Origin of the sequence: uncultured Phascolarctobacterium sp. (genome assembly GCF_958349595.1) — a bacterium.
In the GTDB taxonomy this organism is placed as follows: Bacteria; Bacillota; Negativicutes; order Acidaminococcales; family Acidaminococcaceae; genus Phascolarctobacterium.
Genome location: NZ_CATWDQ010000006.1, coordinates 57672 through 115196, shown reverse-complemented (window position 1 = coordinate 115196; position 57525 = coordinate 57672). Strand labels below are relative to the sequence as shown.

Genomic DNA, 57525 nt, shown 5'->3' with positions numbered 1-57525 from the left:
CTACGATTGGAGGCTTTTTTATTCAATGTCCATTTTCTTTGGTTCTAAGCACAGGCAGGAGCTTTTTTATTGATTGACACGTTTTTGAAAATTACCAACAACAAAAACATTTTCTTCTATAATTATAAAAACTTCCGGATCTGCTGCTAAAAGCAATCGCCGCAGCTGCAAGAACTCACTTTTAGAAACTACGGTCATTAAAATTTCTCTTTCTTCATTCTTATAGGCGCCATAAGCATTCCATTTTGTAACACCGCGGTTGACCTTTTCAAAGATTATCTTTTCCAGCCCCTGTTTTTTTGTAATAATCAGCATCGTCAGCATGATGTTCTGGAAATGCACCTTATCCAAGACATAATACACGATACCGGTAAAGAGGACAGAATAGATTGCCTGGGAAATACTGAAGATTATGGCACAGGTCCCAAAGATAAAGATATTCAGCATAGCAGAAACTTTGCCAACACTCAAATTTGAATGCTTCTGCATCAGCAAAAGGCCTAAAATTTCCTCACCGCCGCCGCTGCCGCCAGACAGCAAAGTCATGCCGGCACCAATGCCGCAGATCACACCGCCGGCCACACAGGCCGTCAGATGTTCGTCAACGAGTAAATGATCCGCAATCGGAACAACTGTCAGAAACAAGCTGTACCAGCAAACGCAGTAAATAGTTTTAGCCAGGAATTCCTTACCAAAACGTTTCAGCGAAACTGCCAGCAGCGGTATATTCAAAACAAAATATAAAATACCGGCGATATTAGTACTGCCAAAGCTGATCCCAAACCAGCTTTCCATAAAATGCCTTATCAGCTGGGCTATACCTAAAAATCCGCCATTATACAAACCTACAGGTACGATAAACTGATTTAGACCTACAGAATAAATCAAAGATCCAATAACAATCAATAACGTCATTCTCGGCGTCAACAACAATCTGCAGTAGCTCATAAAGCTTTCCTCCGCCAATAGTATCTAATTTGATTTGATTATATATAAAACGCAGAATTAAGTAAATCCCTTGGAGAAAATTTAATACTTATTTTACCACCTGTACTGTGGCACAATATGCTTTTTATTTAAGTAAGCAAGGATAAAACTTGCAAGAAGCTTGCCGTTATGCTATAATTCGCTATGGTGCACAATGCACCAACTATTATGCGCCCGTAGCTCAGTGGATAGAGCATCGGCCTCCGGAGCCGTGTGCGGTGGTTCGATTCCACTCGGGCGTACCACAGCAATTAAAGCCATTCTCCAAATTTTGGAGAATGGCTTTTTTAATCTTTATGGCCTACTCAAAAAACATCAAATTTTTTATGTCAATTGTAAGCTTTAAAATATATGCAATATTAAATTGCAACCATCATGTCTTCAATCATATTTAAAATAACGTGAAAATTCTTTTCTACTTCCTTGAGATCATCACCAGTCGCTCTGTCAATATGTATCCCTACCGTTACGACAACATTTTTATTGTATTTTCTCGATAACCGCAATGCAGCTTCTCTAGCTAAAATGTCATCTTTATGCCCTAATAAACATAGTAAGGAAGCATTCGACGATATGTTTTTGCTGTTTTCCAAACTAGGTCTGGGAGAACCAAGCGCAACCGCTCCAACATGTTCTTTTTCTCCTCCACTGATTACAATAATCATATCATCTCCACATAAAATTATATAAGCAGAAATCATATATGGCAGTTCACCTGATGCAAGCACAAAACTTTTCATAATTCTCTGCCTTCCCATGCCATAAAATTTCTGTACTCAATATGAAACTGCATCAATATTTTACCTAAAATATGATCAATTTGCTCTTCTAATGAGTTAGAAGCGTTATAAAAAGTAAGCATAGGCGGTACGATAACACAGCCATTATCGGCACAGCATTTCATATTACGCAGATGAATCTTGCTCAAAGGCATTTCCCGCGGTACTAATACCACTTTACGATTTTCCTTTAAACAAACATCCGCTGCCCGTAAAAGCAGGTTATCCGCATATCCATTGGCTATACCAGCAACTGTTTTCATACTGGCCGGAATAACTATCATTCCCCCTGTAACAAACGACCCACTGGAAATTTTGGCAGCCAGGTTTTTGTTGTTATAGGTATAGTCAGCAACTTTAGTCAATTCATTAATATCTATCGAAGTTTCATATTCAAAATTTTTCCTAGCTCCTTCAGTTATTACTAAATGTGTTTCAATATTTTGAATACTTTTTAATGCCTTTAACATCTGCTGACCCATAATAACGCCACTGGCTCCAGATATTCCAACAATTAAGCGCATAATAAGTTTACCTCTTTTTACTCAGTTTCTATTTCTGCTTTAAGCACTAAAAAGTTACTAACAGATGGCTCCAAACAATCTGATCCTTATCACCACTGTTTTTGCTTTCCAAATCATAATATTGCAAACTGGCTACCATATTTTTAGCAACTGTATAAAAACCAGCCAATGCATATCCTTTAAATCCGTATCTGTCAAAAGGAATAACTACTCCATTTTGGGTAGGTGCAAGTACAGTTCCATAGCCCTGATCATAGTATTGTGCCGCCAGACCAAAAGATCCTGGTTTACTTGCTTTAGCACCTTTAATTGTACCTGTAATAATGTAGCCATCATTATCATTTGTACCTCTTATTCCATCAATTTTATCAACATCAGATTTCAAGTAAACTACACCCAAAGATGCCTGATTTGCAAAATTATATTTAACTCCTAAATTGAATAATCCATTTTTATCATTATTCTTACCATATTTCGACATAATAATCTCATCATTGTTCCCGCTGAATTTGCTGTAACCAGTTGCCACTTCAAGTCCGCCAGCTTTTCCTTTTATTGTTGCTCCATAAAGCTTATTGTAGTTCCAGTCTCCATTCTTCAAAACATCATTGTATAATTCAGTAGGTTTACCATAAAAAGCACCAATTTTTATATCCTTCCCATATGAAATACCAACACCGTCAAATCTTGTATTGTAGGTATAACCATCGACGAGCGTCAATTGATAACGCCCAGCAGTAATATCACAACCGCCAAGACGCCCGTTCATATAAGCACGTTGAAAATTAGTAGTTTCATCTCCAGAATCATTTCTTAAATTCTGATTATTTTCTAACATTGCTGTATATTTCCAATCATTATTTACAGCTCCAGTCAACCATAAACGAGTACGAAGTATTGATTTGTCCGGTTTACTAGTACCTCCGTGCCCATGAAAACTTGTATAGTTATAACGCATTTCCCCACTGATTTTTACATTATCGCCTTTTTCCTCTAACCTGGCAACACGGACTCCCAATGTATCAAGTTCATCTGCAAATTCTGATGCAAGACGATCTACATTAGCACCTTTTGCCATTGCTTTTGCTACAATTTGAGCCATCTCATAACGTGTCATCAACCTATCTCCGCCATAATTTTTGTCACCATATCCTTCCACAATACCAGCTTCTGATAATTGTTTTACAGAATTATACGCCCAATGACCAGCAGGTACATCCGAAAATGGATTAGCAGCAGAAGCAGAAGCCGCCACCCCTAAAGTTACAAACATCGCAATGCCTAAATATTTTTTCATGATTATTCCTCCCCCGTATTTATATAATAAATTAACTATTTATCCAGTAAGCCTATAACCGACCAATAAGGATATGTAACGATTACCATAAAAACTATCCCGACAAGGATCCGCAAAGCCATTACTTTGATTAAATGGCTTAGTTTTAAGTATCCAAATCCGTAAGCCAACATCAATGGTGCGATTTCATATGGAAATAAGGCCTGGTTAAACCCCATTATCATGGAATATCCACCTACTAGTGGAGAATAACCCAATTGCTTGCATAGGTCAGCCATAGGCATCATTAATGTCGCAATCAACGCTAACGGATTCAATAAGAAATTAGATAAAATTGAAAAAAAATATATACTTAATATAAGCTCTAAACTACTCATTTGGCTTAAATAAGGCTGTGTAAAGGCAACTATCAATTTTGTAATTCCAATTTCTGAAGCTACATCACCAATAGTCACAGCTCCGGTCAAGAAAAATAAAACCCTGAATTGTATTTTTTTAAAATCATCTTCAGATAAGATTCCTATTTTAGGGAAAAATGCTATTCCACCAAAAATAATCATTATCATATTTTCAGGAATATGATGGAAAGAAGCTGTTAAAAAAGCAAGCAAAACACATACTATAATTAAAATAGTCTTTTTTTCTTCCAAACTGACACTGCCTAATTTACTATACTCATTTTGCAAATATTCTTTACTTAAACTCAGATTCTCGGGTTTTAATATATACACTAACGGAATAGAACAAATCATCCATAATATTCCAGGAATAAACATATCTTTTGCCCAGGACATCCAGGAAAGTTTTATCCCCATATATTGTTCTAAAATTCCAGCCGTCAAAATACTGTCAGTAGAAGCTGTTAAAAACGCCATTTTCGGCGACCATAACGAAAAAAACACAACTAGAATCAGGGCTGATGCAGTTCTGCTTTTAGGTTTGACCTCTAATACATTACATATCCCTATAACTACCGGTACTAACAATGCAATTTTCGCCATTACAGATGGAATAAGCGGAGTAAAAATTGTACATGTAACTACTATCCCAAAAATAACTCCCTTTAGGCTCCCTTGTGCAAGTAAAAGGGCTTTATAGGCAATTCTGATAACTAAACCAGACTTCACAATCATAACACCTATAATCAATCCGCCTAAAGTAATCCACGGAGTCCCGCTAACCCATGAATTGAAAGCTACATCCTGCTTCACTATTCCCAAAACCAAATATATAACAGGCAGCATTATTGCTACTATTTCTTCTGGAATCAATTCAAACATCCACATCATCACAGCCCACAAAGTAATAGCCAAATATTTCTGATAAAGATAATCTATTGAAGTAGTAAATGGCAAGCTGATAATAATACAAGAGATGATCCATTTTAATTTATAAAAAAACATCTTATTAACTTCCACCTCACCACCTTCTTTCCAAGATGAGCCGGCACTCTTGTTGCCGGCTCATTCTACATATTAACCCTATCTAAATCATCTGGAAGCATCAAGCTCTGGAAACTCATATTCTTCCCAGCCTGTTACTTCTGCTACAGTTGCATACTCTTCGCCAAATGGCATCGTGGCATCAATACCTATCGTAGAATTAGTTTTAGATTGTAAAGTATCACCATGTGATGAAGGATCAAGAGGCGCAGAAGGTACATTATTAACCAAAATAACATCTCTGACAGGATTTACACGAAACGATAGCGCCCATTCAACTTCTGCAGAATTATGAACATCAATATCTGGATCGACGACAATTACCCATTTGGGTCTGACATTACTTGACATTGCCGCTAAAATTGCGTGCCTTGCATCATTTGCATAACGTTGTGTCATTGAAATTACTACATAATTTTGTACCCCGCCAGAAGGATTTACAGCAACATCTTTAATACTGGGAAACTGTTTTTTCATAAAATTAAAGAATGAGGCTTCTAAAGGAATATTTTTTAAAATATGGTTTTCAGTTACTGGCTTTCCTGTCAGCAACACCTGAAAATATGGATTTTTTCTATGTGTGACTGCCTTTACTCTGGCGATTGGTTTTTCGCTTGCAGGTGTCATATACCCTGTGAATTCTCCTAAAGGCCCTTCGCTCACTTTGGTCTCAAAATCTATTTCCAATTCAAAAACAAATTCAGCCATCGCCGGAACCTCCACATCAATCGTTTTGCATTTGACTAATTCTACAGGCTGACCACGCAATGCACCTGCTAATCCCCAATCATCCGTGCTGTCCGGCACATTCTGTATCTGACAGGTATATGCTAATGCCGGATCAGTACCGACTACCAAAGCCATTTCGAATTTCTTCATACCTAATGCGTTTGCTTTAGTGCAATTTTTACCTAGACGGTGAAAAGGTTGTGCCATAAACCCAAAATAATTTTTACCAATTGCTTGAAACCTGTAATGTCCCAAATCCGTTATTTCTGTTTCAGGATCTTTGGAAATGCTAATTCCTGCAGTTAGGTATGGACCACCATCTAGTGAAGAAAATTGTGGAATAGGATATTTGCTTAAATCAACATCTTCTCCCTCAATAATTATTTCCTGGCAGGGAGCATCTTGAACTATTACTGGAGGAACAGGTTTATCAATGACACCTGCAAACCACGAAAGAACATCTTTATTCTTTACGTTCAAGGCTCTTAACGCCTTGACTCTATTTCCAAACACACCTCCAACTGCCGGGAACTCAGTTCCATTATTTTTAAAAATAATCACCGGGCCATCGTTTACATAACTCTTTTTTAATGCCTTACCGATTTCCAAATTTAAATCAATATAACGATCTACTTCAATCAGGTCATGTTCTTTTCTGCAAAGGTCTAAAAATTCTCTGAAATCATTAAATGCCATTTTACACACTCCCTTATTATTTAATAAATATCATCGCAAAAATACAGACAATCAATAATTGTATCATTTGCCATTTGAAAGCAATATTAAACATATCGCCATCTCTGTCCTTTATATTTGCCAGGGATGAAGTAAATTGTAGTAAAGATGGCTTTAACGGGTTTGCCGGGCCCATCGTAACCATTGTTGAAAATCCAACTAAAATTATTGCAGGAGATTGTAGCATCTGAGCAGATGCCATTTGCATTTTCGCAAACATTGCACAAGCTGGTATCCCCTGTCCAAAGGACATTCCTGCTAAAAACCCAAGTCCTGACAATAGTAAACCATAAACAGTAGCGCCCCATGACGTCATATGCTGTGCTAATAATGTAATTTGTCCTGTATCAACCATTAAATTCACCATAGCACCACCTAAAAACAACGTAATAAGTGAACTTTTACTTCTATTGGAAGCATCACAAAAATCTTTAAAAAATGTACTGGTTTTATTAATGGCAAACACATAGCATAAAATTGCCGTTATCAGAATATAAGTACCAGGTGTATTAATTAAGTTGATACTTATTGGACTATAACCCCATAAAGAACATTTAAAAGCTACTTTACTTATAATATTTTTCAATGGATAAGAAAAAAGAACGACAACAATTGAACCCGCAAAAAGTGGTAAAAAAGCTTTTACTGCCAGTTTCGTATCCAAAGGTTCTCTAATCTCCGAATCGTCCGTTTTCATATTCTTTCCATACATCCACAAAATCAGGAAATTAAAGGTTGAAGCAGCAATCAAGGTTACAATATAAAGATCCGGGAAAATTTGAGTAAATAAAATTACAGCAACAGCATTAGCGATAAAATTCAAAATTGCAATATTTCTGTTATGCTTATCAGTTAAATCAAAATTCAATATTTTAAAGAAGCCGACTACAGATACAGCTATCATTGGTAATGTTAAAATACCCATTATTCCAACAATTTCTGTTACAGGTAATTTTGTCACAGTACTTGCAATCGTTGCAGCAATAAAAAGGCTTACAAAACTAACGCTCCAGGAAAAATAGACTAAATACCCTACAGCAGCTTTAAACCCATCAACACCCTGCCTTACTAAACCAGTAATAGTGACCGGATATGTTGCAAAGCCGTTAAATGCCCCTAAATACCCACCAACAACTGAACATAAAGCAACCGCCTTACCTGATTTGTTGGGTAATATTCTTTCAAGTGTATTAAGCAATACTTTCAACGCACCTGTAGTTCTAAAACACTGACCAAAAATTTGACCTGTCCACAATACCAAGAAACCATTCCATATGGTTATATTCCCCCATATAGAAGCTTCCAGTGTTTTAATTATCGGCATATCAAAAACAAAAACCACTAAAATAATTTCAAAAATCCACACATATAAACTTAACTTAAGCGCGTTCATTTTGAAAACCAGAAAACCAATTAATAAAACAACAAATGGCAATAATGCAGATACTGTCTGCACACTCTGTTGATCCACCGTCAACTCCTCCTTTCACGTTAAACCTGTAGAATTTATCTCTTTCTCCTCCTTTCAGCTTCATTATATGAATATCTATATATTTGTTCTGTTAATCTATTTACAGCATTTTTGTAGTCTAGACAACAAAGTTTCATTTATCGGGATCTTTAGTCTATGTTTTATTGACACGCTTATCTTTGAATGTTAGATTCTTAAGTAAGAGAGGAGTGATTTGAGATGAAATCATACTTTGATGCAAAGCCTTTTCACCAAAAGTTATGTTTAAACTTATCAAATGACATCCAAGAAGCGATTTTAAAAAATGCAATTAAATTCTATATAAATGCTAAAAAAGAAAACTTATTCTTTTTTAGCAATAAGCAAATTTTAATAATTCAGGAAGGCGCATTAATGACAATCAGACGCAACAATGAAGGCAAACAAATTGGTGTAGATATTCTAAAAAAAGGTGATCTTTTAGGTATATTGAACTTCGGTAAACAATCACCCCAAGATTTTATCTCAGTCCTCCCACTGACAGATGTTTTTGGATGGCTTATATCCAAAGATACTTTTGAACATTTATTAAGCCAATACATTGAACTAGATAAATTTATCATCCATTATTTATCCGAACGATTTTATAGAATCATAAGGCACTTAACAAACCTGGTTTGCGATACAAGTAAAGAACGTATAGAATATTCTTTAAAGCTAAGCCATCAATATTTAGGCGACTTTTATTTAACACAAGAACAAATTGCTTTATTATCCGGTTTAAACAGGGTAACTGTTGCTAAAATATTTAAAGATATTGATTTTAAGTTTGATTAGAATAAAGTTAAAAAGCCTTTTTCAAAAACTAAACCACCATCTGATATCTCGTATCAAATAGTGGTTCTCTTCTAAACTATAGCAATAAATTCAACTGTACATGACAGCTTGATTTTACTCAAAAATAATAAAAAAGCTTTGCCATAATATGGCAAAGCTTTTTTTCAAACATTATATTCATATCTCTTGATAGAGCCTACAGAAAAATGGACTAAATAATCAGGAAAACCATCTATAGGCACCCAGAAAGAAACCACGTCTCCTAATTTGCCGACTTTTTTACGGTAGCTGGCTTCTCCTTTTTCCCAGGCTTCCTCAGCACGGCACCCCTTGTGCTGCTCCAAAGGTTCAACTAAAGCGCATTTATTGCCTTCAATACGTCCTGTACTGGGAGCTATTTTATTGGCAGCAATAATATTGCGTTTCTTATCGATAAGCATTGCCGACTCCGGGTAGTTGTCCCACATTAAATGAAACGCTTTAATTACTTCTGCTTTTTCCATATCCACAGCTCCTTTACATTATGCCTAACTGTTTTCATATTATCACAAAAAAACAGCTTCTGCTACTATCACTGCAATAAAAATATACCGCAGTTATAATATAACCGCGGTATATTTTTTATTCGCTATATTCAGGTTCGCCAACTACTTCGATCCGTTTTTTTCTGGAACGTACCTTTTCCCAATATACAAAATAGGCTTTTGTTTCAGCCACTACAACTCCACTCAATCCAAGCAAAGCAATCAAGTTTGGAATAGCCATCAAACCGTTGACGATATCGGCAATGACCCAAATCGTCTCCAGTTTCAGAAAAGCACCGGAAGCTACCAGGCAAATAAAAACTAACCGATACGGCATAATACTTTTAGTACCAAAAAGGTACTCAATGCAGCGTTCACCATAATAATTCCAGCCCAAAATGGTCGTAAACGCAAATAATACCAGGCCCACCATTAACAAATATTTTGCCATAGCCGGAAATGCCATTGCAAAAGCAGATTCAGTCATCGCCGCACCATTCAACTCTCCTGACCAGGCTCCGGAAACTACCAAAACCAAACCTGTCATCGTACAAATAATGATCGTATCGATAAAAGTACCCGTCATCGATACCAACCCCTGCTCTGCAGGCCATTTTGTCTTTGCCGCTGCCGCTACTATCGGAGCGCTGCCCAAACCGGCCTCGTTAGAAAAGATACCGCGCGCAATACCACTGCGCATCGCCAACATGACTGTGGCACCCAAAAACCCGCCTGCTGCCGCAGTAGGATTGAAAGCGCTTTCAATAATAAGAGCAAATGCAGCAGGCACCTGATCGGCAAACACAATCAGCACCGCCGCCGTAGTGACCATATAGACCACCGCCATAAAAGGCACTATTTTACCTGCTACCATCGCAATAGATTTCAGCCCGCCAATAGTTACTATTGCCACTAAAACAGTCAGAACTGCCGCAGTATACATTACCGGGATACCTATAGAAATATTAGTGATCTCAACGATAGCATTGACCTGCGTAAAGGTACCGCTGCCTAAACAGGCAACCATAACACCAAATACAGAAAACATCACGGCCAGCGGTTTATATTTTTTACCAAGCCCCTGCTCAATGTAGTGCATTGGACCGCCGGAAATATTGCCATTAGCATCTACCGTTCTGTATTTTACTGCTAAAACACCTTCGGCATATTTAGTTGCCATGCCAAAGAACGCAGCCATCCACATCCAGAATAACGCACCAGGCCCACCTGCTTTGATAGCTGTAGCCACGCCTACGATATTACCCGTGCCCACAGTAGCAGCCAGCGCCGTACATAAAGCTTTAAAACTGTTGATATCGCCATTGCCTGCGTTTCTTGCCGTAAAAATCAATTTCAGTGCCGTAGGTAATTTAATAACCTGCAGCAGACCTAATCTTATCGTCAGCAAAATACCTGTACCGATAAGCAAAATCATTAATGGCGGCCCCCATACAAAACCGTTGACAGTGTTTAAAATATCCATCATTTTTTTAGCTCAACCCCTCAAGTAAATTCTTTCTCACTGGTATGCTCTAATAAAATATAATTCTAACAATATCCAGCAACGATTTTTATTGTAACACAATCAAAGATTTTTTCAAGCATTTAGGCAATTGTATACAAGTATTCTTCTTATTAGATTCGCATTTGTGTATACAATATGCAGTTCGTATGAAAAACAAAGAACAGAAAAGCGCACTTAAAAGTGCGCTTTTCTGTTCTTTAGGAGTTATTTGAAAATCATTCAAATGTTTAAAGCATTAAATTTATAAATCGAATACTTTACTCAAACTGCAGCTTTTAAATAGTCTGTTTTTTTCACCACTTTAAGAATATCCAGTAATTCCTCTGCAGTGTACTTGTCTTCTGCCTCCTGCGGTTTGACCTCAGTATTCAAAGTCAAGCCTAAAAGTGCATCCACACCACAGCTGAAATAATGTGAAAGCCTTAATAAAACCTTCAAATTAACGCTTACACGTCCATGTTCCAGATTACTCATATGTGTTTGAGAAATACCAAGTTTTTTAGCAAGCTCTGATTGGGTAACACCTTTACGGATACGCATGATCTTGATGTTTTGTCCGATTTTTACAAAATTAGGTTCTACGCTCATAACTGCCATCTCCTCCCTGAACTGTATAAAACATAATTCCAGAAAATTTTAGAACTATATTTTTATAAAAGCTAAACATCCGGATAAAACCATTTGTTTGCTAGCTTTTCAAAATCAAAGCAGTATGCATAAACACACTGCGTGAATGTTATATTATTATCACTTTAAATGTCTTTATCCGTCAGCAAAACCCCTGCATCAACGTTCAATACCTGTGCGATCTGTAACAAAACAGGTACGCTGCACTGCGCTTTACCTGTTTCTATTTTTGACAGATAAGAACGTGAAATGCCTGCCTCATCAGCTAATTCTACCTGGCTGATGTTTCTCATTTGTCTGTAATATTGGATTTTTAACCCTAATTGTTTAAATTTTGTTGAAAACATTTAAATCCCCATTTCCATACTAATCCAAGATGTTAATTATTTATCCCTTCTTTGCTATTCTTTATACTTTATTAATAATATTATCACATTTTATTAATATTTAGGTGTTCATAAATAGTTAACATATGTGTTCTTTAGTGCACAGAAATAAATAAATTATATCTTTTTTATTTTATTAGTTAATTTTTCAGCTTCCATTAATTTATATCAATAGATTTTTTCGTTATTTAAACGAGCATCAAAAAATTACTACATATAATATCTGTAATATTACACTAACAATTATCAGAATAGTCTGCAATAAATTTCTTTATGTTTTCAATACACTATACAATTTATTATATTTAAATTTATTTTCAATAAACGTATTCTTGTTGCATTGGTTATATATTATCATAATGGATATGTTTTTGTTTTAAGTTTAAGTTTCAAAATTACTTTTTATATTATTTTTATTCCTTTTCACTATTCGTATAATTTTTACATTCAATATTATCTTTTGAAATTTTATATCTTTATCTACTCAAAAAGAAAAACCTCTATTTTATAATAGAGGTTTGGTAAAAAAACATTATACAATTTTCTAACAGATAGTATAGAAGTTTTTATTCCACAACTATTGCCGGCCTTTAATTTTTACCAACATTTTTAAATATCTCAAACAGTCAATAAATCATCTAAACTGCACTTAAAAAAACCGGTAAGCTTATAGAGCATTTTCAGGCTTATTTTAACTTTGCCATTCTCAATATTGCATAAATGAGCTGCCGATACACCTAAAAGCTTTGCCAGCTTAGCCTGGCTGATGCCCTGGCGAATCCTTTTAATTTTTATATTAATACCTATTGTTTTATAATTCGGTTCTTCCACTTTCTCACACCTCTTTTCTTTCGCTTAACTTAGCAGTCACTGCTGTCTGTCAACAGTTCGCCTGGATCCATCTCCAGTGCTTTGGCAATCTGTATCAACACGGCAAGACTATAACGAACTTTTCCTGTTTCTATTTTTGAAAGATATGAACAGGATATCCCCGCCTTCTCCGCTACTTCCATCTGCTTCAACGCTTTCCTTTTTCTGTAATAGGCTATTTTTAAGCCTATTTGTCTGAATTTCTCGCCAAACATAATTTCACCAACCATACTTTTATTCTTCTGTGATATTACTTACCTTAATTTTATTATATCCAGCTATCCATTTTCATGTTTTCAATAATAGTTCAACTATGTGCACTATTATGCCTAATACCATTTACATTATTTGAAAAACCTCTGTCATTTATATCATAAAAGTGTTTACTTAAGCGAGAAATAAAAAAAGCCCTGCGAAAGCAGGGCAAAAAGAGCAAGCCTTTATTCTAATTTAAAATTAAAGATATCAGCAACCTGACTAACTGGTATAACAAATTCAATCGTACCAGCAGCATAAGGAGCAATTGCATAAGGCGGATATACTATAACCAAATCAGCATTATCTGTAATATAAAAATTTTCTGTTCCGTTCACTTCAACCGTCTTATCGAAGAATCCTTTCTGCTGCCTTTCTTCTTCCATCTGCTTGGCGATAATAGCATTCAGCCGCGGTAAATAATCGCTGCCTGCCTTAAACATATCGCCCAAGTTCAGTAATTTGCCAGTTTTTAAATTTACATTGATCGTGTCCAAATAAGTATTGGGATGAGCGCCACCCAGATAATCCATATAAGTCTGTTCTAAAGAAAGCAGTTCCTCACTGTTAAACCGCACCTGATATCTGCCTTCGAACGTATACTGTTTGACATGTGATCCGGCTTTATGAGCTGCTTGGGCCTGATTCTGCAGCTGATGATTGATAAAACCTGCTATATCAGCTACAAATTCGCGGCTGGCTTTAGCACCGCCATAGCCGTCAAATTCAGGATAATAATTTTCCTGCAGGCTCAACCCACTGCCGCCAGGCAAATAAGCATACAATTTTTTCACAATATTAAAATCAATTGCCATATTGATCCTGTCATCAACTGCCACACCGCCTGCGGCGCCCTTCACAACAGGAATATTAACAGTCACGCCGCCGTCCCTTATTTTCTGATCCGTAACTTTAGGTTCAGCCGCCCAGGCTGAAACAGCTATTCCCAGAGCCATAAATCCTGCTACGCCGGCTGTTATAAATTTTCGTGACATTTTCATCTGTCGCACCTCCACAAATAATTATATTATTAGTATAACATCATTAAATGTCAAAAGGATGTCTTTTCAAAAAAATCCCCTCGTTTTAACGAGGGGATTTTAAATTCTTATTCTAAAATGCGCATCCTTTCCGAACCGGAAATGACTTCTTTAGCATCAGGCTCAGCCGTTTTTGCCCCAAACGGCATCTGCGCAATCAAACGATACTGGTCTGGAATATTAAATACTTCTTTTACTTCAGCATCTATAATAGGGTTATAGTGCTGGAGATTTGCCCCCAGCCCTTCTTCCTCTAAAGCTGTCCAGATAGCAAACTGCAGCATACCATTCGCCTGATCTGCCCATGTCTTAAAATTAGCAGCATATGTAGGAAAATTATTAGCAAAGGTTTCTGTAACGCTTTCGTCATCAAAGTATAAGATCGTTCCATAGCCGGCTGCAAAACTGTTTATTTTAGCTTCAGTTGGAGCAAATTTTTCAGCAGGTACACGCGCACGCAAAATGTTCATAACAATATCCCAAAAATTCTTATGTGCCTGCTCAAACAGTACTACTACACGTGCACTCTGACAGTTAAAAGCAGAAGGAACATCCTCCAGCAGCATTTCTACCAATGCTACAATTTTATTTTTAGGGATCGGGGAAGTATCTGTGATACCATAAATACTACGACGTTCATAAATACTGGAAAGAAAAGTTTTTTTCATAATTATGCCTCCTAACATCAATGTTCTTTTTATTGCTAATTTGACTTTACTACAAAGGCGGCAGAAATGCAAGTTACCCAAAAAGCTTCTTTAACCGCATTCCAGCTAGTTTGTTACTTTTGTAAAACATTATGAAAGCAATTATTCTTAAAAATCAAATAAAAAAAGCATATCCAAAAAATTTGGATATGCTAGATTTCTGGTGGGCGCTGACGGGATCGAACCGCCGACATTCTGCTTGTAAGGCAGACGCTCTCCCAGCTGAGCTAAGCGCCCGAATGGTGACCGGTGGGGGAATCGAACCCCCGATACCGCCGTGAAAGGGCGGTGTCTTAACCGCTTGACCAACCGGCCAGTTGGCTCCCCGAGTAGGACTCGAACCTACAACAACTCGGTTAACAGCCGAGTGCTCTACCGATTGAGCTATCGGGGAAGGTCACTGACGTTTCTCAACGTCACAAGTGGTATTATATGGCAATTTTGTAATCTTGTCAACACTTTTTTTGAAAAAATTACTGATTTTTAAGTTTGACTTTAACAACTATTTTCTGCACTGCTTGTGCTTCCTTCTTTGTACTGCAGCCGGGCCGATGTAATTCCCAGGGAAAAAACACTGCGAAATCCCCCGCCTGCAAAACAACGCGATCCTTTTCATCCATTTCTTCATAAAACAGCAGGTCGCTTTCTTCCGCATGATCTTCAACAATAATATGTTCCGCTCTTCTGGGTGCAAAATAAATTATTTCTTCTCCAGCACCCAGATACTGCACATCAATATACTGATTATGCGCTTCAGGCTTCTTATCAGTTTTGGGTTCAGTCAAATATGTGTTAACTATCACAAACACATTTCTGCCATCTATTTCATATTCACCATTTGCCAGTTCGGCAAAGTTTGTTTCCCGGATATATTGTAACGCCTTCTGCAGCCCTTCCGAAACATACGGCAATATTTTTTCTATGTCCTGCTTATTTCCACACAGCATTATAAAAGCCTCCTTTTAAATTCAGTACTGTTTTATTCGACGTTTCGAAGTAAAATCCTGTTTTCTGCTTTGACAAAACGCTATGACTTACGTTAAAATTGTAACATATATTTTCATGAAAGAGGTTTAGTATGAGCTACTTGAATGTTACTAATGTTTCCCATACTTTTGGCGGCCGCCAGATTTTGGAAAATGTTTCTTTTAAATTATTGCGCGGTGAACATGTCGGTCTTGTCGGCGCTAACGGTGAAGGCAAGTCAACCTTTCTCAACATCGTCACAGGTCATCTGCTACCTGACGAAGGCAAGGTGGAATGGCCCGGACGCGTTACTGTTGGTTATTTAGACCAACAAAGTACTCTGGAAGCCGGCAAAACTATCCGTGAGGTCCTGCGCACTGCTTTCAACGATATGTACGAAGCAGAAAAGCAGATGCTGGAGCTTTATGATAAAATGGCTGACGCATCTCCTGAAGAAATCGATAAAATGATGAATACCGTAGGTGAACTTCAAACTGAACTGGAACACAGCGGTTTCTACTCTTTAGATACTAAGATCGAAGAAGTAGCTAACGGTCTTGGCTTAGGCAGCATCGGTCTGGACCGTGATGTCAGTGAGCTTTCCGGCGGTCAGCGCAGTAAAGTTCTGCTGACTAAACTGCTTTTACAAAACTCCTCTATTCTATTACTGGATGAACCTACCAACTATTTAGATGTTGAACACATTGAATGGCTGACCAGATTTTTACAAAACTATGAGCATGCGTTTATCTTGATTTCTCATGATATTGCCTTTCTCAATCAAGTAGTCAACGTTATCTACCATTTGGAAAACTGCGAGCTGACCCGTTATACTGGCAATTATGATAAATTTCAGGAAATGTACGCTATTTATAAAGCTCAGCGTGAAAGCGCCTATGAACGCCAGCAGCAGGAAATTGCCAAGCTCGAAGATTTTGTCGCCCGGAATAAGGCTCGTGTTGCTACTACTAATATGGCCAAAAGCCGTCAGCGGAAACTTGATAAAATGGAAATCATTGAAAAACCCCGCGAAAAACTCAAACCAACCTTTAAATTTACGGAAGCCAGAACTCCCAGCCGCTTTATCGTAGAAGCTAAAGATTTAGTTTTAGGATACGATACGCCGCTGACACGTCCTGTTACATTTAACCTTGAACGCGGACAGAAAATTGCGCTCCGCGGCGTTAACGGTCTTGGTAAAACAACCCTTTTAAAAACTATTTTAGGTTTGATACCGCCTGTATCAGGTTCTGTAGAACTGGGTGAATTTTTGGAACCAGGTTATTTTGAACAGGAAGAACGCGAAAAAAATGAAAACACTGCTTTAGAAGATGTCTGGAATGAATATCCCGGCCTGACCAATTATGAAGTTCGGGCAGCTTTAGCAGGCTGTGGCTTAACTAATGAACATATCACCAGCAAAGTTTTTGTTTTAAGCGGCGGCGAAGCCGCTAAAGTCCGTTTATGCAAGCTGATGCTGCGCGATATTAACTGGCTGGTTTTAGATGAACCAACCAACCATCTTGACGTTGATGCTAAGGAAGAATTGAAGCGTGCTTTGATTGCCTTTAAAGGCAGTATTCTCCTGGTCTCACATGAACCTGAATTCTATGAAGACTGGGTAACTTCAGTCTGGAATATTGAAGACTGGACTACAAAAATAATTTAAGCGCAATAAAAAATCCTCAACCAAAGTTTGGTTGAGGATTTTATTTTTGATCAGCTAACCAATGCCGCTACATCTTTTTCCAGCTGCATCGGTACAGTTATCAACGGCATATTTTCATTATGCCATTTCAGGCTGGCTGCCGCAGTAATATTTTGGCCACGTTTACAGAAAACCCTTTTGCCTCTCTTTTTACCTTCGTGATATAAAAAACGTACTTCAGGCGAATCCTTAAAGAGTTTTTTCTTGCACCAGTTAGAACATTCCTGTAACCGTCCCCCAACCGGAGCAATCACAAATAATACCCACGGCCTGACGCCGCTGTTCCAGTTATGCGGCGTCAGTGCCAGATTATAGTGTGTTAAATATTCTGCTTCCGCAGCAGCATCAAAATTAGCCCAGGCCATATAAAATACCGGAGTACCGTTTTCTGCCATTGCCAAAACATACTGCTTATTTGCTATCGCCGGGAAGATCTGCGAAGCCATCATATGCAGCGGCATCGTCTCATGCTGTTTAGACTGCATCATCAGCCAGACGATATTGCCCAAAATATATGCCGTACTATAATGCTCGTCCTCTAAAGCAGGTACTATAAACTTGATTTTTCCTTGAATTTTATCCATGTTACGAGTTCTCCTTTGGTCGACCTTCCTCCACCAATCCCCATACAATATCCTACTTTATTTAAATACTTCTAGAATTCCCATCTGATGCCTGTATTTACCTGCCATTCTTTCTTTGTATCACCGCCAAAACTACGTTCAATGTCACCGTAGAAATGTGTATTGCGGCTCAGCTGAACCTGTGCGCCCATGCCAAATTCATACCAGGTATCGCCATTGTCATAACGTTTACGCAGACTTTCACCATTAGCGGCCAGCATCGATACATCACGGTCACCGTCAAATTCATGGAAAGCTCCCAGCTTAAAATAATAACTGCTTTCCGGATTGATCTTGCGTCCTACTTCAAAACCGATACGGCCGATGGCACTGGTCAAACCATCCACATTGATCTTAGTTCCGCGTTCAGTGGTAAAAACAACGCTGTTCATCCTGCCCAAAGTAATTTGTGCCTGCGGTGTAAAGAACCAGCCTTTTTCGTAATTTTTCTGCCGGCCATATTCAAAACTGATGCTGTAAGCAGCATTATCATAATCACTGCGTTCAGCATATTCACCGTAAGTATTCATCTTATGATCCAAATGTCCTGCGCGCAATACCAGATCAGTATAATGGCCCTTATTACCAAACCAGGTCGTATACAACCCCAAAGCAGTCAGACCTGTTTCACCCTTACCTGCTGTATAGCTGAGTTTACCCTCACTGCGTTCCAAGACGATACCATTAGTACGCTGTCCATTTTTCTCATCATATCTGGTCTTATCATACCCTAATTGATAGGTATGGTATCTATCAGTATAGCTCTGACCTTTCAGTTTGCCATGATACATACGGGCCCAGACGCCGTCAGCACCATGCTCGCCACTGCGTATATCGCCTAAACGTTTACGCAGCGTGTCATTAGTAGCCCGCCATAAGCTGTAATCACTGGCAAAACCGTCGTTGATAGTCTCAGTATTACCATTTTCCTTCTTCTCTATTTTTGTCAGGTACCATTCGTTAGCGCTCTGTCCCAATGTATCACCGCGTTCCACAGTCGGCAGTACATCCCACAATCCGCCGGTGTCCATATATTCGCCAACGAAAGAAGCATTACTGCTGTTGTCAGTGATCAAATGCAGTTTCTTCTCACCAGTTACTATCCCGTTGACAAGACTCAAGTCATTGACGTGCACATAATGAGTACTGCCAACTTCGGAAGAATTGATTACAAGTTTATCGCCATTAGTTTCACTGTCTAACTCTGTATTAAATTTAAATACACCACCGGTACCACTTAAATCATCAACAGTAACCACAGTATTCATCCCCGCTTCATGGCTGAGATTAACCATACTGTTCCCGCTGACGTGTAAACTACTGACTTCAGAACTGCTGGTAACATGCCAGTAACTACTGTTTTTCAGATTCAGATTGATTTTTCCGCTATTAGCCAGTGCAGTACTGCCAGTGAAAACAGAATTATTGTCCATATCCAGATCAATAGCCCCACTGTTATCAGCATACATATTACCAGTAATATTAAACGTAGAATTGCCCGCTGTACCTTTTATATTTCCTTTATCAGCATAGAGGGCATACCCGTCGTTTCCATTAGTATCTATGGTCGCACCACCTAAAAACTCAATGCTGCCAGTAGTGGCATTGACATATGCGCCATGTGAGCCGCTGCCTTCAACTGAAATATTTAAACCATCGCCCGTTTCAATAACGCCTTTTTTCGCCAGCAACCCATGTGAAGCATCACCTTCAGTTTTAATACTAGCATTATCGCCCAAAAGCAAAACTGAACCGGTCATGTCCACAATTGCACCATAAGAAGCTTCACCATAAGTCATAATTTGAGATTCTTCTCCAATAGACACTTCACTATTAGCTTTTGAAGAACTGGTATTATAAATTTGCACGCCGTGCGACTTATCACCATAAGTAGTTAACAAAGAGCTATTACCCAATTTAACCTTACTATTTCCTCCCGTCACATTTACTACATTAGCGCTGTTTCCATTAGTTACTATCTTACTATTATTTCCAATTTTTACATCATTACCATCATTACCAGTAATATAAATAGCATGTGAACTATTGTGCGTTGTTGAAATATCTAAATAGTTACCAACAACTATAGTATTGCCCATATTAGTCCTTAATCCAAACGCATCATTATAAAGATTGCCCGATCCTTGTGCGCCAGTTATTCTTATTGTCAAATTGTCGCCTGCTGTAAAAGTACTATATCCATTCAAATTCACACCATCAGCACTATCACCAGAAGCTTCCAATGTCCAACCATTACCAATAATTATATGCGCCGTACTTCCGGAATTTGCTGGATTTGTTCTTATCGCATCTCCAGCATCTGCAGCTGTTTTTACTGTTACGTTATCGGCATGACTCACATTTGTAGTATCAGCTCCATTGGCATATACTCCATGATATTGCGGAAATGTTGTATTTCCAGTAACATCGATAATATCACCAGTTTTAACATTATTTGCTTCTCCACCCCAAATCATCGAATAATGTGTTGCAGCATTAACTGTATACATAGGACAAAACAAAATTAACGCTACAGCCAAATGCAAAGATTTCTTGTTTTTCATTGCAACCCTCTCCTTTATTGAGTTTTTAAATCTATAATTTTTACATATTTAAATCGTTCCCCAACGATTTAAATATATTAAAAATCACTTTACCAAAATCTATTTTTTTTAACATCTACCTTCTTTAAATAAATAAAATTACACTTCAGCAATGTAATAGTATTTTCCAAAAACTGCTTTGTCAATATCATAAAGAATATTTTTACATTTCAATCATATTTTATGCACATTATAACAATCTTCGTTTGTTATAATTTTTAATCTTTTAGTTATTTTATCTGATTTTTATTTTATAATAATCAATCTTTTAGAATTAGTCGATTTTCTTTAATCAATCGTTTAATTCACCGATAATTCCTTAATCGAACGATTTAACTATTAATTTAAACTTTGCCGAAAGTAAAACCAGCCCTATTTTATACTACAAAACATTTATTCTTCAAACAAAACTAAAAAACATCTTAAATTGGCCTGTTATTAATATTTATTCACTTCAGCTTATTTTGATATTCCTGTACAAATCACCCAATAAAAAAATCGCAGTTCATCAAATGAACTGCGATTTCTATTTATTCTTTATTTTATTCCCACTCGATCGTAGCCGGCGGTTTTGAGGTAATATCGTAAACAATACGGTTAACGCCCTGCACTTCGTTGACAATGCGCCGGGAAATAATATCCAGAACACTGAACGGGATATGTGCCCAATCAGACGTCATGCCATCGCTGCTGGTTACGGCACGCAGTGCTATGGTATGAGAATAAGTACGGCCATCACCCATAACGCCTACAGAACGGATATTGGGCAGGCAGGCAAAATACTGCCAGATTTTACGTTCCAAACCTGCTTTAGCAATTTCTTCTCTGAAGATAGCATCTGCTTCGCGGGTTATTGCCAGTTTTTCCTCTGTAACTTCTCCCAGAACACGAATAGCCAGACCTGGTCCGGGAAACGGCTGCCGCCATACTAAAGCAGAAGGTATACCCAATTCTTCACCAACGGCACGTACTTCATCTTTAAAAAGTTCGCGCAACGGCTCAATCAACTCTAACTGCATATCTTCGGGCAAACCGCCAACATTATGATGGCTTTTGATTGTAGCCGAAGTACTTGTTCCGCTTTCAACGACATCAGGATAAATAGTTCCCTGCACCAAGAAATCTACCTTGCCAAGTTTATTCGATTCTTCTTCAAAAACGCGAATGAATTCTTCACCAATAATTTTACGCTTTGTTTCCGGATCAGCTACGCCTGCCAGACGCCCTAAAAAGCGCTCAGCAGCATTAACGCGGATCAGATTCATATCAAACTGCTCTTTAAAGACAGTTTCTACCTGATCACCTTCATCTTTACGCAGCAGGCCGTGGTCTACAAAAACGCAGGTCAGCTGCTTGCCAACTGCTTTATGTACTAATACTGCCGCAACAGAAGAATCAACGCCGCCTGACAAGGCGCAAAGGACTTTTTTATCGCCGACAGCTTCTTTGATCTCGGCAATCTTCCGCTGAGCAAAACTGCTCATCGTCCAGTCACCTTTAACACCGCACACTTCAAACAGGAAATTAGCAATCATTTTACGGCCAAAGGGCGTATGCTCTACCTCAGGATGGAACTGCACTCCATATAATTTACGTAAATCATTGGCCATACCGGCAACAGGACACTCGCTTGTATCAGCAGTAACCACAAAACCTTCTGGAACCTCCGATACATAATCAGTATGGCTCATCCAGGAAATATTGTGTTCTTCGATGTCCTTAAAAAGAATATTATTTTTATTGAGTTTTACAGCAGTTTTCCCATACTCGCGCACATCGGCACTTTCGACTTTGCCGCCCAGCGTTTGAGTCATCAGCTGATGTCCATAGCAGATACCAAGTACCGGCACTCCTAATTCAAACACACCAGGATCGATCTTAGGAGTATCATCGCCATAAACGCTGTTAGGACCACCTGTAAAGATGATCCCTTTAGGATTTTTAGCTTTGATTTGTTCTAAAGTATAGGTATAGGGCACGATTTCACAGTAAACTCCGCATTCCCTTACACGCCGCGCGATCAATTGATTATACTGTCCGCCAAAATCGATAACTAAGATCATTTCATGGTTACCTGTTTGCATGTTGCTGTAAGCCTCCTCAAAATAATTTAACTAATAATGTATAATATAATATCATACAATAATCACGATGAAATTGCAATGCAAAAGGCCCCGTACAAAAGTACGGGGCCCTGAACTTTTAGTGAAAATATATACGTTTCATTACATCATGCCCGGCATGCCGCCACCCATTGGCATTCCGCCCATCGGAGCAGCGCCTTCTTTGGCAGGTTTATCAGCTACAACAGATTCAGTAGTTAAAACCATAGCTGCGATGCTGGCTGCATTTTGCAGAGCACTGCGGGTAACCTTAGTCGGGTCAACGATACCGGCTTCGATCATATCAACATATTCTTCCGTCAAAGCATTGAAACCAAAGCCTTTGCGGGAGCGTTTGATCGTATCAACGATAACGGCGCCTTCCAGACCGGCATTATAAGCTATTTGACGTACTGGTTCTTCAATAGCGCGTTTAACGATCTCCATACCGGTTTTTTCGTCGCCGGTAACTTTGAGTCTGCTCAAAGCGGTTTGAACCTGCAGCAAGGCAGTACCGCCGCCAGCAACAATACCTTCGGCAACAGCTGCGCGAGTAGCATTCAAAGCATCTTCGATCCGCAGTTTTTTATCTTTAAGCTCAACTTCAGTAGCGGCACCAACTTTAATAACAGCTACGCCGCCTGCAAGTTTAGCCAAACGTTCCTGCAGTTTTTCTTTGTCGAATTCAGAAGTAGTTTCAGGAATCTGAGCGCGAATTTGAGCAACACGTGCTGCAATTTCCTCTTTATTACCGCCACCGTCGACGATAGTAGTCAGTTCTTTGGTTACACGAACCTGGCTGGCGCTGCCCAGATCTTCCATGCTGGCGCTGTCAAGTTTACGGCCAACTTCCTCACTGATAACGGTTGCACCGGTAAGAATTGCAATATCCTGCAGCATGGCTTTACGGCGATCACCGAAGCCAGGTGCTTTGACTGCAACAGCTTTGAAGGTGCCGCGCAATTTATTGACAACCAGAGTTGCCAAAGCTTCACCTTCAATATCTTCGGCAATAATAAGCAGTTCACGGCCGCCCTGAACAACTTTTTCCAGTACAGGCATAATATCCTGAATCATAGTGATTTTGCGGTCTGTGATAAGTACGAGCGGGTTATTGAGAACAGCTTCCATTTTGTCAGGATCTGTTGCCATATAGGGAGAAATATATCCGCGGTCAAATTGCATACCTTCGACTGTTTCCAGGCAGGTTTCCATCGTTTTGGATTCTTCAACAGTAATAACGCCGTCATCGCCAACTTTTTCCATAGCGTCGGCAATCAGGCCGCCGATCTCTTCATCAGCTGCGGAAATGGATGCAACCTGAGCTTTAGCTTCCTTAGTTTCAACTTTTTTGGAAACAGCTTTCAGCTCTTCTACTAAAACGTCAACCGCTTTTTGGATACCTTTTTTCAGAACCATCGGATTGGCGCCGGCAGCTACATTGCGCATACCTTCGCGAACCATGGCCTGTGCCAAAACAGTAGCAGTGGTAGTACCGTCACCGGCAACGTCGTTAGTTTTAGTGGCAACCTCTTTTACAAGCTGTGCACCCATATTTTCAAACGGATCTTCAAGTTCAATATCACGGGCGATAGTTACGCCGTCATTAGTAATAGTAGGTGCGCCGAATTTCTTTTCCAGCACTACGTTGCGGCCTTTAGGACCAAGGGTTACTTTTACTGCATCTGCTAACGCATTGACACCGCGCTCTAAACTGCGGCGAGCATCTTCGTTGAATTTTATTTCTTTTGCCATTTCAAATACACTCCTTTATATTTCACTTTCTGGTAAAAAGTATTGCTTACAGAACAGCAAGTACATCGCGTTCGCTGAGGATCAGATAATCTTTGCCGTCATATTTAAATTCAGTACCGGAATATTTTGCAAACACAACTTCTTCGCCGGCTTTAACTTCAGGAGCAACACGAGTGCCGTTATCCAGCATTTTTCCAGCCCCTACAGCTACAACTTTGCCAGTCTGCGGCTTTTCTTTAGAAGCCGTATCCGGCAAATAAATACCGCTGGAAGTCTTTTCCTCTTTTACTGTGAGTTCGACGATGATGTGATCTGCTAATGGTTTCAACATTTTCAAGTCCCCTTTCAGATACCTATATAAATTTTTTATTTTTCTTTTGTTAGCACTCATTATTGTCGAGTGCTAATTACATTTATTATTATATCCGTTTCCTGAAAAAATGCAAGACAATTCCTGTAAAATTTTTTGACAAAAAAGTGAAAAATTCACGCAAACCCTTTTCTCAGTCTGCGTGAATCCTGTATTTTTATTTGTTTTTCAGCGCCGCTGCGATCACAGCTTCCGCCAGTTCCTTAATGGAAATACGCCTGTTCATGCTGTATTGCTGCATTTTTCGATATGCTTCCTGCTCTGTAAAACCATGTGCTGACATCAAGATTCCTTTAGCCCGATCCAACAGCTTTCTTGTTTCCAGGCTTTCTTTTAAGACTCCCAATTCATCACCCAGTGCTTTGATTTCTTCAAAACGTGAAATAGCTATCTCCATTGCCGGAAACAGCTGTTCTTCACGAACAGGTTTCACCAAATACCCCAATACGCCTGAACTTTTGGCCTGTGCGACAATCTCCTGCTGACTATAGGCCGTCAGCAAAAGTACCGGGGCCAAATGCTCGTCAGTAATTATTTTTGATGCTGTGAGCCCATCCATTTGCGGCATTTTCACGTCCATAATTACAAGATCAGGCTGCAGGGTCCTCGTCATTGCAACTGCATCTTCACCGTTATCGGCTTCGCCTACAACTTCATGTCCCGCTTCTGCCAGCATTTCTTTGATATCAAGACGGATCAATGCTTCATCATCAGCTAAAACAATCTTCAAAGTCTCTCTCATTCTTCCCCCTCCAACTCCAACGGTATGGTAACTATGGCACAAGTCCCCTGCTTCAGAGACTCTATTGTAAAAGTACCACGAAGATCGGCCTCTACCATAGTTTTTATAATTTTTAAGCCCAAACTCGTCTGCTCTCCTAAAACAAACCCCTTGGGCAGGCCCTTGCCGTCATCACAGATTTTCAAACAATAACTGCCGGGTATTTTATAAAATTCAACATCCAGTCTGCCGCTGCTGCGCCCTGAAAAAGCGTGATCCAGAGAATTTTGTAAAAGCTCGTTGAGTACCAGAGCAATACTGGTAGCCTTATCAGAAGGCAGCAAAACATTATCTGCCTGAAAACTGGTCTGCAATGCAAGATTAGGATCAGCCATACTGGTAATGATCGCTTCATAGATTCCCTGTGCTACCACAGCTACATCAATTTTACCACTGTCCTGCTGTGAAAGAAATTCATGGACAACAGCAATACTGGTTACCCTGTTGATGCAATCGCGCAGCACCAGTTTCGTTTCGTCAGTCTGGGCCCGGCGCGCCTGCAGCCTTAACAGGCTTGCGATAGTCTGCAGGTTATTTTTGACACGATGATGGATCTCGCGAATAACTACCGATTTGATCAAAAGCTCTGTATCTTTCTTTTTCAGCTCAGTTATATCCTGCAAAATAACAATGGCTGCTGCTGTGTCAGGTTGGTTGGTAACAGGAATCACCCGCATAGAAAGCAGCAGTCCCTGCATATCTATTTCCTTTCCTTCAGCGACCCCTGTCTGCAGCACCATTCCTACCAAAGGCCAATTGATTTGCAGGCTGTTTGTCCGCCGCCCTACTAAATTCGACAGGCCCTGTACTTTAAAAAGATGTCTAGCTGTTCTGTTGGCAGCTATAATTACCTTATCCTTATCAACGATCATCAAACCATCACTTGGAAGTAATCTGCCATAATAATTGCTCTTTAAAATCTGCCTGCCGGTATTCTTTAAAAACTCTAATGCCGTCTTAATAAAAAGCTCTTCCGGCTCATTAGCGTCAAAAGCGATGACGGCAAAGCATTTGCCTTTACTGTCGTAAATAGGATAAACACGCAAATCTACAAAAAGGCCTAAAGATAATTCGCGCTTACCAGACAAAGCAACGCCTCGCTGCAGGGCACGCTGCACCAAAGGCTCCTCATTAACGCGCAGTTCGCGCCCTGTTTTATCAGGCAAGTTACCTAAAAATTGTGTTTTGGGCAGTGCCTGATGGTAAATATACAGGAATTTCGGGTTGTCGTCCCAAACATACATCGTTATGCACGCATGAGCAACATCTGCAGCAAAAGCAGCACCGACCTTCATTGAGGACAGGATATTCTTTTGTTCTACAGTCAAATTTTTTACCATACCCATTGCTCCTGTTTACGTTTATTCTGTTTATCCCCATAAATCCACAGCTTTTTTCCACATTATCCACAAACTTATGCACAACAGAAACGTTTTTTTAACTATATTTTACCGTTTTATCCACAAAATCCACAGGATTTCTTGCTTTTGTAGACACTGTTTACCCCAGTTTCAACGATGGAACAGCGTTTAAATCCAGAGGACTCCGCTCACCATTCTGATACATAAAATAACCTCGGCAAGCTATCATTACCGCATTATCAGTGCATAAAATCGGAGTAGGATGCACTAAACATGCTCCAATCCTGCCTGCTGCCTCAGCCAGCGCTGTCTGCAAATGCTTATTAGCCGAAACGCCTCCGGCCAGCACTATTTTTTTCAAACCGGTTTTCTGCAACGCATGTACGCTTTTCTGTACCAGAACGTCTATGATCGCCTCCTGAAAAGAAGCCGCTACATCGGCTTTATCGACCTCACGTCCGGCCTGCTGCTCATTGTGCAGATAATTGATCACAGCTGATTTCAATCCGCTGAAACTGAACTGATACTCTTCTTTCAATAACGCTCTCGGAAAATCGATTGCCCGTGGATTACCTTCCGCTGCCAGTTTTTCGATTTCCGGACCTCCGGGATATTGCAGCCCCATCACACGGGCAATTTTATCAAAAGCCTCACCAGCAGCGTCATCACGAGTTTGTCCCAGCAATTCAAAGTTATTGTAATCCACTACCTTTAATAATGCTGTATGACCGCCGCTCACTACTAAAGCCATAAATGGTGGTTCCAGGTCTTTATCATTCAAAAAATTGGCAAAAACATGGCCCTCCAAATGATTAACTCCTATCAAAGGTTTATCATTAGCCCAGGCCAGCGCCTTTGCTGCCGATAACCCGACCAGAAGCGCCCCTACAAGACCAGGGCCGTAAGTTACTGCTACAGCATCTATTTCTGCCATACTCACGCCGGCCTGGCGCAGCGCTTCATCAATGACAGGCAAAATATTTTCAATATGTTTGCGCGACGCAATCTCCGGTACGACGCCGCCAAACTTTCGATGAATAACTACCTGCGAAGCAATGATATTGGAAAGCACTTCACGTCCATTTTTAACTACAGCAGCCGCAGTTTCATCACAACTGCTTTCAATGCCCAAAATATATACATTTTTAGACATCCGGCTTCCCCTCCTTGTATAACCACATGATTATCGCATTTTCATGATTATCTTCATAATAATTAGGCCTGATCCCTTCGCTGGCAAAGCCGCAGGTCAAATAAACCTTCTGCGCAGCAACATTGCTCTCACGCACCTCCAGAGTCACTGCCACAGCGCCAAGTTCCCAGGCTTTATTGATCAGCGCGGCAGTCAAACGCGTACCTAAGCCGCGTTCACGCTCTTCCGCAGCAACCGCAACCCTGGTGATCTGCGCTTCCCCTGCCACCAGCCAGAAACCGGCATAACCAAGTATACGCCCGTTATCTTCCAGGACAAGGTATGTAGTTAAGCTGTTATTCAGTTCATCCAGCCACATACTTGGGCTCCAGACATCAAAAAAAGACCGTTCGTCGATGCTGCTCACCGCTGTCAGATCGGCTGCTGTCAAAGCTCTTATTCTTATCCCTGCTGGCGTTTTTCCCATAATTCTTCAGCCTCTGATCTTCTAATATAGTAAGGCTCCAAGCCAAAAATATCATTGTTATTATCAGGATCATATTCTGCTTCTGCTAAAAGAGCCACTGACGCAGCCTGTGGCAGACATAAATGTGCCGGCGCTTTACGGCACCATGCCGGTAAATCAGCTGCTGCAATTTTCTGACATTCCCCCAATAATAAAGCCGGCGTGCCTAAAACAGCTATGTTCTCTAAAAGCTGCTCCTGGTTCACTACTTTTATTGCCTGATGTTCTATAAGCTTTCCCTGCTGCCACTCATACACAGCCTGATAAAAATTACCTTTTTGGGCATCTAAAACCGGAGATAACACGTAACCGTCTATTGGCAGATTATAGGCCAGCGCTTTCAGAGTATTTACGCCGCAGACAGGTTTATGCCAGCTATAAGCCATCGCTTCTGCCGATGCCAGACCAATTCGCAGGCCGGTAAAAGAACCAGGTCCCATACTTACAGCTAAAAGGTCGATTTCATTTTTGCTGATCTTAGTACGTGTCAAAAGCTGCTCAAGCTGAGGCATCAGCCCTTCGGAATGGGTCATGCCCATATCGATCCTGTATTCAGCCAAAATCCGGCCATCACGGCATAAGCCCACGGCACAAACTCTGGTTGCCGTATCAATAGCTAAAGTCAGCACTTTTTCTCACTTCCTCACATAATTCCATATAACGGTCACCATTGGGCATAAATTCTACCAGGCGTCCTCCCGGAACAATTTGGATATAAATGTCAAGGCTTTCCTCAGGCATCTCTTCCAAAAACAAATCCGCCCATTCAATAAGAGTCAGGCCATCGCCGCCGACGTATTCATCGTAACCGATATTTTCCAGCTCCGCTACCGTATTTATCCTGTAAAGGTCAAGATGCCTGATTTCCATATTGCGGCCATGATACACATTCATGATCGAAAACGTAGGGCTGCTCACTTCACTGGCATCAACACCCTGCGCTACGGCAATTTCACGGCATAACAAAGTTTTGCCGGCCCCCAGATCGCCGTTCAAACAAAATACATCTCCACTTTTAGCCAGCTTGCCCAAAAGTTTTCCCAAAGCTTCCATAGTTTCAACATTGCCACAAAAATACTCCATCAAATACACTCCCATTTCAAAAAAGCAGTACCGACTTTTGCCGATACTGCTCCCTTTTATTTTTTTAATAAAGTAATATTACGCTCCAAAGGATCTAAAATATCAGTATGTCCTTTTAAGGAAGCAATTTTTTTACCTTCAATCAAAATCTGTACTTTCTTTATTTCCGGAAACTCCGTCAGCGTATTCACAATAGCAGTAGTCAGCATAAGTTCAGTATACGACCCCTGCGGTACATTGGTGATTTCCTTGGAAAAATCAACATAAGCAATGCCATTTTCCAGTTTCATGGTCCTGATTTTAGTGCCTTTCGGAAACAGACTGACCATTTTCTCAGTATCCTGCGGACTGCTGTTCACTAAAACATCTAAGGCAACCTCAGGAGCAGTCATTGTTCCCATTTTACGAGTCACTTTCTCCGGCAGCAGATATTCTTCGCCGTTTGCGGGCGCACGATAAACAGTTACGGTGATTTCTTTATCCTTATCGCTTTGCGTTTGTTTAGTTTCAGGCTGCGGGTTAACCGTAGCGGTTTGATCCTCACTACAGCCTACAACCAACAGGCAAAGCAGTAAAGTGCAGAGTACTGCAAGTTTCTTTAACATATTGGCCTCCCACATCATTTAAAATAATCCTCAATACCATCAGCAATCGCCTTAGCTAATTTACTTTGGAACCAATTGCTGTTCAGCAATTTTTCTTCTTTGGCATTAGTTATAAACGCCATCTCGATCAATGCCGAAGGCATGCTGCTGCGTTTATTGACGTAGAAGTTCGCCTGACGGATACCCAGATCATCCAGACCAAAACCACTGGTCATCCGTTTTTGGATAGCTGTTGCTATCCGGGCATCATGACTTGTTTTAGGATAATAATAGGACGAGAACCCGCCTACGTTTTTATTGACTGAGGCATTGATATGCAGACTGATAAAAAGATCAGCCGCACTGCGTTCAGCAACATCAACACGAGCCTGCAGTTCCTGCGCGTCCGTAGCGTTTACGCCATAGACATCAACGTCTTTAACACGTGTCATCGTCACTTTAGCGCCTTTTTTCTTCAGCAGTTCTTCGACCTTCTGAGTTATTTTTAAAGTAATGTCTTTTTCTTTCGTTCCTTTAGCCCCAACAGCACCGGGATCGCTGCCGCCGTGACCTGCGTCCAGCGTAATGCGTTTGTCTTTCAGACCGCCGCTGGTACGATAGGCACTTTTACTCACAACCGGTGTGGTTGTCTTATTCGCGGTAGTTTTATTACCGCCTGCGGGAGTCGTTTTTGCAGGCTCAGATGCCTGACGTTTATTAGCTAAAACATCAATAACTATTCTGTCAGGCCTTTTGGTAACAGGGTCTTTTTTTAAAGTAAACCCTTTATAATCTTTACCGCCGATCGCCTTTTGCAGCGGCACCTTCAGCACAGTTTTTCCGTCCGTTGTCTCCAGGCGCATCTCATTGGCAATATCGCTTTTTATCTTATGCAGCCGACCGACTTTACCACTCAAAGAAGCCTCCATCGTGACCAGCATCGTATTGCCGTCAAAGGTTATTTTATAACCAGTCGGCTTATCACAATCTACAACGAATCTCAGCACATTGGTTTTATCAACACCCCAACGGACATCTGTTATTTCCGAGGCAAAAGCCGTTAAACTAAACAGCAAACAGCTTAAAAGTGCAAAAACAAAAACTAATTTCTTCTGCAAACGGCATCTCCCTTTCTGTCATCTCCAATACTTAATTTTATCATTTCCGCACAAGTATTGTAAACAAACCCCACCTTTTATCTGCAAACTTTCGGTGAAATCTTTTATTCACCCTGCTCAACAATCCTGCGGGCCTGCGGCAAATATCCGCTGATTTCACCAGCTGCCAGACCAATAGTCCCGCCGCTGGCCAGATCGCCAGCCAGACCATGCAGATAAACACCGGCTAAAGCTGCTTCCTGCAGAGAAATTCCCTGCGCCGTCAAACCGGCAATGATACCCGTCAGCACATCGCCACTGCCACCAGTAGCCATGGCACTGTTACCAGTCGTATTGATATAAACGCTGCCGTCGGGACAGCCTATAACAGTCGGGGCACCTTTCAATACAAGAACGGCATCCCACTCGACAGCATATTTACCAGCCAGTTCCAGTCGTCTTGCATCAACTTCTGCCGGTTCCATATCTAACAATCTGCCCAATTCTCCAGGATGCGGCGTTAAAACTTTCGGCGCTCTCATAGTATTCAAAATGCCTGTATGTCCCTGCAGCGCAGTCAAGGCATCGGCATCAATAACCACAGGCACTTCCACCGCCTGCAGGATCTCCCGAATGACCTCTATCGTACTTCCTGATGTACCAAGACCCGGCCCTATAGCCAAGGCATCCGCCCGACCGGCTTTATCCAGCACAGCTCCCGCAGCGCCGCCACCTAACGCTCCTGGCATCCGTTCTATCAAACCTTCCACCATAACTTCTGTCAATTTTACAGCCAGAACTTCACGGCTACAAAGCGGAGTCAGCAGATTCACCAAACCTGCACCAGCTTTAACAGCAGCTTCCGCACATAAAGCAGCCGCACCAGTAAATCCCGGTGATCCGGCCGTAATTACCACCCGTCCTGCTTCACCCTTATGACAGTTTCCATTCCTCTGCGGCAGCAAGTCAGCAGCAATATTTTCCGTCAGCAAAAACTTCTTACTGTCCATCTGTTCCAAAAGTATTTCCGGTATACCGATATCGGCAACAACTACCTCGCCAGTCAATTCAGCCGCCGGATATAAAAACAGGCCCGGCTTCGCCAGCGCCATAGTAACTGTAATATCTGCCTGGACTGCATTTTTATCGGCCATGCCTGTATCAGCACAGACGCCGCTTGGCACGTCAACAGACACCACCGGTACAGTAACACTGTTAATCAGCATGCAGACCCGTTGCTGGAACCCCTGCAAAACGCCATTAAATCCTGTACCTAAAACAGCATCGATCACCAAATCAGCCTTATGGCAGCTTACTTCCGCCACATCCCAGCTGCCTCTGTCATCTTTTAGCGCAAATAATTCAATACCGCACTTCCGGCAGATACGCAGCTGCGCCGCAGCATCTCCGGTCAGATCCTGCCATGGCGATACCAGAAACACTTTGACACGTGCGCCCTGACTGACCAGCCAGCGTGCAGCAACCAGTCCATCGCCTCCATTATTGCCCTTACCTGTAAAAATAACGATATTTTTACCAAAACAATCTTCTAAAAAATCTGCAGCCGTTTCTGCCACAGCTTTACCTGCATTCTCCATCAGCACCATTGTCGGCAAACCGATCTGCTCTGCAGACTGCTGATCCAAAGTTTGCATTTCTTTTGCAAAAACCAGTTTCATCGTTATCCCTCCAATACAACCTGAGCCATAGCAATATCTTTAGTATGGCTCAACGAAAGATATATTTCTCTGACGCCGCGTTCCTCTGCCAGAGCAGCAAAATAACCGCTCAAACGTATGCCTGGCTTTCCCATACAATCATTATAAACTTCAATATCAATAAGCCGGCCGCCTCTCAGCCCTGTTCCCAAAGCTTTCAGCAAAGCTTCTTTAGCCGCAAATCTCGCAGCATAGCTTGCAAATTTCTGCATTCCGCGAGCTTCGCAATATTCTTGTTCTGAAACAGAAAAAACTCTTGCCGCAAATCTTTCTATTGTCAAAGCTTTTTTTATTCTCTGTATTTCAGTCAAATCACAACCGATTCCGACAATCATCAGCTTTTCCTCCTTACGAACTCAGCCTGCACCTACTGCTTATTTAAAAACATAATATGTTTATATTATACACCCAGACTGCGTTTTCCTGCTATTTTATTCAATAAAATAGCTCAGCACCTCCAATCGGCACTGAGCTAAAGCTTTTACTGACCTGCAAGCAAACCTTTTTCTTCTAAAAATTCCGCTAAAAACTTACCGATACGGTTCGTAAGCTTCAAACAGTTTTTCAGATGGTCACGAGTATTGAATTCATAAGGCATCAAATCCTTACACATCGTTGAGCCAAATTCCTTTTCAAACCGATCGTGGAACTCTTTTGTAACAGGATAAATTTCCTTCAACGGTTTTTCCTCAGGAGTATTGCGTCCGATCAAGGTACTGATAACCATTGTGCAGCCAACTAACGCGCCGCAAATATTACGGGCGTGACCAATACCGCCGCCAAATCCCGACGCCAGGCGAAAAGCATTATCGTCAATGTCGACGCCTGCATATTTGCGAAAGGCTTCAACGATAGCTTCACTGCAATTATAACCGCTCTTAAATGCATTACCAACTTCCATACCCAATTTTTCACTGAATTCACTCATTACTCGTCCCTCCCTTAATATTACTTATATACTTTAATTCTACCAGTTTCCTCAAAAGTCCTGCTCTGAAAAAATCCCGTCTGCTTATTTTATAAAAAAACAGGACGGTAAGCACCGTCCTGTTCAGCCTGTAAATTTTTATTCAACCTTAGTCAGCCATAAGCCATGCAGATTACAGTATTCGTAAACACCTATAACCTTATCACCGCCTGCCAGCGCAAATTCAGCTTCAGGTTTAGAACCAACAGCCAGTTTCTTCCGCTGTCCGCCTTGTTCTGTTTCCAGATAAATCCAGGCAATATGGTGTTCCTCTGTCATAGGATGCTCAACGCTGCCGACTTTTACTTTTACGATATTGCCTTCAATAGTAACTACTGGCAGATGTTTTTCCTGTGACGCCTCCACTGTATTAGGTTTCAGTTCTGTCATGGGATCGCCGCAGCAAACAACATTTACTCCGCTGCTTTGAATCATCCCAATCATATTACCGCAATGTTTACAGATGTAGAATTTCTTTTCGCCCATTCGTACTCACTCCTTAATAAAATTTTATCACTTAATTAATTATAAATGCGGCTCCAGCCGCTTTTACCCTAAAGCTACATCCAAAATCATCATGACCGCAAAACCAATAATAAAACCAATTGTTGAAAGATCGGCGCTTTCATGCTCACCGCCGCTTTGAGACTCTGGTATCAATTCCTCAACCACAACATACAACATCGCGCCGGCGGCAAAAGCCAATGCATACGGCAAAATAGCTTCCATTGAAGTGACCATAGCCGCACCAATAACACCTGCTATCGGTTCTACCAGCCCAGAAGCCTGTCCATACATAAAGCTTTTCATCCGCGAAACACCTTCTCGCCTGAGAGGAATGGAAACAGCGGCACCTTCAGGAAAGTTCTGGATACCGATACCCAAAGCAACCGCTATCGCAGCCAGCAGGCCCGTATCACTCATACTATTGGCAGCCGCGCCGAAAGCAACGCCGACCGCCAGCCCTTCAGGAATATTATGCAAAGTAATTGAAAATACCAGTAAAATACTACGACGCCAATTAGTGGGAATACCTTCCACTTCTCCATCTTTGGCAAAAAAATGCGCATGCGGCAGCAATCTATCCGCCAGCCACAAAAAAGCCGCACCGCCCAAAAAACCGATCGCAGCAACAAGCCAGGCTGGTAAACTGCTTTGCTCAGCCATTTCTATGGCCGGAGCTAAAAGCGACCAAAAGGACGCTGCCACCATGATACCTGCGGCAAAGCCCAGCATCATATTTAAAACTCGTTTGTTGATTTCTTTAAAGAAAAATACCATCGCCGCGCCAAGAGCGGTCATAAACCAGGTGAACCCCGTCGCAATCAGTGCTAAGAGGATCGGATCGTTGATCTTCATCAAAGATTCCATCAAAACAACTCCTTACCTTCGTCTTTATTATAAGCTACTTACGACCCGCTTTCAAGTAAGCTCTTCATTATCTAAATTTTGTATCCGTTTATGATGATTATTAAACGTACATTTAAAATAAAATGCAGATAACCGGAATCCCTTATGGGACCCGGTTATCTGCATTTGGAGAAATGGAATATTAAAGGACATAACCACAGTCTGCTCTTACCGTAGTTATGACGGAGAAGTAAAGTTATGCTTTAGTTAAAGCCGCGCCCAGCTCGCGACAGCTTGCAACTGCCGCTTCATCAGGAGCTCCCAAAACTAAAAGTCCCGGTGCAGCCAACTCGGCGCCCGCCGCTTTTACGCGCTGCTCCCAATCATTCATGTAACTGCCGCCCCAGCCGTAAGAACCGAAAATCACAACCTTTTTACCCTGCAAAAGCGGTTCTAACGCTGTAAAGAAAGGCTCAAATTCGTATTCTTCCAGAACTTCAGCGCCCATAGCACTGCAACCCAGCGCCAGTGCTGAATATCCAGCAGCCTGTTCCGCCGTCATATCGCCAACGCTTTTTAGTACCGCGGCAGCACCAATACCTTCGGCTACGGCCTCGGCCATAAGTTTAGTATTACCGGTACCAGACCAATAAATAACAGGAATCTTTTCCATAATAAAACCTCCTTAAAAAGAAGCCGCTGCCAGATGTAAAGGTACGCCTTCGGCTACTGCCTTCAACAACCTGTCCCGGCATTTATTATATGCGTCAAACAAACACCTGGCATGTTCGACATCATCATATACTTTCCAATAACCGCTGCATTTACAGTTCTGTCCTTTATTCTCAATAAACCCTTTGATATCCGCCAATGGATAGCCTAAAAATACACCTATCTCATGTGGAAAATCGTCACTGCAGGATACCCGGCCCCCTAGCTGCCGCAGCAGAGAACGTACAGAGTCTGTTTTATAACCAAGCTCTTTTAAATAACAACTGACTTCCTGTTCCTGCAGCAAAGCTTCAAGCTGCCGAGGCTGATAAACTAAAATCAAAGTTCGTGCAGTACAAAGGCACAAAACTTCAAAAGCAATGCCCCTATCGGCAAATTGTTCAGTATAAACCGTCAAAAGCGGCGCAACCACAGGCATCGATACCGTAGGACAGCTCACAAGATTGGCCGGTTTGATACCAGCTAACGCCGGTGCGCAATGGAAAGCCAGTAATTCATCAAAACTTTTAAAGCCATGTAATTCAAACTGCATGATAACTCCTTTAACAAAAGTTAGTTCAGCTAACCAAACGCAGCTACCGGCAAGGCTCCGGTTATTGTTTATGAGTGATCAAAGAAAGAAGGGTCGAAATCACATCGTTTGGTTAGCCCGGTCTAACTTGATTTTGAGTATAGCACAAAAAATCCAGGTTAGCAATACCTAACCCGGATTTTTTTCATATTTTTTTCTGCAGCTCTTTCATTATTGGCGTCGTTGAAACAATTTAAAAAGATCAGTTTTTTCTTCTGACATCAACACATAATCAGGTTCTGCCGCCAAAACTTTTTCTCTGGCCGCCTCCAGATCATGAAAGACATCCCATTTAGCAGCATTAAGCGCTTTGATATTGCTGATGCGCAGTAAATACGCAGGATGAAAAGTCGCTATACAGTCAAAACCATGTTTCGTTTTGAACCATTTTCCGCGGTCCCTGGTAATACGCATATCCTGATTTCCCAGGTAATGCAGTGCGACACTGCCTAAAGCAACCACTACCTTAGGCTGCAATATCTCCAGTTCCTTATCCAGCCAGCGCTGTGCGCAAAAATCAGCCTCAGCAATATTCGGAGTGCGGTTACCCTTAGGACGGCATTTAATGATATTAGTCGTTAAAACACGGTCACGTGTCATCTTTGCAGCCCACAGAGCTTTATCCAACAGTTGTCCGGACGGGCCGATAAGCGGACAGCCGTAGTCATCCTCCACGCCGCCGGGGCCTTCACCTACAAAAACAATCGGACTGTCATAATTGCCAAACCACCCCACAGGAGCTTTTGCCGCTTCCCGCAGTGGACATTCTCTGCAAACCATCAATTCCTGTGCCAGACTTTCCATTTTTTCCTGTTTCATACTTTTCTCACACCTATTTATAAAATTTTAATCATAGCCGCCGCGGCGAAGCATGCTGATCCAATTTGACAAAAGGCAGATGCTTTTTCAGCTCCTCACGGCTTTGCTCCAAGACAAAGGTCGTTGCCTGAATATTACCGGAAACCGGCGAAACAAAACGCGCAAAGCTGTTCATCGTTACCAGCCCACCATCAACAGTAAAGACACTTTGATTCATATTAATATACCACTTTTCGCGGTCATTAAGTACCCTTCCATCGATTTCGACTATTAAAATATAATCCGCACCCAGCTCCCGTGCTTTCTGATAAAATTTTTCCATTGCATAAACACTGTCATCATACAGCTTCGTTTCGGTATCCACGATCACATACCGCGGTAGCATCATCTGATATTCATTCATAACAAATCTTTTGATATCCGGAACATAATCCCTTTTGTCAGCCTCGCGGCTACTGCCGATCCAGACTGCCACCAGCGGGTCAGATCCTTCCAGTTTCTGCAGCGGCAGCTTCTCACGTACGCCGGCAGCTTCAGCTTTATCTAAGGCCGCATAATATTCTCGCATACTGTAATCAAAATACATTCCCATATCATGCTGAAAGTCACTCAGCTTCCGGGAAAGATTGTATTTATGATGTTTGCCAAACTGTTTATAGCCGCCAAAAAATGTTTGCAGGCTCCCTGGAACAGGATCAGCATTATTAGTGATTCTGCGCAGGTCAACGCTATCACCGTAGGCTTCGGCAAAAGCGGCGTTTCCTATCGCAGGCGCGCCAAAAGTTATCACCGGTACACGGTTTTTATCAACACCCATACTTACCAGGCGCTCCGCCAGTAAAGTAGCCACGGCTCCGCCCAAACTGTGCCCAGTAAGTAATACGCGAGTATCTGTATTTGCCAGAATCTCATTAAACAAAACTTCATCAATGCCATCGTCATTGGTGTCGACCATTGTTTCCAGAACAGTATTCACATAATCATTAAACCCTTTATGCACCATCGGCACGGTTTTATCCTTTTCAGGGCCTTCAGCATATTCGATAAATCCCGCAAGATCACTTCCGCCATAAGGGACTTTATCTGTATTCAAATTAACGGTCCAATCACTTTTACTGGCACTGCCGCGAAAAGCAACTATATAAACATCTCTGCCACGTCTGGTTTTATTTTTAGCCACAATAAAATTGGCCTCTAATTTTCCTTTTTTCACCTTATGCGGTACTATTTTCCAGCCATAATCACGCAGATAGCCAAACTCCGGCGCATCTTCCGGTGAATATGCGCCTATACAGGCCCCTGCTGCAACAGTGGTCCAATGTGCATCTCTATACGCCGCGTCGATCATTTTCTTTTCAGCAGGCGTATACTCATGCGCCCAGCCGCTGCTGCCAGGCACAAAGATTAAAAACGCCAGCAGAACATAAATTATAATTTTGGTCATTGAGCGCATACTGCACCTCCACTTCTTAAAATTAGGCATTGCCATTATAATAATTATAAATGAATGCAGTGGAAAACACAAAAAGAAAAACGCATTTCTTAACAGAAATACGTTTAGTATAACATCTTTCGTTAACTTTACCAGAGCTTTGCCGAATACTTCAGCACTTTTCCAATTTTGCTCTAAACGAAATACTGCGCGGCGTGTCAATATTATCAAACTTAACAAGATAAGCAGCTTTAATCAAATCAACTTCAATAACAACACCGCCTCCGAAAATACTATGTCTGACGCGTTGACCTACAGCTAATAATGACTGATTTTCTTCATCTGCAAGATAACGTTCACTGATGACAAGATAATCTTTGGCTTCTCTTATCAAGCCTTCCTGTGGTGGCTGCGTATAACTAAGCAACGACGGGTCAATATCCAGCAAAAAACGTGAAGGATAACGCGGCGAACCATCAAAATTCCTACCATCAGCTTCTGAAAGGAACAGACCTTTCTGCGCACGGGTCATGGCTACAAACGCAAGCCTGCGCTCTTCCTCCATCCGCTGTCTAGTATCTGTTTTTTTAGACGGAAAAACGCCTTCATTCATAGCACATAAAAATACATAGGGAAACTCCAGCCCTTTAGCAGAATGTACCGTCATTAACTTTACTTTATCACTGTTGTCAGCTGTATCGTTATTAGTAAACAAAGCCACATGTGACAAGTAGTGTTCCAACGTACTTTCCTCGCCGCAAGAAGTTTCATATTCATAAACCGACTGTTTAAGTTCCGCCAGATTATCTAACCGTTCCTGGCTGCCTTCTGTCCGCAGCATTTTTTCATAGCCACTTTCATTCAAAACTGCCGACAGCAATTCTGAAATTTGCCTTTCGGCGTAATCAGCGGCAAATCTTTCAATCAAAGCAACAAACTGTGCTGCTTTGGTCCCTTTAAAAATATCATTCTCCAGATTTATTACTAAAGCCTCATACAAAGAACATTGGTATTCAGCGGCATATTCCCGTAAAAATTTTATGCGTCTTTCCCCAATATTACGTTTCGGTACATTTGCCACCCGCATAAACGCCAGATCATCTTTATATGCAAGCAAACGCAAATAGGCCAGCGCGTCTTTTATTTCCATTCTGTTAAAGAACTGTACGCCGCTGTAGATAGTATATGGTATTTTTTCACGTAAAAAAACCTCTTCCACACACCTGGTAACATAGTGAGCTCGATATAAAACAGCGATATCCCTGTAAGAGATTCCCTGGCTGTGCAGCGCCTGAATCTGCTCTACCAGCCATAATGCTTCTGCTTCAGAAGTAGCTGCATGATGACAGACCACCTGTTTGCCGTCCGCAAGCGTTGCAATAAGTTCTTTTTTGATTCGGAATTTATTTTTATCGATCAGGTCATTAACAACAGTAACGATCTGCGGCGTAGAGCGATAATTCTGCATCATCATTATAGTTTTTACGCCGGGAAATACTTTATCAAAGTCCAGTAAATAGCGGACATTAGCACCACGCCAGGTATAAATAGTCTGGTCAGGATCACCGACAATGAACAGATTTTTATGATAGGCACACAGTACGGACATCAATTTGTACTGCAGTTCATCAATATCCTGAAACTCGTCAATCATAATATATTCCAGCCGCTGCTGCCATTTATTTTTAATAGCTTCGTTCTGTTCAAAAATATATAAAGTAAATTTAATCAGATCATTATAATCAAGTCCAAAGCATTTTTTCTCCTGATATAAATATCCATAAAAAATCATATCCGACGGCTCTGTTGCCGCCAGGTATTTCTGCCGTAGTGTATCCAACGACATGTTGAGCATATCCAGATAATATTCCGGTTCTTTAAATATTTTTCTGATCTCAATCATATCCCGGGCTTTGCTGAAGGTCATATTTCTAAGCGTCAGCCCACGCTCTTCGTAAATAAGCTTCAGCATAGAGTCAATATCAGCATTGTCCAAAACGAGAAAGCTTTTAGGATATTGTAACGCATGGCTGTCTTCCTGCAAAACAGATACGCAGAAACTGTGGAAAGTGCTTATATAACCTGTATCATTATCGCCAGTCAGATTATGAATGCGCTGGCGCATTTCATTAGCCGATTTATTAGTAAAAGTAACACAGAGAATATTTCCCGGAAGAATTCCGACCTCGTTGACAAGATAAGCAAAACGCCTTGCTAACGCCCTTGTTTTACCTGAACCGGCCCCGGCTATAACACGTATAAACCCCTCTGTAGAAGTAACAGCCTCAAGCTGAGACTCGTTAAGACCCTGCCGTATATTTTCCAATGCTTTACACTTCCTTTCCTCTTAAAATTTACTATCAACTTTATCATTTTATTATATCAATAAGCTTCTTCCTTCACAACAATGCTTCCAGATATTAAAATTTAAAATCTGTTATTAAACTCAAATTAAACTCAGACTTTTACTAAAAAGAAAAAAGGCGCTACCAATAGGTAGCGCCTTGCTTTTCTGTTCATATGCTGCTATATATTAAAAAAATTTTTAATCTATATCAATTACAGACGAACAACGTTGGCAGCTTGTTCACCGCGGTTGCCTTCAACTACGTCAAATTCAACTGCTTGACCTTCTTCGAGGGTTTTGAAGCCTTCGGATTGAATAGCGGAGAAATGAACGAATACGTCGCCACCATCTTCGCGTTCGATGAAACCATAACCTTTTTCTGCGTTAAACCATTTTACTTTGCCAGTCATTTTCTGGGCCTCCTAAAAATTACTTTAATGAGGAGCTTGAACATCTCACTCACCAGCCCATTATAGCCTATTATTTACAATAAAGCAACTCTCTTTTGCTATTTTTTGTAATTTTTTTAATATTTTTGCTTATATTCATTTATATTTTGCTCAATTAAGGCTAATTTAGCAGTTTTGGTCATCTTTTTGATCTCACATTCGCGATGCAGTGCTTCTTCTCTGGTTGCCAGCGTTTCACTATAGACTAAAGTTACGGGACCGCGTCCACGGGTATATTTCGCCCCTTTGCCGCTGTTATGTGCTTCAAGACGTTTTTCCAGGTTATTTGTCCAGCCCGTATAAAGTGAGGCATCCCTGCAGCGCAGGATATACACATACGCAGGCAAATTATTTTATAACCTCTACCTTTTCCATAATTACATTCTCTTTAGGACGGTCACGGAAATCAGTAGGAACTACGCCTATCAACCGCACAACATCCATCCCATCAACGACCTTGCCAAAAATAGCATGGTGTCCGTTAAGCCACGGGGTAGGTGCTAAGGTAATAAAAAACTGGCTGCCCCCAGTATTCGGGCCGGCGTTGGCCATTGAAAGAATACCCTCGTCATCATGCTTCAGCCCTTCACCGAATTCGTCGTCAATTTTATATCCAGGCCCACCCATACCAGTACCGGTAGGATCACCGCCCTGAATCATAAAGCTGTCAATAACACGGTGAAAAACGATCCCGTTATAAAAACCTTTTTCTGTCAGTTTGATAAAATTCTCAGTTGTTTTAGGAGCCTTATCTTCAAACATTTCTACAGTAAATACTCCCTTATTAGTTGTAAATCTGATTTTTCTGTTTTCACTCATGCTAAAAACCTCCTGAAATTTATTGTTTATTTTTTTCAAATATAGCTTTTTGAATAGCATCAACCAGTAAATAAACCCCTACACCAATCCCTGCCATCCAGGCCGGAGTCAGGGCTGCCGCCTGAGTCTCGCCGTGCACCCACGGCAGCGAAAAACCAATCATTAAAAAAGCGCCCTGAGCAACCTGCAACCGCTGCGTACTGATACGTTTGCCATCTATATCGCCTTTGGCTTCCGTCAAAGCCGCCATTCTTATTTCCGGCAAGAACAAAATAAAACAAAGCGCCATCAGATAAACATAAATCATGGAAAGGCTGTGGGCTTTCATGGAAGTATCCGCCATTGCCGTAACCGCAAAAGCCAAGCCGCCTAAATAGAGACTTCTGTAATATCCGCCTTTGATCTGACTTTCGATAATATAAGCCGTACCGGTAAGCACCGGATAAAGCCAATAGCCATCTCTACCAAGCCAATAGGCGATAAAAATCAAAAGTACATTATCACCGATCTTATGCCTTGAACCGGAAGTACGGTTTAACATCCTCAGGATAAACAGCAGCCATAAAAGCACAAGAACATTGCCTTCGCCCAAGGTAAAAGCTGCTATGATACTAAGACCTCCGCCGATAATACCACCCAGCTTACGGTCTGGATCAAGCTCCTGCGCTATCAGCCAGGAAAAGAAAAATGCAGCCGCTGTATTTAGTCCGAAATACATGGCAGTTTCTGTATCAGCGCCGCCCATAGTTTTCCAAAAAGTTGCCGCTACAGCTGTTAAGATAGTACAAATAAGTGCGATCCTTGTAATTCCGTCAGTAAAATCTATCGGACGTCCTAAGCCAAAAATCCCACCTTCACTCAATGATGCTGTGGCTTTAGAATATTTATTGTCTTTTTTTCCCATGCTTTCATCCCTTATCTCGCAGATTTCTTATATCTTTATTAGTTTAACATAATTGCAGGCAGTCTGCGACTGCCTGCAAAAAAAAATTAAAATATTTTTGTTAATTCTGCCAGTGTCAAAGCAAAAGCCGTAGTTCTGGGAACAGCAGTTTTTAAATCAACAGATTCATGGTCCGTATGCTCATCATAGTTTTCGACTCCCAAAGCATCTAAGGTCGGAATATATTTTGCAGTTCTGTTACCGTCAGTCAAGCCTCCGGCCACCCATTCAGTAACCTTACCGCCAAATTCTTCACTGACTATCTTGCTGTAAACATCGACCATTTTCTGTACCTGCGGCGTTTTTTCCATCGGACCTGTCACAATACCGCCTGTAATTTCAACTTTTGTCCCGGCAACAACTATTTTATCTGCTAAAGCTTTGATTTCTCTGTCTAACCGTTCCTGCTCAGCTACAGAAAAACAACGAACATTAACTTCGCAATAAGCATCTCCTGGTATGACACTGATCTTATCATTAGTTGAACCAATGACGCCGACATTAACAGTGTTCTGCGGTATAAACTGGCCTGAATCGACAATACCACGCTCAGCTAAAGCTTTAGCCGTAAAATCAGCCGGATCTCCAGGCATAGGGCTGGCCAGTTTGTGCAGTTCAGTAATGGTATACGCCAGCTGATGAATAGCATTGGCACAATGCTGCGAAGCATTGCCATGATGTCCGCCGATACCGGTAACCTGGACCTTATATTTGGCATTGCCCTTGCGTTGGGTGACAATTCCCCAGTCTGGACGCGCCACATCCATGATCACAGCAAAATCAGCCTGCTGCGACAGCTCGGCCACAATTCCTTCTGCCGTAAGTGAACCGCCTTCCTCTTCGCCGTTCGTATAGTAAATGATTTCCTTAAAATCAGTAAACCCTGCTTGCAGCAAAGCTTTCAAACCATAAATAACTTCCACTACCGTAGCTTTGTCATCACCAACACCAGGGCCCCAGGCAAAGCCATTTTCATCAACTCTAAAGGGACGTTTATCAGCTTCGCCGCGATTGAATACCGTGTCAACATGAGCTACGAGCAAAATACTCAATTTACCGGTTCCCTGCAGTCGGGAAATCAAATGACACGCTCTGTCATTATAGCGAAATTCAGTCGTCGCGCCAAGCTCCTGCATTTTTGCTGCCACAAATTTATTAGCGGCTTCTGTTCCCTGCAAATCTCCGTTACCTGAATCAATATTAGTCAATGTCTCCAAATCTTTCACATAAGCTTCATACTGCTCTGCTAAATATTTTTTTATCATTTCTTTCATAGGGCAACTCCTCTCACGTATACTGACTAGCATATATATTCGCCGCTATAAATGTTTATTCCTGCTGACGGGGAATTAAAAAGGAGCTGCTTACAAGCAGCTCCCTCATGTTCACATTTTATACGATTTTTTCACCATGGTAAGTCTCACCGTCTATATCAGGCATAATATTATGACGCTTGCTCCACAAATCTTTATATTTTACAGCCTGGGCATGGATATTTTCCAGATTGCTTTCGTCCAGAGTTTTGATTATCTTGGCAGGAATACCAGCCACCAGTGAAAAAGGCGGAACTTTCGTTCCTTTTGTTACTACAGCTCCCGCAGCTACGATAGAACCATGTCCGATAACGCTGCCGTCAAGTACAGTAGCATGCATCCCTATCAGGCAATGATCTTCAACCGTGCAGGCATGCAGGATAGCTCCGTGACCAACTGTAACAAAGTCACCGACGATGCAGGCATAATCATCAGCCACATGCAGACAGCTGTTGTCCTGGATATTACTGTAACGCCCTACCTCGATCCGGTTGACGTCGCCGCGGATCGTAACATTGAACCAGGCACTGCTGTATTCTTTCATTTCTACTTTGCCAATCAGATCGGCACTTTCAAAAGCATGGGCTTTTTTGTCGATTTTGGGCATCTGCCCTTCAAATTCTTTTAACATCTAATCTCACTCACTTTCATGGAGTAATTAAGCTCCGTTACTACCTTAATTATTCACTCAAACTAATTTTTAGTCAAGAGTTTTAAACCGGGAATTCACCAAAGTTTCATAATGTAAGTTTTTAAACCCTCCGTCACGCTTCGGCTGTTTTTTTCACCTTCGTCAAATACGTGTAACTGCCTGCCAGCAGCAAAATAACTCCTGTAATCACCAGAATATAGCGCGTCAGCAAAAAGCCGCCTAAAAAGCCGCCCAGCAGCGGTCCTATCACGCCGCCGAACTGCTGCGCCGACGTTACAAGCCCAAAAGCTTTGCCGCGCATGGAAGGATCGGTGACTTCTACCAACCTGGCATTGACATTAGGTACAGCGCCGGACAGGAAGAGGCCGTACACAAATTGGATTCCGGCAAACTGCCAGATGTCCTGCACAAAGATCTGGCAGAGATTGATCAATCCTGCAGCCATCAACACAAAGCATAATACTTTCGTATAGCCAAGCTGCTGACCGCGTTTGCCCCAAAACGGAGCAGCAATTATCCCGGCAATACCAGCCAGTGAAAAAATGATGCCTGCCGCTTTGACGACAGATTCATCCATCCTGCCCATCAAATGTGACACATACATGGTTACCAAAGGCTGGATGATCATCGTGCACACCTGGATCAAAAAGAACATCGTCATCACGTACAGCAGGCCTTTATTATGCAGTGATTCCTGCAGATCCTGCCACAGATTAATCTTTTCCTTGCCTTCTTCCGGCGCATGCTGAACATCACGCACAAAAAATACAACCATTATCGTTGCTAAAGCCAAACAACAACTGGCCACAAAAAAGGACAGCCTCATTCCAAACCAGGAACTGAAATAACCGCCCATCATCGGCCCTAAAATACTGCCGCTGGCAACGGCAGTCTGCATCAATCCCATACCCCAGCCCATACGGCTTTCAGGCAGTGTTGAAGACACCAGCGACATTGACGCAGGCACAAACCCGCTGATCAATCCGGTCAAAATACGCACGCCTAAAAGCTGTTCCGGCGATTGTGAAATCCCTGCCAGCCAGTAGGTAAAGGCCAGACCAAAACCGGCACGTATCGCCATCCGGCGCTGCCCGACCCTGTCGGCCCTTGCTCCCCAATATGGAGCCATGATCGACGCGCCTAAAAAGGTCACTGAATAAACCAGACCGCTCCAAAAATTTACTTCGCTGCTTTCAACATGCAGTTCCTGCAATAAATAAACAGGCAAAAACGGAACTACCATCGTGTAACTGGCACAGGCAAAAAACACGCCACACCACAATATGGCCAAATTACGCTGCCAGCTTATAGCCCCTGTACCTCTCTCATCCAACAAGGACATAAACTCATCTCCAAATCAACTATTATTAACTTGATTATATCATAGCATTTATATAAAAAAAACTCACCTTACAGTTTTTCAAGTGTTCTGCCGCTAAAATTTCCTGTGCTTATATTTTTTCTTCTCATTTTAAATATAGACAGGTAAATGACTTTTTGTAGTTTTTCTTGTATAATATCTATAATATTATTTACATTATCATTTAATTTAAGTAAGAAAAGGAGCATACCAGTGAACGGATTTGAAAAGCAGGAATTAGAGACCCAAGGTATGATGAGTAAACTCTTTGGCAGTAAGCCCAGTCAGAACGCCTTAGTTGAAATAAATAATTTTCTGGCAGAAAGTACTAAAGCCACCGAATTGACAGCAGCTATCGTCAGTAACTTCGTCAAAACCTGGGGTGCAAAATTTGACAGCAGCAATATTGAATACCGCAGCAGTATGTATCGCAAGGTAGCCGATCATGTTTACCTCACGGCACAAAGTAAAGATGATCCTGTTTTTGAAGAAAGCAGGCATCTGGCACAGGTCCTGGAGCTGCCTGAAAATCTGCAGCGTCTGGCCGATAATGGCGCTAAAAAAGCGGCTTATTTCGCCCGCTGCCGCCAAATAATCGACGGTGAAGAAACTTTGCCGATCGACGATATCAATACTATTTTCGGTTATGATTACGAAGACGGCTACGATATACGCGTCCAGGTTTTTCATAATTACTTTAACAAAAAATTCGACGAAATTGCTGAACAGCAGCGTTTCAGTCCCGATGAAGAAGCTGCACTGCGCGAAATCTGCGCTAAACTGGATATCCCTTATGAATTTAAACCCAATATTCAAAATGCTTTAGACAAATACCGCTATTTGTGGTCGGCAGAAAATGCTCCTTTAGGAGACATCAAAGTCGACTTTCCCCTGAATGATGGCGAAATCTGCCATGCTGCCGCTCAACAGGCAGGCTTCTGCGAACATAAAACCATAGAAAAAGAAGATAATTATTTTGAATTGACCCGCCGTCTGGAAATCGATGAAACTATTTCCTTCAAAGGTGAGAAAATCGAACATCCTCATTTTACCGAAGAAGTGACCGCTGTTGTCGATATCGGCTACCTTTTCCTTACAAACCAGCGCATTATTTATCTGAGCAATAAAATGGCCAGGGTCGTAGAGCTCAGCGATTTAGATAACGCCAACCTTTCTGTCAATATCATTTACTTTACTCAAAAAGACGGTGACTCTATCGCGATCAAATTTAACGACGACGTTGCAGAAGTTATGTTTGCGATTTTCAAACGCATTTTAAACGAGCGTCAATAAAACCGGGAGGCTTGTGAGTATGCAGGAACAGATACGTTTTGCCACACCGGCTGACAGCGCCGGGATCCTGGAAATTTATGCGCCTTATATTCTGGAAACAACTATTTCTTTTGAATATGAACCGCCCGGGCTGGCAGAATTTACTGCGCGGATTCAAAAAATCAGCAGTAAATATCCCTATTTAGTTTATGAACGCAATGGTAAAATATTAGGCTTCGCCTATGGTTCGGCCTATCAGGAACGCATGGCCTACCTTTATGATGCCGATCTTTCTATCTACCTGGCCCCAGAAGCACAAAACAGCGGTATCGGCAGAAAGCTCTACCACTGCCTTTTATATCTGCTGCAAAAACAGGGTTTTTATAATGTTTATGCCTGTATTACCGCCGAGAATCAGCGCAGTATCGACTTTCATAAAGCTTTGGGCTTCAGAGATCTGGGACCTCATCCTAAAGCAGGTTATAAATTCAACCGGTGGCTCGATATTGTCTGGATGGATAAGCAATTAAGCCAGCCAGCTGGGAACCCGCAGCCTCTAAAACCTGTAACAGCCTTGACCAACGACGATATTTTAAAAGTTTTCTAAAAAACAAAATGAGTACATCAAATGATGTACTCATTTTTGTTTTTCACTTAGAAATATTCCAGTTCACGTTCGCAGATCGCGCCGGTAACAGGATCTAATTTCAATTCGCCGTCAAACTTATCAGTAAGGAAATCGGCTACATAATAAATATTATTGCCATCCTGTCCTTGAGTAATAACTATTTCGTAGGCATTAGGATAATTTTGCAGAACGATTTTTTCTATATCTGCCGGAGTTTTAGTGACCATGGTACTGCCCATAACGAAGGTAGCGCCTTTTACTTCAATTTCCTCTACCTTGGCAGTCGCTGTGTTTACATCAACAACATACCGTTCCAAAGTATTCGGGTCTTTAAAAGTGATAATGCTTGTATCACCGTCCACATTATAACCAATCAGCTCGCAGACAGCCGGAATTTCTGCTTTGGCAGCATTAATTGCCGTCATACTGCGATTTACCTGGCTAGGAGCAGCCGCAGCGACAGAAGTACAGGCAAGCATCATCAATGCGCCTACTGTTAATACAAGATTTTTGAATTTCATAAAGTCCACTTCCTTAAATATTTTTTGCATTACTGCTTACAAATCTAATTATAGGACTTTGTGAAAAAAAATGACGTTATATAATCTTACTTAATCGTCAAAGATAATTTTTAAAGATTTTAAAAATAGCAGGGACAATAATTTTTTATTTAACTTCACTTTGCCAGAAATTCAAAATAACAGTTTATTTCCTGCCACAATTCCGTTTTATTGTCTAATACAGCACGCAGACGCTGTGGATAAATACCATTGGCCTTATAGACATCCAAGATATATTTTATGGCATCAACGAGCCTGTCTTCCTGTAAAGGAACCGGGATGCGCTTTCCCTGAACCGGTCTGTTGCCCAGCAATCCACCAATATAGATTTCAAATTTTCCTGTTTCCGTAAAAGACGGCATAATACCTACATCTTGGGCCATAGCCTTCCCCAGACTATTGGGACAGCCAAAGACCCCGATTTTAAACTTTTTCGGCACATCAATGCCATAAAATTCTTCATCTAATTTACAGGCCAGAGTATGCACATCAAACATACCCTTGCGGCAGTCGGTGCCTTTACAGGCCACAACAGCCCGAACCGTTGCCCCTGTTCCACCCAGACGAAGTTTCGCTGCCTGTACAGCCTCAATTGCAGCCTCCAGCTCGCTTTCAGCCACCCCATTCAATTCAACAGTTCCTCTACTGGTAGCCGTAATCCTGCCACTGCCAAACCTGGCCGTCAATTCCGATAACCGTAAAAGTTCCTCTGAGGTAAATTCACCGCAGCTTCCTAAAATACGCAGCGCATAACGATTATTTTTTTGGGGCAATACACCTAAAGTCATTTTTTTCACTCCATTTCTTATCATAATCATATCATACTATGAATATGATTACAGGCAATAATCACTGAAGAAAATTTATGATGTTCCTGTAAATAAAAAAGCTTCACGAAATTTCGTGAAGCTTGTATCTGCTTATTTGGTGCGGTTGGTGGGATTTGAACCCACACGGGTCTCCCCGCCACCCCCTCAAGATGGTGCGTCTGCCGTTCCGCCACAACCGCATGGGGTTTAAAATTACCTTTATAGACAAAAATGGTGCGGTAGAGAGGATTTGAACCTCCACGGGGTTGCCCCCACTAGCTCCTGAGGCTAGCGCGTCTGCCGTTCCGCCACTACCGCATTACAATTGCCTAAATCAGCAACAGTGATATAATAGCATACTATTACGATGCCGTCAATACTTTTTTAATCTGTTTTTATATAATTTGTAATACTCATCCCGATCATACAATACTTTCTTTACATATTCGCGTGTGTCACTGTAAGGAATATCCTCGATTTTATTAAAATCATAATCCCAGTTATTTTCCTGCATCCACGCTTTTGTATTACCACGACCCGCATTATAGGCAATCATCATCAGTACCCAGTTACGCTGAAACTCATATTCCAGCTCACCTAAATACCAACAGCCTAAGCGGATATTGGCATCTGTGCGATATAGATCCTGAGGGTCAAAATTTTTGATCCCCATTTGCTCGGCAATCCATTCGCCAGTATCCGGCATGATCTGCATAAGTCCGATCGCCCCAGCCTTAGAGACAGCTTTGCGATCAAAATTACTTTCATTTTTTATTACCGCAGCCACTAAAAATGGGTCAATCTTATTTTTGCCGCTGTATTCTAAAATCTCGCCTTGATAAGGCCACATATACACAAACCGCATTTGCACTTCGTCAGACGTCCATATTTTCCAGCCCAACAACGAAACTGCGCACAGCAAAATCAGCACAAACCAAATTTTACGGCTGTTGTTTTTCTTTTTTCGACGTCTGCCCAACCTTAGTCCTCCATCTGCAATACTTTTTCCCACTCATTTTTTACAATCAGCTCAGTTTCTTCCCTGCTGCCGCTGTTATCAATGACCAGATCCGCATATTGCCGCTTGGCGTCTAAAGTCATTTGTGCCGCAATACGCACCCTGACTTCCTGCTCCGACATACCGCTGCGCACCATTGCACGCTCGATCTGCGTTTTCTCATCAACAGCAACCAGCCATACTAAATCAACTTCCTTATACCAGCTGCATTCGATCAAAAGCGGCACATCCAATACCGCCGCAGACATATTTTGCTGACGGCACTGCTCTAAGAATTTTTTTGCTTCCCGGCGTACATAGGTATGGATAATTTCCTCCAACTGCCGCAGCGCTTCTTGCTTTTCAAAAACCAGCTTCGCAATTTTCGGCCGATCCAGCTCACCGTCAGCCGTCAGATAGTCTGCACCAAAAACAGCTATGACCTGCTGCAGCCCCTGTGATCCATGCGCTACTGCCTGCCTGCTTGCAGCATCCGCATCAAAAATCTTCGCTCCCAAACTGCGCAAAACAGCTGCGACAGTACTTTTGCCCGAGGCAATACCACCTGTTAAACCAATAATTTTCATTTTCTATCCACTCAATGCTGGCATTTGGCACAATAAGTCGTGCCCCTGCCGCCCACTTTAGTTGTAGCCAATGGCTCACCGCAGGTTTTACACGGCTCGCCGCCGCGACCGTAAACCAGCAAATGGTTTTGGTTATCGCCTTTGTTGCCTTCGCCATCTTTATAATCCCTAAAGGTAGTTCCGCGGTTGGCGATTCCCTGCGCAATGACCGTATTGGCCGCTGCGTGCAGCGCCGCTACTTCTTCACTTGTTAAAGTATTAGCGATTCTAGTCGGTAAAATACCTGCCAGCGCCAGACACTCATCGGCATAAATATTTCCCAGTCCTGCAATAACAGTCTGATCAAGGATCAGCGTTTTGATGGGTTTCCGGCTTTTAGCTGCTATCGGTGCCAGATAATCTGGACTAAACCCTGCTGTCAACGGTTCCGGCCCCAATGTCTCATAGCCTGCAATATAACAATCCTCATTTGTAACTAAATACAGTGTACCGAAAGTTCTGATATCACAGAACCACATTGTAACACCGCCAGACAATACAAATTTTATCTTCGCATATGGCGGCGCTTCCAACTCGCTCGCCTGGGCCACTAAAGATCCGGTCATCCGCAAATGCACGATGAGCTTTTGGTCAGCGCCCGTCTGCAGCACCAGATATTTCCCACGCCTACTAACTTCTTCGATCGTCCTGCCGGTCAGATTTTTAACAAACTGCTCTGGTGTCGGATGTTTGATAAGCCTGTCCAGATATACTTCCACTTGCGTGATTTTTTTCCCTTTGATATGTGGCAGCAAGGTTTTTTTGACCTGCTCCACCTCCGGTAATTCCGGCATGATGATCCCTCCTATTTACTTTGAGCCCAGTTTTTTCCCCAGGCAACATCTGCTGTCAGCGGTACGCTCAACGTTGCCGCACCTTCCATTGCCCTTTTTACCAGTTTTGCCACCAGCTCGCGTTCAGCTTCAGTAACCTCTAATACCAGTTCATCATGTACCTGCAGCAAAATGCGGCTTTTGACCTGCGCTTCGGCAAGCGCCTGTTCTACTTTCAACATTGCTATTTTAATGATATCTGCCGCAGTTCCCTGAATAGGCGTATTGATAGCAGTACGCTCAGCAAAACTGCGTAAATTAAAATTACTGTGTCTGATATCAGGCAGATAACGGCGGCGGCCAAACATCGTTGCCACATATCCCTGCTCACGGGCATGCTTGACCATATCATCCATATATTTTTTTACACCAGTATAACGGGCAAAATAATTTTTGATATATTCAGCTGCTTCACCGCGGCTGATATCAAGCTGTTTAGCCAGACCAAAATCACTGATGCCATAAACGATCCCAAAATTTACCGCTTTGGCCCGAGTACGCATCATCGCATCAACCTGCTCCAAAGGCACGCCAAACACTTCTGCCGCCGTACGGGCATGTACATCCTGCCCATGCAGGAAAGATTCCAAAAGCAGCTTATCCTGCGCCATATGTGCCAGCACACGCAGCTCTACCTGGGAATAATCACAGGACATCAGCCAATCATAACCAGCTGCCGGTATAAATATTTCACGGATACGTTTGCCGATCTCCGTTCGCACCGGAATATTCTGCAAATTCGGGTCCGTGCTTGATAAACGTCCCGTAGCAGTTACGGTCTGCTGAAAATGCGTATGGATTCTCCCTGTCACAGGATTGATCAGCGGACGCAATCCTTCCAGATAAGTAGAATGCAGTTTTGTCAGCTTACGGTGTTCCAAAATAGTTGTAATCAGAGGATGAGATCCCTCCAGCTGTTCCAAAACCGAAACGTCTGTAGAATAACCGGTCTTGGTCTTTTTTATAATTTGGAGTCCTAATTTTTCAAATAACAGTACGCCTAACTGCTTCGGCGATTTCAGATTAAAACTTTCACCTGCCTGTTCTTCTGCCAAAACTTCCAGCGCAGCAATTTGGACAGACATTTCCTTTGTAATGCTTTCCAAAAGCTCTACATCAGGCTTAATCCCCGCCAACTCCATTTTTGCCAGCAGCTGCGCCAACGGCAGTTCCATTTCCGTATAAAGTTTACATAATTCATAATCCTGTAGTTTTTGTTCAATAAGCGGAAGCAGTGTCTGTAAATCTGCCGCATTACCGCCATTATTTGTAGTCAGATAACGTTCTGTGACCGCCTTTAAAGTGTAGGAACTGCGTCCCGGTTCGATCAAATAAGCGGCGATCCCGATATCATCAACTATCCCTGCAACTTTTTTATCCAAACAAAGACAAGCCTTATAAATTTCCTTGCTGTCGCAGGTAGCCTTCAGCTGTTTGGAATCGGACAGCCAGTCGTAAAAAAAGTTCCAGGCACCGCTGCCTTCCTGCAGTCTATAAATTTTATTATCATGAAAAATTTCCACAGCTGTAAAATGTATTTTAGGCAGCTCACCGCCACAAACAGCTGTAAACGCGACCTTGTCCTGTTTTTGCCGCAATATAGCGAAAAAATCCGCCCCTTGCTCTTTTGTCTCTAAAAATTCAACCGCTGTACCTGTACTGCCCTGTCCAACACTTTCACCAAAAAGATCAAACAACCCGTCACTGCCGCCTAAAATAGTCTGAAACCGCTCATGCAAATTGCGGAACTCCAATTCCTGCATCAAGGGCCGAGCTTCTTCCGACATAGCTTTCAGCTCATATTTAGCAAGATCAAGCTCAACAGGTACTTCCGTAAAAATAGTTGCCAGTTTTTTGGAAAGCAAAGCCGCTTCCTTATTGTTTTCCAATTTCTCTTTTAAACTTTTGCCGCTGATCCGGTCAATATTATCTAAAACATTCTCTACCGTGCCATATTCACAAATCAGTTTCAGCGCCGTTTTCGGGCCGACGCCCGGAACGCCGGGAATATTATCAGAACTGTCACCCATCAATCCCTTTAAATCGATCAGCTGTTTCGGTTCCAAGCCTTCATAATCTTCGGCAAATGCCGCTACATCATAAGCCTTGATATCAGAAATCCCACGTTTAGTAAAATAAACCTTTACCCTGTCATTTAAAAGCTGCAATTCGTCCTTGTCACCGGTTACAATAATAATTTCGGCTTCCGGCTGCGCATGCACGGCAAAAGTGCCAATAATATCATCAGCTTCATAACCTTCGGTTTCCAAAACAGTGATGTTCATGGCTTCCAGCAAACGCCGGGCCAGTGGAAATTGTTCACTCAGCTCACTTGGCGTAGGCTTACGCTGCCCTTTATAATCTGCAAACAGTTCCGTCCGAAAAGTTTTACGTGATTTATCAAACGCTACTGCCAGCCATTTAGGCTTAACATCACCTAAAAGCTTTACAAGCATATTGCAAAATCCGTATACAGCTCCTGTATGCACGCCTTGCCTGGTCATCAACGGCGGCAGGGCAAAAAATGCCCTGTGTATCAAGCTGCTGCCATCAATAACTAAAAATTTATCAGCCATTTCTTCACCACTTTCCTCAACGCTCAAATTAGCCTGTTCATATTTAAATATTATACCACAAGGGTATGTGTTCTCACTAGACTCGAAAATACCTCGTCAAGTTTTCACACAATACCACAAGGGTATGTGTTCTCACTAGATAGCAAAGCAGCTTTCGCCATAAGCAAAAGCTGCCTGTTTTCATTTTATTAATTTAGGATAATCACGCTGCAGTTCGGTAATATGATAAATATATACAGTATTTTCAATCTTGCGATAAACACAGGCATATTTATCTATCAGCAGCATCAAATATTTTTGCTCATTCAGCCTGCGCAGCGGAGTTTTCTTCCCCTGCATTGAAAAGTCCTGTAATGCCTTAAGCTTTCTGACAATACCGCACGTAACTGTACCAGCTTCTAGTTTCGTTCCCTGCCGGCTGCAGGCAAAGCCAATTTCCAGCAGATCGCGCCACGCCTGCGGCAGGATCTTCATATCTGAACGTATTAAACCATCATTCAATAAATTTCGCCTTCAGTCTGGCGATAGCGTCGTCCCCGTCTAACAATTCTTCAACATTCTTTTGTCTGTCCAAATCAGCCTGCATAACAGTATGATAAAACTTAAACTGTTCTTCGCGCTGTTCAAATGTTTTAATACTCATTACTACCAAATCACCTTTACCATGCTTTGTTAAATAAATAATTTCTCCGTGCTGGTGCGCATAGTCTGAAATCAAATTATAATCATTACGCATAACTGTAGACGGCCTGATAATCATTTTAAGGCTCCCTTCTTTAAACAGTATTAAACTATACTCTTTTTTTAAATAATACGCAAGTGTTTTTATAAAAATTAAGGCGAATACCGGCTACGCACCAGTATCCGCCTTCTAATTTTACTATTTACCACAAACCAAGCAACTTCCAATACCCTAAGCCAATCGTCATATATAAAATAAAATTAAATGCCACTAAGACCGCACCAATTTCCCACCAGGTCTTTTGCGGAACATACCCAGTACCAAATAAAACAGGTCCAACTGCACCGCCATAGTGAGTAAGAAGACATCCATAAGCAGAAGATGCTCCCAGTAAAAATACTAATGGCAGAGGCGGAACCTTTGCAACAAGTCCCAGTGTAAATAAAACCGGAATAAATGCACCTACATAAGCCCCCATTGAAGCAAAAACATATCTTACCAAAATGCTTATGACAAGCAACGCTCCCATTACCAGTGCCTGATTAATCCCTACAAAATTCATATGATCGCCAACAACTTTTGCCAACCACACAAAGAATTTTGCTTTGCTTAAAATACCCGAAATACCCATAATCGCACCATACCAGATCAAAGTATTCCATGCTCCATTATTAGCCAGTACATTTTTCCAATCAATCAATTTAAAAATTGCACAACAGGCAAAAAACATCAAGGCCACAGCTGTGCCATCTATTTTTGTAAAACTGCTGGTTGCCCACCCGATAATTGCCATCACAAAAAATAAAACCAGCATTTTTTCTTTGCCTGTCATAGGTCCAATCTCACGTAATCCTTGCTCTGCCAGTTCTTTATGATTGGCTATTTCTTTCAGTTCAGGCGGATAAATCTTATAAATCAAATAAGGAATTACCAGACATGCTATCAAGGCAGGAAAAGCCAAACCAACAAACCAGTCCATCCAACTGATATTAACTTTCAAAATATCTTTAGCAAATCCAACCGTTAAAATATTCGGCGCACAGGCAGTTAAAAATACTGCCGACGTAGATAAACTTATTGCATAACCGCTGATAGTTATATAAGCACCTATCCTGCGCGGATTATCATCTGGTTCCGACTTTAAAGTACTGGCCACATTTCTGAAAATCGGATAGACGATGCCGCCCGAACGAGCCGTATTAGATGGTGTCGCCGGACTAAGAATAAGATCTGTCAGCATCTGTCCGTAAACAAGGCCTAATGAAGATTTTCCGAATTTACCAATCATCCAGTAAGCTACACGTCTTCCCAAACCCGTATCGGCAAAAGCCTGTGTTATCAAAAACGCAGTAAATACCAGCCAAACAGTGCCATTGCCATAACCGCTCAGCAACTGACCGATTGGTACGATAAAAGATCCAAAAGCAATCACGCTCAGCATCACCACAGCTTCACCAGCCGGCCTTAAAATAAGGCCTAAAATTGCTGCAATATACACAGCGAAAATCTTCCATGCCAGCGGTGTCAGTCCGTCAGGAACTGGTATCATTAAAATAGAAACAGGAATCAATAATAAAAGCAGCCATCGTACTACCATAACACTCGCCTTCTTTCTTCAGTTTCCACTAGAATTCCGTTCTCACTTAAATCATACCGACAAAAGCT

Annotated in this window: 60 protein-coding genes and 6 tRNA genes (1 of these 66 cut by a window edge); 5 read left to right on the top strand and 61 right to left on the bottom strand. The window is 41.6% G+C overall.

The features are described from left to right. Window positions 1-66: 66 nt before the first annotated feature. A complete protein-coding gene (locus tag Q4G98_RS06810; protein ID WP_293546047.1) occupies window positions 67-948 on the bottom strand; it encodes a YitT family protein in 882 nt (293 codons plus the stop codon). A 209-nt stretch (window positions 949-1157) separates the two neighbouring features. On the opposite strand from Q4G98_RS06810, the gene Q4G98_RS06805 reads away from it, so the two are divergent. Then, window positions 1158-1232: transfer RNA gene (locus tag Q4G98_RS06805), tRNA-Arg, on the top strand. Window positions 1233-1346: 114 nt separating this feature from the next. Here Q4G98_RS06805 and Q4G98_RS06800 read toward each other — a convergent pair. From Q4G98_RS06800 to Q4G98_RS06775, 6 genes are all read right to left on the bottom strand, one after another. Then, window positions 1347-1727, bottom strand: a complete 381-nt coding sequence (locus tag Q4G98_RS06800; protein WP_293718958.1) for a proteasome assembly chaperone 4 family protein — start codon at window positions 1725-1727, stop codon at window positions 1347-1349. After that, on the bottom strand, window positions 1724-2290 hold the full coding sequence (locus Q4G98_RS06795) for a UbiX family flavin prenyltransferase (RefSeq protein ID WP_298564066.1): 567 nt from the start codon (window positions 2288-2290) through the stop codon (window positions 1724-1726). The genes Q4G98_RS06800 and Q4G98_RS06795 overlap by 4 nt, the downstream gene beginning before the upstream one ends. A 46-nt stretch (window positions 2291-2336) precedes the next feature. Next, on the bottom strand, window positions 2337-3587 hold the full coding sequence (locus Q4G98_RS06790; protein WP_298564063.1) for an S-layer homology domain-containing protein: 1251 nt from the start codon (window positions 3585-3587) through the stop codon (window positions 2337-2339). A 35-nt stretch (window positions 3588-3622) separates the two neighbouring features. Further along, on the bottom strand, window positions 3623-5005 hold the full coding sequence (locus Q4G98_RS06785) for an SLC13 family permease (RefSeq protein WP_298564061.1): 1383 nt from the start codon (window positions 5003-5005) through the stop codon (window positions 3623-3625). 72 nt (window positions 5006-5077) lie between these two features. Continuing rightward, window positions 5078-6454 (bottom strand): UbiD family decarboxylase, encoded by a 1377-nt coding sequence (locus tag Q4G98_RS06780; RefSeq protein ID WP_298564059.1) that lies wholly within the window; start codon window positions 6452-6454, stop codon window positions 5078-5080. 16 nt (window positions 6455-6470) lie between these two features. Next, window positions 6471-7964 (bottom strand): L-lactate permease, encoded by a 1494-nt coding sequence (locus Q4G98_RS06775; RefSeq protein WP_301961898.1) that lies wholly within the window; start codon window positions 7962-7964, stop codon window positions 6471-6473. 219 nt (window positions 7965-8183) lie between these two features. On the opposite strand from Q4G98_RS06775, the gene Q4G98_RS06770 reads away from it, so the two are divergent. Further along, a complete protein-coding gene (locus Q4G98_RS06770) occupies window positions 8184-8780 on the top strand; it encodes a Crp/Fnr family transcriptional regulator (RefSeq protein WP_293718964.1) in 597 nt (198 codons plus the stop codon). A 164-nt stretch (window positions 8781-8944) separates the two neighbouring features. Here the strand turns inward: Q4G98_RS06770 and Q4G98_RS06765 are convergent, their stop codons facing one another. From Q4G98_RS06765 to Q4G98_RS06710, 12 genes are all read right to left on the bottom strand, one after another. Beyond that, window positions 8945-9283, bottom strand: coding sequence for a hypothetical protein (locus Q4G98_RS06765; RefSeq protein WP_298564056.1), 339 nt, complete (start codon window positions 9281-9283; stop codon window positions 8945-8947). Between the two features lie 118 nt (window positions 9284-9401). Next, window positions 9402-10790 (bottom strand): sodium:alanine symporter family protein, encoded by a 1389-nt coding sequence (locus Q4G98_RS06760; protein ID WP_298564055.1) that lies wholly within the window; start codon window positions 10788-10790, stop codon window positions 9402-9404. A 300-nt stretch (window positions 10791-11090) separates the two neighbouring features. Beyond that, window positions 11091-11417, bottom strand: a complete 327-nt coding sequence (locus tag Q4G98_RS06755; protein ID WP_301961897.1) for a helix-turn-helix domain-containing protein — start codon at window positions 11415-11417, stop codon at window positions 11091-11093. A 164-nt stretch (window positions 11418-11581) separates the two neighbouring features. Then, complete coding sequence (locus Q4G98_RS06750) at window positions 11582-11803, bottom strand: helix-turn-helix domain-containing protein (protein ID WP_293662844.1); 222 nt, start codon at window positions 11801-11803, stop codon at window positions 11582-11584. Between the two features lie 657 nt (window positions 11804-12460). Further along, a complete protein-coding gene (locus tag Q4G98_RS06745; RefSeq protein ID WP_113078004.1) occupies window positions 12461-12673 on the bottom strand; it encodes a helix-turn-helix domain-containing protein in 213 nt (70 codons plus the stop codon). A gap of 29 nt (window positions 12674-12702) precedes the next feature. After that, window positions 12703-12942 (bottom strand): helix-turn-helix domain-containing protein, encoded by a 240-nt coding sequence (locus tag Q4G98_RS06740; protein WP_293546536.1) that lies wholly within the window; start codon window positions 12940-12942, stop codon window positions 12703-12705. Window positions 12943-13152: 210 nt separating this feature from the next. Beyond that, window positions 13153-13968, bottom strand: a complete 816-nt coding sequence (locus Q4G98_RS06735; RefSeq protein WP_298564051.1) for a DUF3298 and DUF4163 domain-containing protein — start codon at window positions 13966-13968, stop codon at window positions 13153-13155. A 107-nt stretch (window positions 13969-14075) separates the two neighbouring features. Next, complete coding sequence (locus tag Q4G98_RS06730) at window positions 14076-14675, bottom strand: nitroreductase family protein (RefSeq protein ID WP_301961896.1); 600 nt, start codon at window positions 14673-14675, stop codon at window positions 14076-14078. 200 nt (window positions 14676-14875) lie between these two features. Continuing rightward, window positions 14876-14951, bottom strand: a tRNA-Val gene (locus Q4G98_RS06725). A 3-nt stretch (window positions 14952-14954) separates the two neighbouring features. Further along, window positions 14955-15029 (bottom strand) — tRNA-Glu (locus Q4G98_RS06720). 3 nt (window positions 15030-15032) lie between these two features. Next, window positions 15033-15108, bottom strand: a tRNA-Asn gene (locus Q4G98_RS06715). Window positions 15109-15187: 79 nt separating this feature from the next. Continuing rightward, window positions 15188-15661 (bottom strand): YhcH/YjgK/YiaL family protein, encoded by a 474-nt coding sequence (locus tag Q4G98_RS06710; protein WP_177560702.1) that lies wholly within the window; start codon window positions 15659-15661, stop codon window positions 15188-15190. Between the two features lie 131 nt (window positions 15662-15792). On the opposite strand from Q4G98_RS06710, the gene Q4G98_RS06705 reads away from it, so the two are divergent. After that, complete coding sequence (locus Q4G98_RS06705) at window positions 15793-17349, top strand: ABC-F family ATP-binding cassette domain-containing protein (protein ID WP_177560703.1); 1557 nt, start codon at window positions 15793-15795, stop codon at window positions 17347-17349. Between the two features lie 50 nt (window positions 17350-17399). Here the strand turns inward: Q4G98_RS06705 and Q4G98_RS06700 are convergent, their stop codons facing one another. From Q4G98_RS06700 to Q4G98_RS06555, 30 genes are all read right to left on the bottom strand, one after another. After that, window positions 17400-17972, bottom strand: coding sequence for a toxin-activating lysine-acyltransferase (locus Q4G98_RS06700; protein ID WP_298565457.1), 573 nt, complete (start codon window positions 17970-17972; stop codon window positions 17400-17402). 71 nt (window positions 17973-18043) lie between these two features. After that, window positions 18044-20575 (bottom strand): autotransporter outer membrane beta-barrel domain-containing protein, encoded by a 2532-nt coding sequence (locus Q4G98_RS06695; RefSeq protein ID WP_298565455.1) that lies wholly within the window; start codon window positions 20573-20575, stop codon window positions 18044-18046. Between the two features lie 581 nt (window positions 20576-21156). After that, window positions 21157-22698 (bottom strand): glutamine-hydrolyzing GMP synthase, encoded by a 1542-nt coding sequence (guaA, locus tag Q4G98_RS06690; protein ID WP_177560706.1) that lies wholly within the window; start codon window positions 22696-22698, stop codon window positions 21157-21159. Between the two features lie 141 nt (window positions 22699-22839). Next, complete coding sequence (gene groL, locus Q4G98_RS06685) at window positions 22840-24471, bottom strand: chaperonin GroEL (RefSeq protein ID WP_177560707.1); 1632 nt, start codon at window positions 24469-24471, stop codon at window positions 22840-22842. A 46-nt stretch (window positions 24472-24517) separates the two neighbouring features. Further along, a complete protein-coding gene (gene groES, locus Q4G98_RS06680) occupies window positions 24518-24802 on the bottom strand; it encodes a co-chaperone GroES (protein WP_177560708.1) in 285 nt (94 codons plus the stop codon). A 196-nt stretch (window positions 24803-24998) separates the two neighbouring features. Continuing rightward, the gene (locus Q4G98_RS06675) at window positions 24999-25583 is read right to left on the bottom strand and encodes an ANTAR domain-containing response regulator (protein ID WP_177560709.1); all 585 of its coding nucleotides are present in this window, start codon (window positions 25581-25583) and stop codon (window positions 24999-25001) included. After that, window positions 25580-26962 carry a PAS domain-containing sensor histidine kinase gene (locus Q4G98_RS06670; RefSeq protein ID WP_177560710.1) on the bottom strand — a complete coding sequence of 461 codons (1383 nt, stop codon included), beginning with the start codon at window positions 26960-26962 and terminating at the stop codon, window positions 25580-25582. Before Q4G98_RS06670 ends, Q4G98_RS06675 begins: the two co-directional genes overlap by 4 nt. A 160-nt stretch (window positions 26963-27122) precedes the next feature. Then, a complete protein-coding gene (tsaD, locus tag Q4G98_RS06665) occupies window positions 27123-28136 on the bottom strand; it encodes a tRNA (adenosine(37)-N6)-threonylcarbamoyltransferase complex transferase subunit TsaD (RefSeq protein WP_293662859.1) in 1014 nt (337 codons plus the stop codon). Beyond that, window positions 28129-28602 carry a ribosomal protein S18-alanine N-acetyltransferase gene (rimI, locus tag Q4G98_RS06660; RefSeq protein WP_177560712.1) on the bottom strand — a complete coding sequence of 158 codons (474 nt, stop codon included), beginning with the start codon at window positions 28600-28602 and terminating at the stop codon, window positions 28129-28131. Before rimI ends, tsaD begins: the two co-directional genes overlap by 8 nt. Continuing rightward, window positions 28578-29270: a tRNA (adenosine(37)-N6)-threonylcarbamoyltransferase complex dimerization subunit type 1 TsaB gene (gene tsaB, locus Q4G98_RS06655; protein ID WP_177560713.1), complete on the bottom strand. Its 693-nt coding sequence runs from the start codon at window positions 29268-29270 to the stop codon at window positions 28578-28580. The genes rimI and tsaB overlap by 25 nt, the downstream gene beginning before the upstream one ends. Further along, window positions 29251-29724: a tRNA (adenosine(37)-N6)-threonylcarbamoyltransferase complex ATPase subunit type 1 TsaE gene (tsaE, locus tag Q4G98_RS06650; protein ID WP_177560714.1), complete on the bottom strand. Its 474-nt coding sequence runs from the start codon at window positions 29722-29724 to the stop codon at window positions 29251-29253. Before tsaE ends, tsaB begins: the two co-directional genes overlap by 20 nt. Before the next feature lie 56 nt (window positions 29725-29780). Then, window positions 29781-30329, bottom strand: coding sequence for a GerMN domain-containing protein (locus Q4G98_RS06645; RefSeq protein WP_177560715.1), 549 nt, complete (start codon window positions 30327-30329; stop codon window positions 29781-29783). A 14-nt stretch (window positions 30330-30343) separates the two neighbouring features. Further along, window positions 30344-31426 carry an N-acetylmuramoyl-L-alanine amidase gene (locus Q4G98_RS06640; RefSeq protein ID WP_177560716.1) on the bottom strand — a complete coding sequence of 361 codons (1083 nt, stop codon included), beginning with the start codon at window positions 31424-31426 and terminating at the stop codon, window positions 30344-30346. A gap of 104 nt (window positions 31427-31530) precedes the next feature. Next, a complete protein-coding gene (locus Q4G98_RS06635; RefSeq protein ID WP_298565449.1) occupies window positions 31531-33084 on the bottom strand; it encodes an NAD(P)H-hydrate dehydratase in 1554 nt (517 codons plus the stop codon). 2 nt (window positions 33085-33086) lie between these two features. Continuing rightward, complete coding sequence (acpS, locus tag Q4G98_RS06630; RefSeq protein ID WP_177560718.1) at window positions 33087-33458, bottom strand: holo-ACP synthase; 372 nt, start codon at window positions 33456-33458, stop codon at window positions 33087-33089. 146 nt (window positions 33459-33604) lie between these two features. Then, entirely contained in the window at window positions 33605-34051 is a 447-nt protein-coding gene (locus Q4G98_RS06625; protein ID WP_177560719.1) for a C-GCAxxG-C-C family protein, read from the bottom strand. Window positions 34052-34189: 138 nt separating this feature from the next. After that, window positions 34190-34576, bottom strand: coding sequence for a desulfoferrodoxin family protein (locus Q4G98_RS06620; RefSeq protein ID WP_177560720.1), 387 nt, complete (start codon window positions 34574-34576; stop codon window positions 34190-34192). A gap of 63 nt (window positions 34577-34639) precedes the next feature. Further along, a complete protein-coding gene (locus Q4G98_RS06615; protein ID WP_293719002.1) occupies window positions 34640-35461 on the bottom strand; it encodes a ZIP family metal transporter in 822 nt (273 codons plus the stop codon). A gap of 235 nt (window positions 35462-35696) precedes the next feature. Continuing rightward, the gene (locus Q4G98_RS06610) at window positions 35697-36113 is read right to left on the bottom strand and encodes a flavodoxin domain-containing protein (protein ID WP_177560721.1); all 417 of its coding nucleotides are present in this window, start codon (window positions 36111-36113) and stop codon (window positions 35697-35699) included. A 12-nt stretch (window positions 36114-36125) separates the two neighbouring features. Next, window positions 36126-36704, bottom strand: a complete 579-nt coding sequence (locus tag Q4G98_RS06605; protein ID WP_298565445.1) for a DUF3793 family protein — start codon at window positions 36702-36704, stop codon at window positions 36126-36128. A gap of 210 nt (window positions 36705-36914) precedes the next feature. Beyond that, window positions 36915-37562 carry a uracil-DNA glycosylase family protein gene (locus Q4G98_RS06600; protein WP_177560723.1) on the bottom strand — a complete coding sequence of 216 codons (648 nt, stop codon included), beginning with the start codon at window positions 37560-37562 and terminating at the stop codon, window positions 36915-36917. A gap of 31 nt (window positions 37563-37593) precedes the next feature. Further along, window positions 37594-39015 carry a lipase family protein gene (locus tag Q4G98_RS06595; protein ID WP_298565443.1) on the bottom strand — a complete coding sequence of 474 codons (1422 nt, stop codon included), beginning with the start codon at window positions 39013-39015 and terminating at the stop codon, window positions 37594-37596. A 151-nt stretch (window positions 39016-39166) separates the two neighbouring features. Next, window positions 39167-41320, bottom strand: a complete 2154-nt coding sequence (locus Q4G98_RS06590; RefSeq protein ID WP_177560725.1) for an ATP-dependent helicase — start codon at window positions 41318-41320, stop codon at window positions 39167-39169. A 233-nt stretch (window positions 41321-41553) separates the two neighbouring features. Next, window positions 41554-41751: a cold shock domain-containing protein gene (locus Q4G98_RS06585; RefSeq protein ID WP_177560730.1), complete on the bottom strand. Its 198-nt coding sequence runs from the start codon at window positions 41749-41751 to the stop codon at window positions 41554-41556. Window positions 41752-41867: 116 nt separating this feature from the next. Beyond that, window positions 41868-42137: a GIY-YIG nuclease family protein gene (locus Q4G98_RS06580; protein ID WP_177560731.1), complete on the bottom strand. Its 270-nt coding sequence runs from the start codon at window positions 42135-42137 to the stop codon at window positions 41868-41870. 1 nt (window position 42138) lies between these two features. Beyond that, window positions 42139-42609, bottom strand: coding sequence for a peptidylprolyl isomerase (locus tag Q4G98_RS06575; RefSeq protein WP_298565440.1), 471 nt, complete (start codon window positions 42607-42609; stop codon window positions 42139-42141). Between the two features lie 19 nt (window positions 42610-42628). After that, window positions 42629-43513 (bottom strand): hypothetical protein, encoded by an 885-nt coding sequence (locus tag Q4G98_RS06570; RefSeq protein WP_177560733.1) that lies wholly within the window; start codon window positions 43511-43513, stop codon window positions 42629-42631. An 86-nt stretch (window positions 43514-43599) separates the two neighbouring features. Beyond that, window positions 43600-44826 (bottom strand): M20/M25/M40 family metallo-hydrolase, encoded by a 1227-nt coding sequence (locus tag Q4G98_RS06565; RefSeq protein ID WP_301961895.1) that lies wholly within the window; start codon window positions 44824-44826, stop codon window positions 43600-43602. A gap of 118 nt (window positions 44827-44944) precedes the next feature. Continuing rightward, window positions 44945-45496: a gamma carbonic anhydrase family protein gene (locus tag Q4G98_RS06560; RefSeq protein ID WP_177560735.1), complete on the bottom strand. Its 552-nt coding sequence runs from the start codon at window positions 45494-45496 to the stop codon at window positions 44945-44947. A 133-nt stretch (window positions 45497-45629) separates the two neighbouring features. Next, the gene (locus tag Q4G98_RS06555; RefSeq protein ID WP_293662885.1) at window positions 45630-46859 is read right to left on the bottom strand and encodes an MFS transporter; all 1230 of its coding nucleotides are present in this window, start codon (window positions 46857-46859) and stop codon (window positions 45630-45632) included. Between the two features lie 231 nt (window positions 46860-47090). Here Q4G98_RS06555 and Q4G98_RS06550 point away from each other — a divergent pair, with 231 nt between their 5' ends. Next, complete coding sequence (locus tag Q4G98_RS06550) at window positions 47091-48170, top strand: hypothetical protein (RefSeq protein WP_298565436.1); 1080 nt, start codon at window positions 47091-47093, stop codon at window positions 48168-48170. A 19-nt stretch (window positions 48171-48189) separates the two neighbouring features. Beyond that, complete coding sequence (locus tag Q4G98_RS06545; RefSeq protein WP_298565434.1) at window positions 48190-48756, top strand: GNAT family N-acetyltransferase; 567 nt, start codon at window positions 48190-48192, stop codon at window positions 48754-48756. A gap of 47 nt (window positions 48757-48803) precedes the next feature. Here Q4G98_RS06545 and Q4G98_RS06540 read toward each other — a convergent pair whose 3' ends face one another. The 12 genes from Q4G98_RS06540 to Q4G98_RS06485 all read right to left on the bottom strand — a co-directional run. Further along, window positions 48804-49298 (bottom strand): hypothetical protein, encoded by a 495-nt coding sequence (locus Q4G98_RS06540; RefSeq protein ID WP_298565432.1) that lies wholly within the window; start codon window positions 49296-49298, stop codon window positions 48804-48806. A gap of 155 nt (window positions 49299-49453) precedes the next feature. Then, a complete protein-coding gene (locus tag Q4G98_RS06535; protein WP_298565430.1) occupies window positions 49454-50125 on the bottom strand; it encodes a hypothetical protein in 672 nt (223 codons plus the stop codon). Between the two features lie 137 nt (window positions 50126-50262). Then, window positions 50263-50346 (bottom strand) — tRNA-Leu (locus tag Q4G98_RS06530). 32 nt (window positions 50347-50378) lie between these two features. After that, window positions 50379-50464 (bottom strand) — tRNA-Leu (locus Q4G98_RS06525). A 55-nt stretch (window positions 50465-50519) separates the two neighbouring features. Continuing rightward, window positions 50520-51125 carry a lytic transglycosylase domain-containing protein gene (locus Q4G98_RS06520; protein WP_293662890.1) on the bottom strand — a complete coding sequence of 202 codons (606 nt, stop codon included), beginning with the start codon at window positions 51123-51125 and terminating at the stop codon, window positions 50520-50522. A 2-nt stretch (window positions 51126-51127) separates the two neighbouring features. Continuing rightward, entirely contained in the window at window positions 51128-51730 is a 603-nt protein-coding gene (coaE, locus tag Q4G98_RS06515; RefSeq protein WP_298565427.1) for a dephospho-CoA kinase, read from the bottom strand. Between the two features lie 11 nt (window positions 51731-51741). Beyond that, window positions 51742-52563 (bottom strand): bifunctional DNA-formamidopyrimidine glycosylase/DNA-(apurinic or apyrimidinic site) lyase, encoded by an 822-nt coding sequence (gene mutM / locus Q4G98_RS06510; protein WP_293662894.1) that lies wholly within the window; start codon window positions 52561-52563, stop codon window positions 51742-51744. 11 nt (window positions 52564-52574) lie between these two features. Then, the gene (gene polA, locus Q4G98_RS06505) at window positions 52575-55178 is read right to left on the bottom strand and encodes a DNA polymerase I (RefSeq protein WP_366917019.1); all 2604 of its coding nucleotides are present in this window, start codon (window positions 55176-55178) and stop codon (window positions 52575-52577) included. 180 nt (window positions 55179-55358) lie between these two features. Then, window positions 55359-55679 (bottom strand): hypothetical protein, encoded by a 321-nt coding sequence (locus Q4G98_RS06500; protein WP_177560744.1) that lies wholly within the window; start codon window positions 55677-55679, stop codon window positions 55359-55361. Beyond that, window positions 55672-55938: a type II toxin-antitoxin system Phd/YefM family antitoxin gene (locus Q4G98_RS06495; protein ID WP_293545682.1), complete on the bottom strand. Its 267-nt coding sequence runs from the start codon at window positions 55936-55938 to the stop codon at window positions 55672-55674. Before Q4G98_RS06495 ends, Q4G98_RS06500 begins: the two co-directional genes overlap by 8 nt. 124 nt (window positions 55939-56062) lie before the next feature. Next, entirely contained in the window at window positions 56063-57457 is a 1395-nt protein-coding gene (locus tag Q4G98_RS06490; RefSeq protein ID WP_298565422.1) for a DASS family sodium-coupled anion symporter, read from the bottom strand. A gap of 46 nt (window positions 57458-57503) precedes the next feature. After that, a protein-coding gene (locus tag Q4G98_RS06485; protein WP_177560747.1) for an HD domain-containing protein crosses the window boundary here: on the bottom strand, window positions 57504-57525 show its end. It continues 527 nt past the right edge of the window; the window shows 22 of its 549 coding nt (coding positions 528-549); the start codon falls outside the window, past its right edge; the stop codon is at window positions 57504-57506.

Excerpts from the sequence above, each read along its gene's own strand:
- groL (WP_177560707.1), bottom strand. The coding sequence starts at position 24,471 with ATGGCAAAAGAAATAAAATTCAACGAAGATGCTCGCCGCAGTTTAGAG.
- Q4G98_RS06730 (WP_301961896.1), bottom strand. The coding sequence starts at position 14,675 with ATGAAAAAAACTTTTCTTTCCAGTATTTATGAACGTCGTAGTATTTAT.
- Q4G98_RS06675 (WP_177560709.1), bottom strand. The coding sequence starts at position 25,583 with ATGAGAGAGACTTTGAAGATTGTTTTAGCTGATGATGAAGCATTGATC.
- groES (WP_177560708.1), bottom strand. The coding sequence starts at position 24,802 with ATGTTGAAACCATTAGCAGATCACATCATCGTCGAACTCACAGTAAAA.
- Q4G98_RS06595 (WP_298565443.1), bottom strand. The coding sequence starts at position 39,015 with ATGCGCTCAATGACCAAAATTATAATTTATGTTCTGCTGGCGTTTTTA.
- Q4G98_RS06795 (WP_298564066.1), bottom strand. The coding sequence starts at position 2,290 with ATGCGCTTAATTGTTGGAATATCTGGAGCCAGTGGCGTTATTATGGGT.
- guaA (WP_177560706.1), bottom strand. The coding sequence starts at position 22,698 with ATGCAAACAGGTAACCATGAAATGATCTTAGTTATCGATTTTGGCGGA.
- Q4G98_RS06670 (WP_177560710.1), bottom strand. The coding sequence starts at position 26,962 with ATGGTAAAAAATTTGACTGTAGAACAAAAGAATATCCTGTCCTCAATG.
- Q4G98_RS06540 (WP_298565432.1), bottom strand. The coding sequence starts at position 49,298 with ATGAAATTCAAAAATCTTGTATTAACAGTAGGCGCATTGATGATGCTT.
- Q4G98_RS06700 (WP_298565457.1), bottom strand. The coding sequence starts at position 17,972 with ATGGATAAAATTCAAGGAAAAATCAAGTTTATAGTACCTGCTTTAGAG.
- Q4G98_RS06600 (WP_177560723.1), bottom strand. The coding sequence starts at position 37,562 with ATGAAACAGGAAAAAATGGAAAGTCTGGCACAGGAATTGATGGTTTGC.
- Q4G98_RS06770 (WP_293718964.1), top strand. The coding sequence starts at position 8,184 with ATGAAATCATACTTTGATGCAAAGCCTTTTCACCAAAAGTTATGTTTA.
- Q4G98_RS06490 (WP_298565422.1), bottom strand. The coding sequence starts at position 57,457 with ATGGTAGTACGATGGCTGCTTTTATTATTGATTCCTGTTTCTATTTTA.
- Q4G98_RS06695 (WP_298565455.1), bottom strand. The coding sequence starts at position 20,575 with ATGAAAAACAAGAAATCTTTGCATTTGGCTGTAGCGTTAATTTTGTTT.
- Q4G98_RS06740 (WP_293546536.1), bottom strand. The coding sequence starts at position 12,942 with ATGGTTGGTGAAATTATGTTTGGCGAGAAATTCAGACAAATAGGCTTA.
- Q4G98_RS06765 (WP_298564056.1), bottom strand. The coding sequence starts at position 9,283 with ATGGAAAAAGCAGAAGTAATTAAAGCGTTTCATTTAATGTGGGACAAC.
- rimI (WP_177560712.1), bottom strand. The coding sequence starts at position 28,602 with ATGGGAAAAACGCCAGCAGGGATAAGAATAAGAGCTTTGACAGCAGCC.
- Q4G98_RS06535 (WP_298565430.1), bottom strand. The coding sequence starts at position 50,125 with ATGACTTTAGGTGTATTGCCCCAAAAAAATAATCGTTATGCGCTGCGT.
- Q4G98_RS06800 (WP_293718958.1), bottom strand. The coding sequence starts at position 1,727 with ATGAAAAGTTTTGTGCTTGCATCAGGTGAACTGCCATATATGATTTCT.
- Q4G98_RS06750 (WP_293662844.1), bottom strand. The coding sequence starts at position 11,803 with ATGTTTTCAACAAAATTTAAACAATTAGGGTTAAAAATCCAATATTAC.
- mutM (WP_293662894.1), bottom strand. The coding sequence starts at position 52,563 with ATGCCGGAATTACCGGAGGTGGAGCAGGTCAAAAAAACCTTGCTGCCA.
- acpS (WP_177560718.1), bottom strand. The coding sequence starts at position 33,458 with ATGATTGTCGGAATCGGTTGTGATTTGACTGAAATACAGAGAATAAAA.
- Q4G98_RS06780 (WP_298564059.1), bottom strand. The coding sequence starts at position 6,454 with ATGGCATTTAATGATTTCAGAGAATTTTTAGACCTTTGCAGAAAAGAA.
- polA (WP_366917019.1), bottom strand. The coding sequence starts at position 55,178 with ATGGCTGATAAATTTTTAGTTATTGATGGCAGCAGCTTGATACACAGG.
- Q4G98_RS06560 (WP_177560735.1), bottom strand. The coding sequence starts at position 45,496 with ATGTTAAAAGAATTTGAAGGGCAGATGCCCAAAATCGACAAAAAAGCC.
- Q4G98_RS06760 (WP_298564055.1), bottom strand. The coding sequence starts at position 10,790 with ATGATGGATATTTTAAACACTGTCAACGGTTTTGTATGGGGGCCGCCA.
- Q4G98_RS06735 (WP_298564051.1), bottom strand. The coding sequence starts at position 13,968 with ATGAAAATGTCACGAAAATTTATAACAGCCGGCGTAGCAGGATTTATG.
- tsaD (WP_293662859.1), bottom strand. The coding sequence starts at position 28,136 with ATGTCTAAAAATGTATATATTTTGGGCATTGAAAGCAGTTGTGATGAA.
- tsaE (WP_177560714.1), bottom strand. The coding sequence starts at position 29,724 with ATGGAGTATTTTTGTGGCAATGTTGAAACTATGGAAGCTTTGGGAAAA.
- Q4G98_RS06575 (WP_298565440.1), bottom strand. The coding sequence starts at position 42,609 with ATGAGTGAAAACAGAAAAATCAGATTTACAACTAATAAGGGAGTATTT.
- Q4G98_RS06620 (WP_177560720.1), bottom strand. The coding sequence starts at position 34,576 with ATGGGCGAAAAGAAATTCTACATCTGTAAACATTGCGGTAATATGATT.
- Q4G98_RS06635 (WP_298565449.1), bottom strand. The coding sequence starts at position 33,084 with ATGAAACTGGTTTTTGCAAAAGAAATGCAAACTTTGGATCAGCAGTCT.
- Q4G98_RS06625 (WP_177560719.1), bottom strand. The coding sequence starts at position 34,051 with ATGAGTGAATTCAGTGAAAAATTGGGTATGGAAGTTGGTAATGCATTT.
- Q4G98_RS06790 (WP_298564063.1), bottom strand. The coding sequence starts at position 3,587 with ATGAAAAAATATTTAGGCATTGCGATGTTTGTAACTTTAGGGGTGGCG.
- Q4G98_RS06755 (WP_301961897.1), bottom strand. The coding sequence starts at position 11,417 with ATGAGCGTAGAACCTAATTTTGTAAAAATCGGACAAAACATCAAGATC.
- Q4G98_RS06705 (WP_177560703.1), top strand. The coding sequence starts at position 15,793 with ATGAGCTACTTGAATGTTACTAATGTTTCCCATACTTTTGGCGGCCGC.
- Q4G98_RS06495 (WP_293545682.1), bottom strand. The coding sequence starts at position 55,938 with ATGATTATCAGGCCGTCTACAGTTATGCGTAATGATTATAATTTGATT.
- Q4G98_RS06645 (WP_177560715.1), bottom strand. The coding sequence starts at position 30,329 with ATGTTAAAGAAACTTGCAGTACTCTGCACTTTACTGCTTTGCCTGTTG.
- Q4G98_RS06810 (WP_293546047.1), bottom strand. The coding sequence starts at position 948 with ATGAGCTACTGCAGATTGTTGTTGACGCCGAGAATGACGTTATTGATT.
- coaE (WP_298565427.1), bottom strand. The coding sequence starts at position 51,730 with ATGAAAATTATTGGTTTAACAGGTGGTATTGCCTCGGGCAAAAGTACT.
- Q4G98_RS06545 (WP_298565434.1), top strand. The coding sequence starts at position 48,190 with ATGCAGGAACAGATACGTTTTGCCACACCGGCTGACAGCGCCGGGATC.
- Q4G98_RS06615 (WP_293719002.1), bottom strand. The coding sequence starts at position 35,461 with ATGGAATCTTTGATGAAGATCAACGATCCGATCCTCTTAGCACTGATT.
- Q4G98_RS06605 (WP_298565445.1), bottom strand. The coding sequence starts at position 36,704 with ATGCAGTTTGAATTACATGGCTTTAAAAGTTTTGATGAATTACTGGCT.
- Q4G98_RS06585 (WP_177560730.1), bottom strand. The coding sequence starts at position 41,751 with ATGACTGGCAAAGTAAAATGGTTTAACGCAGAAAAAGGTTATGGTTTC.
- Q4G98_RS06610 (WP_177560721.1), bottom strand. The coding sequence starts at position 36,113 with ATGGAAAAGATTCCTGTTATTTATTGGTCTGGTACCGGTAATACTAAA.
- Q4G98_RS06570 (WP_177560733.1), bottom strand. The coding sequence starts at position 43,513 with ATGGGAAAAAAAGACAATAAATATTCTAAAGCCACAGCATCATTGAGT.
- Q4G98_RS06565 (WP_301961895.1), bottom strand. The coding sequence starts at position 44,826 with ATGAAAGAAATGATAAAAAAATATTTAGCAGAGCAGTATGAAGCTTAT.
- Q4G98_RS06555 (WP_293662885.1), bottom strand. The coding sequence starts at position 46,859 with ATGTCCTTGTTGGATGAGAGAGGTACAGGGGCTATAAGCTGGCAGCGT.
- Q4G98_RS06710 (WP_177560702.1), bottom strand. The coding sequence starts at position 15,661 with ATGCTGTGTGGAAATAAGCAGGACATAGAAAAAATATTGCCGTATGTT.